This is a genomic window from Kitasatospora sp. CMC57 (genome assembly GCF_045866025.2).
In the GTDB taxonomy this organism is placed as follows: domain Bacteria; phylum Actinomycetota; class Actinomycetes; order Streptomycetales; family Streptomycetaceae; genus Kitasatospora.
Genome location: NZ_AP035881.2, coordinates 2,163,236 through 2,220,906, shown reverse-complemented (window position 1 = coordinate 2,220,906; position 57,671 = coordinate 2,163,236). Strand labels below are relative to the sequence as shown.

At 72.0% G+C, this 57,671-nt stretch carries 42 protein-coding genes (1 of these 42 cut by a window edge); 16 read left to right on the top strand and 26 right to left on the bottom strand.

The annotated features are described in order from the left end of the window. A protein-coding gene (locus ACKUU6_RS09875) for a hypothetical protein (RefSeq protein ID WP_407988117.1) crosses the window boundary here: on the top strand, window positions 1-362 show its 3' portion. The gene continues 325 nt to the left of window position 1, outside the view; only the last 362 of its 687 coding nucleotides appear in the window; its start codon lies off the left edge, out of view; it ends in the stop codon at window positions 360-362. A 28-nt stretch (window positions 363-390) separates the two neighbouring features. Here the strand turns inward: ACKUU6_RS09875 and ACKUU6_RS09870 are convergent, their stop codons facing one another. The 8 genes from ACKUU6_RS09870 to ACKUU6_RS09835 form a co-directional block, all read right to left on the bottom strand. Beyond that, on the bottom strand, window positions 391-774 hold the full coding sequence (locus ACKUU6_RS09870; protein WP_407988116.1) for a globin: 384 nt from the start codon (window positions 772-774) through the stop codon (window positions 391-393). Between the two features lie 112 nt (window positions 775-886). Further along, window positions 887-2,125 (bottom strand): FHA domain-containing protein, encoded by a 1,239-nt coding sequence (locus ACKUU6_RS09865; RefSeq protein WP_407988115.1) that lies wholly within the window; start codon window positions 2,123-2,125, stop codon window positions 887-889. A 46-nt stretch (window positions 2,126-2,171) separates the two neighbouring features. After that, entirely contained in the window at window positions 2,172-3,500 is a 1,329-nt protein-coding gene (locus ACKUU6_RS09860; protein WP_407988114.1) for a vWA domain-containing protein, read from the bottom strand. Between the two features lie 63 nt (window positions 3,501-3,563). Continuing rightward, window positions 3,564-4,742 (bottom strand): PP2C family protein-serine/threonine phosphatase, encoded by a 1,179-nt coding sequence (locus ACKUU6_RS09855; RefSeq protein WP_407988113.1) that lies wholly within the window; start codon window positions 4,740-4,742, stop codon window positions 3,564-3,566. Window positions 4,743-4,746: 4 nt separating this feature from the next. Next, window positions 4,747-7,218 (bottom strand): serine/threonine-protein kinase, encoded by a 2,472-nt coding sequence (locus ACKUU6_RS09850; protein ID WP_407988112.1) that lies wholly within the window; start codon window positions 7,216-7,218, stop codon window positions 4,747-4,749. After that, entirely contained in the window at window positions 7,211-8,575 is a 1,365-nt protein-coding gene (locus ACKUU6_RS09845) for a hypothetical protein (RefSeq protein ID WP_407992082.1), read from the bottom strand. The genes ACKUU6_RS09850 and ACKUU6_RS09845 overlap by 8 nt, the downstream gene beginning before the upstream one ends. An 87-nt stretch (window positions 8,576-8,662) precedes the next feature. Next, window positions 8,663-9,592, bottom strand: a complete 930-nt coding sequence (locus tag ACKUU6_RS09840; protein ID WP_407988111.1) for a glutamate ABC transporter substrate-binding protein — start codon at window positions 9,590-9,592, stop codon at window positions 8,663-8,665. Window positions 9,593-9,613: 21 nt separating this feature from the next. After that, on the bottom strand, window positions 9,614-10,978 hold the full coding sequence (locus tag ACKUU6_RS09835; protein ID WP_407988110.1) for a hypothetical protein: 1,365 nt from the start codon (window positions 10,976-10,978) through the stop codon (window positions 9,614-9,616). A gap of 245 nt (window positions 10,979-11,223) precedes the next feature. On the opposite strand from ACKUU6_RS09835, the gene ACKUU6_RS09830 reads away from it, so the two are divergent. Next, window positions 11,224-11,799, top strand: a complete 576-nt coding sequence (locus tag ACKUU6_RS09830; RefSeq protein ID WP_407988109.1) for a nucleosidase — start codon at window positions 11,224-11,226, stop codon at window positions 11,797-11,799. Window positions 11,800-11,821: 22 nt separating this feature from the next. Here ACKUU6_RS09830 and ACKUU6_RS09825 read toward each other — a convergent pair whose 3' ends face one another. Then, on the bottom strand, window positions 11,822-12,412 hold the full coding sequence (locus tag ACKUU6_RS09825) for a cysteine hydrolase family protein (protein WP_407988108.1): 591 nt from the start codon (window positions 12,410-12,412) through the stop codon (window positions 11,822-11,824). A 71-nt stretch (window positions 12,413-12,483) separates the two neighbouring features. On the opposite strand from ACKUU6_RS09825, the gene ACKUU6_RS09820 reads away from it, so the two are divergent. Further along, window positions 12,484-13,428, top strand: a complete 945-nt coding sequence (locus tag ACKUU6_RS09820; protein WP_407988107.1) for a GlxA family transcriptional regulator — start codon at window positions 12,484-12,486, stop codon at window positions 13,426-13,428. Window positions 13,429-13,477: 49 nt separating this feature from the next. Here the strand turns inward: ACKUU6_RS09820 and ACKUU6_RS09815 are convergent, their stop codons facing one another. From ACKUU6_RS09815 to ACKUU6_RS09780, 8 genes are all read right to left on the bottom strand, one after another. Then, window positions 13,478-15,814 carry an Orn/Lys/Arg decarboxylase N-terminal domain-containing protein gene (locus tag ACKUU6_RS09815; protein ID WP_407988106.1) on the bottom strand — a complete coding sequence of 779 codons (2,337 nt, stop codon included), beginning with the start codon at window positions 15,812-15,814 and terminating at the stop codon, window positions 13,478-13,480. A gap of 359 nt (window positions 15,815-16,173) precedes the next feature. After that, window positions 16,174-17,193: an N-acetylglucosamine kinase gene (locus tag ACKUU6_RS09810; protein WP_407988105.1), complete on the bottom strand. Its 1,020-nt coding sequence runs from the start codon at window positions 17,191-17,193 to the stop codon at window positions 16,174-16,176. A gap of 54 nt (window positions 17,194-17,247) precedes the next feature. Further along, complete coding sequence (locus ACKUU6_RS09805) at window positions 17,248-18,528, bottom strand: 6-phospho-beta-glucosidase (RefSeq protein ID WP_407992081.1); 1,281 nt, start codon at window positions 18,526-18,528, stop codon at window positions 17,248-17,250. Window positions 18,529-18,536: 8 nt separating this feature from the next. Further along, complete coding sequence (locus tag ACKUU6_RS09800; protein ID WP_407988104.1) at window positions 18,537-19,421, bottom strand: carbohydrate ABC transporter permease; 885 nt, start codon at window positions 19,419-19,421, stop codon at window positions 18,537-18,539. 3 nt (window positions 19,422-19,424) lie between these two features. Further along, on the bottom strand, window positions 19,425-20,384 hold the full coding sequence (locus ACKUU6_RS09795) for a carbohydrate ABC transporter permease (RefSeq protein WP_407988103.1): 960 nt from the start codon (window positions 20,382-20,384) through the stop codon (window positions 19,425-19,427). A gap of 7 nt (window positions 20,385-20,391) precedes the next feature. Then, window positions 20,392-21,738 (bottom strand): ABC transporter substrate-binding protein, encoded by a 1,347-nt coding sequence (locus ACKUU6_RS09790; protein WP_407988101.1) that lies wholly within the window; start codon window positions 21,736-21,738, stop codon window positions 20,392-20,394. 92 nt (window positions 21,739-21,830) lie between these two features. Further along, a complete protein-coding gene (locus ACKUU6_RS09785; RefSeq protein WP_407992080.1) occupies window positions 21,831-22,994 on the bottom strand; it encodes an ROK family transcriptional regulator in 1,164 nt (387 codons plus the stop codon). 227 nt (window positions 22,995-23,221) lie between these two features. Then, window positions 23,222-24,340 carry a mechanosensitive ion channel family protein gene (locus ACKUU6_RS09780; RefSeq protein WP_407988100.1) on the bottom strand — a complete coding sequence of 373 codons (1,119 nt, stop codon included), beginning with the start codon at window positions 24,338-24,340 and terminating at the stop codon, window positions 23,222-23,224. Between the two features lie 337 nt (window positions 24,341-24,677). Between ACKUU6_RS09780 and ACKUU6_RS09775 the strand changes: the two genes are divergently transcribed. Next, window positions 24,678-25,286, top strand: a complete 609-nt coding sequence (locus tag ACKUU6_RS09775; protein ID WP_407988099.1) for an HNH endonuclease — start codon at window positions 24,678-24,680, stop codon at window positions 25,284-25,286. 112 nt (window positions 25,287-25,398) lie between these two features. On the opposite strand, the gene ACKUU6_RS09770 is transcribed toward ACKUU6_RS09775, so the two are convergent. After that, window positions 25,399-29,166 carry a beta-N-acetylglucosaminidase domain-containing protein gene (locus tag ACKUU6_RS09770; protein WP_407988098.1) on the bottom strand — a complete coding sequence of 1,256 codons (3,768 nt, stop codon included), beginning with the start codon at window positions 29,164-29,166 and terminating at the stop codon, window positions 25,399-25,401. A gap of 301 nt (window positions 29,167-29,467) precedes the next feature. Between ACKUU6_RS09770 and malQ the strand changes: the two genes are divergently transcribed. Together malQ and ACKUU6_RS09760 are read left to right on the top strand one after the other, a co-directional pair. Beyond that, entirely contained in the window at window positions 29,468-31,576 is a 2,109-nt protein-coding gene (gene malQ / locus ACKUU6_RS09765) for a 4-alpha-glucanotransferase (protein WP_407988097.1), read from the top strand. Between the two features lie 21 nt (window positions 31,577-31,597). Beyond that, window positions 31,598-31,828: a hypothetical protein gene (locus ACKUU6_RS09760; RefSeq protein ID WP_407988096.1), complete on the top strand. Its 231-nt coding sequence runs from the start codon at window positions 31,598-31,600 to the stop codon at window positions 31,826-31,828. Window positions 31,829-31,899: 71 nt separating this feature from the next. Here the strand turns inward: ACKUU6_RS09760 and pepN are convergent, their stop codons facing one another. Next, complete coding sequence (pepN, locus tag ACKUU6_RS09755; protein ID WP_407988095.1) at window positions 31,900-34,491, bottom strand: aminopeptidase N; 2,592 nt, start codon at window positions 34,489-34,491, stop codon at window positions 31,900-31,902. Between the two features lie 270 nt (window positions 34,492-34,761). Between pepN and ACKUU6_RS09750 the strand changes: the two genes are divergently transcribed. The 6 genes from ACKUU6_RS09750 to ACKUU6_RS09725 all read left to right on the top strand — a co-directional run bounded on the left by ACKUU6_RS09750 (window position 34,762) and on the right by ACKUU6_RS09725 (window position 43,383). Further along, the gene (locus ACKUU6_RS09750) at window positions 34,762-35,949 is read left to right on the top strand and encodes an ROK family transcriptional regulator (protein ID WP_407992079.1); all 1,188 of its coding nucleotides are present in this window, start codon (window positions 34,762-34,764) and stop codon (window positions 35,947-35,949) included. A 197-nt stretch (window positions 35,950-36,146) separates the two neighbouring features. Next, on the top strand, window positions 36,147-37,241 hold the full coding sequence (locus ACKUU6_RS09745) for a sugar ABC transporter substrate-binding protein (protein WP_407988094.1): 1,095 nt from the start codon (window positions 36,147-36,149) through the stop codon (window positions 37,239-37,241). A gap of 216 nt (window positions 37,242-37,457) precedes the next feature. Then, window positions 37,458-38,246: an ATP-binding cassette domain-containing protein gene (locus ACKUU6_RS09740; protein WP_407988093.1), complete on the top strand. Its 789-nt coding sequence runs from the start codon at window positions 37,458-37,460 to the stop codon at window positions 38,244-38,246. Next, window positions 38,243-39,499, top strand: coding sequence for a sugar ABC transporter permease (locus ACKUU6_RS09735; protein ID WP_407988092.1), 1,257 nt, complete (start codon window positions 38,243-38,245; stop codon window positions 39,497-39,499). Before ACKUU6_RS09740 ends, ACKUU6_RS09735 begins: the two co-directional genes overlap by 4 nt. 228 nt (window positions 39,500-39,727) lie before the next feature. Continuing rightward, window positions 39,728-41,617: a 1-deoxy-D-xylulose-5-phosphate synthase gene (gene dxs, locus ACKUU6_RS09730; RefSeq protein WP_407988091.1), complete on the top strand. Its 1,890-nt coding sequence runs from the start codon at window positions 39,728-39,730 to the stop codon at window positions 41,615-41,617. Between the two features lie 248 nt (window positions 41,618-41,865). After that, window positions 41,866-43,383: an ArnT family glycosyltransferase gene (locus tag ACKUU6_RS09725; protein WP_407988090.1), complete on the top strand. Its 1,518-nt coding sequence runs from the start codon at window positions 41,866-41,868 to the stop codon at window positions 43,381-43,383. Between the two features lies 1 nt (window position 43,384). Here ACKUU6_RS09725 and ACKUU6_RS09720 read toward each other — a convergent pair whose 3' ends face one another. The 4 genes from ACKUU6_RS09720 to ACKUU6_RS09705 form a co-directional block, all read right to left on the bottom strand. After that, window positions 43,385-43,759, bottom strand: coding sequence for a hypothetical protein (locus tag ACKUU6_RS09720; RefSeq protein WP_407988089.1), 375 nt, complete (start codon window positions 43,757-43,759; stop codon window positions 43,385-43,387). 28 nt (window positions 43,760-43,787) lie between these two features. Then, window positions 43,788-44,717 (bottom strand): hypothetical protein, encoded by a 930-nt coding sequence (locus ACKUU6_RS09715; protein ID WP_407988087.1) that lies wholly within the window; start codon window positions 44,715-44,717, stop codon window positions 43,788-43,790. A gap of 46 nt (window positions 44,718-44,763) precedes the next feature. After that, window positions 44,764-46,593: a glutamine--fructose-6-phosphate transaminase (isomerizing) gene (glmS, locus tag ACKUU6_RS09710; protein ID WP_407988086.1), complete on the bottom strand. Its 1,830-nt coding sequence runs from the start codon at window positions 46,591-46,593 to the stop codon at window positions 44,764-44,766. Between the two features lie 75 nt (window positions 46,594-46,668). Continuing rightward, window positions 46,669-48,465 (bottom strand): DUF2334 domain-containing protein, encoded by a 1,797-nt coding sequence (locus ACKUU6_RS09705; RefSeq protein WP_407988085.1) that lies wholly within the window; start codon window positions 48,463-48,465, stop codon window positions 46,669-46,671. Window positions 48,466-49,187: 722 nt separating this feature from the next. On the opposite strand from ACKUU6_RS09705, the gene ACKUU6_RS09700 reads away from it, so the two are divergent. The 4 genes from ACKUU6_RS09700 to ACKUU6_RS09685 all read left to right on the top strand — a co-directional run bounded on the left by ACKUU6_RS09700 (window position 49,188) and on the right by ACKUU6_RS09685 (window position 52,635). Beyond that, a complete protein-coding gene (locus ACKUU6_RS09700; protein ID WP_407988084.1) occupies window positions 49,188-49,388 on the top strand; it encodes a hypothetical protein in 201 nt (66 codons plus the stop codon). Further along, entirely contained in the window at window positions 49,382-50,623 is a 1,242-nt protein-coding gene (locus ACKUU6_RS09695; RefSeq protein ID WP_407988083.1) for a glycosyltransferase, read from the top strand. The genes ACKUU6_RS09700 and ACKUU6_RS09695 overlap by 7 nt, the downstream gene beginning before the upstream one ends. Window positions 50,624-50,719: 96 nt before the next feature. Next, window positions 50,720-51,922, top strand: coding sequence for a non-hydrolyzing UDP-N-acetylglucosamine 2-epimerase (gene wecB, locus ACKUU6_RS09690; RefSeq protein WP_407988082.1), 1,203 nt, complete (start codon window positions 50,720-50,722; stop codon window positions 51,920-51,922). A 104-nt stretch (window positions 51,923-52,026) separates the two neighbouring features. Then, the gene (locus ACKUU6_RS09685) at window positions 52,027-52,635 is read left to right on the top strand and encodes a family 16 glycoside hydrolase (RefSeq protein WP_407988081.1); all 609 of its coding nucleotides are present in this window, start codon (window positions 52,027-52,029) and stop codon (window positions 52,633-52,635) included. Window positions 52,636-52,694: 59 nt separating this feature from the next. Here the strand turns inward: ACKUU6_RS09685 and ACKUU6_RS09680 are convergent, their stop codons facing one another. The 3 genes from ACKUU6_RS09680 to ACKUU6_RS09670 all read right to left on the bottom strand — a co-directional run bounded on the left by ACKUU6_RS09680 (window position 52,695) and on the right by ACKUU6_RS09670 (window position 57,642). Continuing rightward, entirely contained in the window at window positions 52,695-54,821 is a 2,127-nt protein-coding gene (locus ACKUU6_RS09680; RefSeq protein ID WP_407988080.1) for a 3-hydroxyacyl-CoA dehydrogenase NAD-binding domain-containing protein, read from the bottom strand. Window positions 54,822-54,823: 2 nt separating this feature from the next. Then, window positions 54,824-56,041, bottom strand: coding sequence for a thiolase family protein (locus ACKUU6_RS09675; protein ID WP_407988079.1), 1,218 nt, complete (start codon window positions 56,039-56,041; stop codon window positions 54,824-54,826). Between the two features lie 353 nt (window positions 56,042-56,394). Next, window positions 56,395-57,642, bottom strand: a complete 1,248-nt coding sequence (locus ACKUU6_RS09670; RefSeq protein ID WP_407988078.1) for a ribonuclease D — start codon at window positions 57,640-57,642, stop codon at window positions 56,395-56,397. Window positions 57,643-57,671 lie beyond the last annotated feature (29 nt).

The following is a 57,671-nucleotide window of genomic DNA, read 5'->3' as shown; positions in this document are numbered from 1 at the left end:
TCCCGCCCCGCTCGCGCTGGGAGCGCACCGGTGCCACCACGGCGCCCGCGGTGATGCCGGAACTCATGGCAGCCGTGCGGGAGTTCAAGGAGCGCACCGCCGAGATCCCGGAGCACCACCGCACCCGCGCGGCACTGGACGCACTGGCCGACGGGATCTGGTCCCGCCCGCTCGGCGCCCTGCCCGAGCTCCCGCTCCGTGCCGCGCACGCGGCCTACGTGGTCGGCTTCCTCACCCCGGTCGCCACCCTCACCGCGCACCGCTCCGGCACCTGGCTGCGGCTGAGCGCCCCGGCCGGCTCGGTCGCGCTGCGCACCGCCGCCCCTGGCAGCGGCCTCGGGCTCAGCCCGCTGCCGCGCTGACCCTCGGAGCCGGCCGGCACGGCTGGGGTCAGCCCGCCGTGTTGACCATCGAGGCGGCGGCGTAGGTGAGGTAGTCCCAGAGCTGACGCTCGGCGTCGGCGGGGAGATCCAGTGCGTCGACGGCGGTGCGCATGTGGCGGAGCCAGGCGTCGTGGGCGGCCTGGTCGACCTTGAACGGGACGTGGCGCATCCGCAGACGGGGGTGGCCACGCTCCTCGCTGTAGGTGCGGGGGCCGCCCCAGTACTGCATCAGGAACAGGGTCAGCCGCTCCTCGGCCGGGCCGAGGTCCTGTTCCGGGTACATCGGGCGCAGCAGTTCGTCCTCGGCGACACCCTGGTAGAAGACGTGCACCAGCCGTCGGAAGGTCGGCTCGCCGCCGATTTGTTCGAAGAACGTCGCCTCGTCAGTCACTTGACCATGGTCGCAGACCCCTCCGGCGGTCGTACACCAGGACCATCGGACGAGGACCATCGGACCAGGGCGGGTCCCGGTCGGTGGGGGCCGGGCCCCCACCGACGGGCGGTCAGGCGCGGTGCAGGGTGATCGTGGTCCAGGCGCCGATGTGCACCCGGTCGCCGTCGTTCAGCGGGATGGCGGTGTGCGGGGGCACGGCCTCGGGGCCGCCGTTCACCGTGGTGCCGTTGGTGGAGTCCTGGTCGACCAGCACCCAGCTCCCGTCGGCCTGCTCGGCCAGCAGCGCGTGCTGGTGGGAGGCACCCGGGTCCTCCGGCGGGACGGAGAGGTCGATCTCCGGCACGGTTCCCCGGTGCTGGCTGCGGCGGCCGATCCGCAGCTGGCCACGGCCGGTGAGCGGGATCCGGCGCTCGGGGCAGTACGGCGGGAAGAAGAGGCCGGCCGCCTCCGGGCCGCTGCGGGCCATCATGTCGGTGAAGTACTCACGGTCGGCCGTGACCACCGCGATCCAGGTCGACCTGGCCGGGGGAGCACCGGGCGGCTGCAGGTGGAACGAGGTGCCGAACTCGTCACCCGGGGCGCTGCCCGGCTGCGCGTAGGTCGGGCCCGAGTCGAAGCTCTCCAGGCCCTCCCCGCCCTGGAACGCCGGGTTCTTCCGGAACGGATCGGCCTGCGGCTCGAACTGCCGGTGCCCGGTCGGAGCACTCGTCGGAGCACCGGACGGAGCGTTGCTGGGAGCGCCGGTCGGCGCTCCGGGCGGTGCGAACGGCGAGGGCTCAGGGGTCGGCGCGGGCGTCGGCACCGGCGGCTGGTAGGGGCTGGGCATCGGCGGGGGCGGCGGCACCGGCGGCTGGTACGGAGCGGGCGCGGGCACCGGCGCGGGAGCGGGCGGCGGGAAGCCGTACCCGGAGGACGGTCGCTGCTGCTGCTGGCTCGCGGGCGAGGAGAGCTCGTAGTCGAAGCCGCACTCCTCGCAGTACCGGCCGGTCTGCGGAGTCCGGCAGATCGGGCAGGTGAGCAGGCCGGCCGTGAGGTCCGCCTGGGTGTACTGCCCCGCCTGCGCGTACTGCGCCGGCTGACCGGGGTGGCTGTGCTGCCCGTGTTGCCCCGGCTGGCCGTGACCGTGCTGACCGTGGGCCCCCGGCTGGCCGGGCTGCCCCGGCTGGGTGTACTGAGGCGCCGGCGGAGTGTGCGGCTGCCCGGTCGGTACGCCCTCCGACTGGGTGTGCCCGCTGGCGAACGGTGACGAGCCCGGCACGGCCAGTCCCGGCGGAGGGGTCATCGGGAAGCCGCAGAAGTCGCACCAGTCCTCGGCCTGCGACTCGTGGCCCCTAGGGCAGATCGGCATCAGGTCCCCCACATCTCCAGCGGTCCGGTTCGGCCCCCCGAGCCGGTCACTTCTTCACCCGGACGGTCTTGGTCGACCGGGTGTCCAGCGTCATCGAGTCGGCCTCGCTCACGTTCTTACGGAACCGAACGGTACCCTCCTTCGGATCCACCACGTCGACCACCTTCTGCAGCAGCTTGAAGGTGCTCTCGTTGCCCGTCCGGTGGGCGATCCGAACGGCCGCGCCCAGCTTGGCCGTTGCCAGGTCGACGTCCCCGGCGCGGTGCGCCTCCAACCCCTCCTGGATCGAGGAGGCCAGTTCGGCCTGACCGGTGAAGTGGGCCACCTGCGGGCTGATCCGGGTCGAGGAGGCCAGGTCGTCGGTCCAGACCGCGCGGACCAGGCCCTGCGAGAGCACCTCGGACGTCCCGTCGGGCTGCGGCAGCAGCAGGCTGATCCGGGCGGCCAGCATCTCGTTGCCGACCTCGGCCGCGGGCACCTCGACGCAGACGTGGTAGTCGCGGCTCTCGTCGCCCCAGGAGCCGGTCGGGTAGTCCCCGGCCCGGGGCCCGGCGTCCGCCCGACGGTCGGTCAGGTCCTCCAGGCTCGGGGCGACCTGCTTGACGAACTTGACCACCGCGTTGGCCGGCGTCCAGACCCGCAGCGCCACGTCGGCGACCTGCTTGCCCATCGCCTGCACCATCATCTGCTGGAAGTCGTCGGCCAGCCCGGACGGTTCGGCGACGATGTCCACGGTGCCCAGCAGGGCCGAGGCGATCTTGCGCAGCTCGGTCACCTCCCAGTCGGTGCCGACACCCCGGCAGTCCACCGTGAAGGAGCCTGCGGCCTGGCCGAGCACCCGCTCCAGGTCGGCGGCCTTCTCGTGCTCGTTGCGGCCGTCGGTGAGCAGGATGCCGTGCCGGATCGCTATGTCGGCCCGGCTGTCGAAGAGCTGCTTGGCCTTGGTCAGCCAGGTGCCGATCGCCGTGCCGCCGTTGGCGGTCAGCTTGCGCAGTGCCTCCTTGGCCTGCGCCCGGGTGGCCCGGTCGGCGATCGCCATCCTGCCGCCGCCCGGGTAGAGGTCCTTGGCCTCGTGGGTGCCGGCCACCACGGCGAAGGCGACGCCGTCGCGGATGGTGTCGATGGCGACGGCGGTGGCCTCTCGCGCGTTGCGCAGCTTGGCCGAGGGGTAGTCCATCGAGCCGGAGCAGTCGACCATGATCACCACGGCGGCCGCCGCCCCGGCGTCCCGAGCCAGCGGCTGGCCGCCCGAGGTGCCGCCGCCGGTCGCGGTGACCGTGACGATCGCGTTCACCTCGCGGGCGCCTTCGGCCAGGTACTCGTTCTGGAAGATGTCGACGCTGAAACTCGGGTGGGACCGGGACAGAACGGCCATCGCTGCTCCTGTCGGGCAATCAGTGGTTCGGCGGACGGGGTGGACGGGTCTGCTGAGCGGCCGTCAGCTTCCGCTGCCGGGCCGGTGGAGCTGGAGGGTTGGCGAGGAGTGGAGCGGGGCCGCCCCGGCGGCGGACTGCAGGGGAACGGTCCGCAGGGTGGTTTCGGCGGGCGGGCTGATCGGCAGCACCGCCACCGTGATGTTGTCGTGGCCGCCCGCCGTCACCGCGAAGTCGACCAGCTCCCGTGCGGCGGCCAGCGGTTCGGCCCTGGCGTCCGGGCGGACGCGTTCGGCCAGGTCGGCGGCGGCCTCGGCGTAGTTCCACAGGCCGTCCGTGCAGACCAGCAGCACGCCGGGCACGTGCGGCGTGAAGCTCACGGTGTGCGGCTCGACCTCCTCGGCGTCCGCGCCCAGCCAGCCGGTGATCGCGTGGGCGCGCGGGTCGGCGTACGCCTCGGCCTCGTCCATCAGGCCGATCGCCACCACCCGGGCCGCCCAGGAGTCGTCCTCGGTCAGCCGGTACGCCACGGCGGACTGCCGGTCGTCCGGGATCCAGTACGCCCTGGTGTCGCCGACCCAGCCGATGGTGACGAGACCGGCGGCGGAGATCGCGCTGACGTACGTGCAGGCGGGGGCGTTCTGGCTGCCGCTCGGCGTCCGAATGCCGTCCTTGGCCAGCTCGGCCACCGCGCGGGCCGCCTCGCCGATCGCCTCCCGCATCGCCCGGTCGGGGCGCCGCCCGCGCTGGAGCGCGGTCAGCAGGTGGGCGGCGGCCGCCTCGACCGCGACGGCCGACGCCTCGTCAGGACGGGCCGAGGAGGAGACCCCGTCGCATACCACCGCGAGCACGGCCGGTTCGCCGTCGGGCAGCTGGGTGGCGGCCACTGTGAAGGCGTCCTCGTTGCGGTGGTGCCGCAGGCCGCGGTCGGTGACCCCGGCCACGCCGTCCGCCGTCAGTTCCTGGTGGTCGCGCGGGCGGGGCTGGGCGCCGCCGCAGCTCTCGCAGTAGCCGTCCGCCGAAAGTTCGGCCGAGCCGCAGTGCACGCAGCGCGGCGCGGTGGGGGCAACCCCCTCCGGCGCGGCGGCGGACGACGGCCCGTCACCGGTCACGTGACCGGCCACGTCACCGGGCGAGCCCTCCGTCACGTCGCCGGTCACGTTCAGGCCGCAGGCCCCGCAGTAGTCGTCCTCCGGGTCCAGCGGCTCGGCACAGCTCGGGCACCTGGTCTGCTGCTGCGGCATCGGTTCACACCCACGTCCGGGGGCGGGCACGGTTCGCCCGCTCCACCATCTCGATCCTGATCTCGGCCCGGTCGGTCAACCGTGCCAGTACTCGATAGGAGTGTTCCAGGGCGAAGCGCAGTTCCCGTTCAGCAGCCGGATGTCCCAGCACGTCGAGCGTGCCGGAGCCACCTTCGGCGGCGGAGCCGCCCTCGGCCGCTGAGCCGGCCGAACCGGCCAGCACCCAGCCCAGAGCGGCGTTCAGGATCTCGACCGAGAGCTCCTCGGTCCGCCGGGCGTCCAGCGACAGGGCCGTCAGCTGCGCCGAGCAGCGAACCAGTTCGGGGCCGAGCGGCTCCTCCGGCGCCCGCCCGCGGAGCCGGGCCCGCAGGGTGGCGATCCGGGCGGCGGTGTAGTGCGCGGACGCTTCGGGCACCGCCTCCAGGGCCACCACGGCTCCGGCCCGGTCGCCCGCCGCCAGCAGGACCCGGGCTAGGCCGAAGGCGGCGCTGACATAGGCCCGGTCGGTGCTGCCGACCAGGCGGTAGAACTCGGCGGCGTCCTGGCCGTTGCTGAGCAGTTCGGCGCAGACGGCGAGCGCCAGCTTGGGGGCAGCCTCGCCGGGGAAGGCGTCGTAGACCGCGTCGAAGGCTGCGGCGGCCTGCTCGGCCCGGCCGGCCGAGAGTTCGGCCAGCCCTCGGTACCAGACCACGCGCCAGTCGTCGCCGTGGTCCCGGTCGAGGGTGAGCAGCGCGGCGTCGGCCTGCTGCCGGTCGCCGAGCTCCAGGTGGGCGCGGAGGGCCCGCAGTTGCAGCTCGACCGAGCCGGCCGGGGCGGTGGCCAGCGCGGTCAGTGCCTCGGCGGGGGCGCTGGCGACCAGCGTGGCGAGGAAGCCGGCTCCGGGGTCGGTGGGGTCGACGCGGGGGACCGGCAGTGCCATCGCGGCGGCGGTCGGGTCGAGCGGATCGGGCGTCAGCTGGGTGTCCACCACCCGCAGTTCCGGGCCGAACAGGGTGGAGAGCGCCGGGCGCGGCCGCCCGTCCTGGAGCGCGAGCAGTTCCCGGAGCACGCCGGTGAGCTGGTCGGCCATCTCCTCGGCGGAGCCGAACCGGCGGGCCGGGTCGGGGTCGGTGGCCCGGACCAGCAGGCGGTAGTACGACTCGTACCGGGCGAACAGCGGCACCCGCTCGGGGCCAGGCAGCTCGTACCGGAAGGTGCTGTTGTAGCCCTGGAAGTCGAAGGTCAGCACGGCCAGGGTGCGGGCCACCGTGTAGAGGTCGGAGGCGACCGACGGGCCGTCGGTGGCGATCTCCGGGGCCTGGTAGCCGACGGTGCCGTAGATCGGTCCGTCGTCGCCCGAGCGGGAGACCGCGCCAAGGTCGATGATCTTGAGCGAGTCCTCGCTCTGGATCACGTTGTCGATCTTGAAGTCGCAGTACACCAGTCCCCGCGCGTGCAGGTAGCCGAGCGCGGGCAGCGCCTCCAGCGCGTACGCGATCGCCTGCTCGACCGGCAGCGGCTCGCGCCGCCCGTCCGGGGTGCGGCGCTCGTTGGCGATGTCCTTGAGCGACTTGCCGCCGATGTACTCCATCACGATGTAGCCGTCGGTGGAGCCGGAGCGCAGGTCGGGGTGTTCGACGAAGTTGATGATGCGGACGATGTTCGGGTGGTCCACCTCGGCCAGGAAGCGGCGCTCGGCGATGGCCACCGCCAGCGCGTCCTGGTCACCGGTGTCCAGCAGGCCCTTGAGCACCACCCAGCGGTCGTTCACCCGGCGGTCCACCGCGAGGTAGATCCAGCCGAGCCCGCCGTGCGCCAGGCAGCCCAGCACCTCGTACTGACCGCCGACCAGGTCGCCCCTGGCCAGTTTGGGCGTGAACGAGTACGGCGTGCCGCACTTGGTGCAGAAGCCGTCCGGACGGCCCGGGGTGCCGTTCTTCTCCCGGCCCACCGGGGCGTCGCACTTGCTGCAGAACCGCTTGCGCTCGGGCACCTGAGGGTCGGTCAGCACCGCCGCGCTCGGGTCCGCCGAGGGGATGCTCGGCACGCTCACCAGCCCGGCGCCCAGGTTGCCGCGCCGTCCGGTGCCGCTGCCGGAGCTGCCCGTACCGCTGCGGACCGAGACCGAACGGCCGCTGCCGGTCCTGGTGGACCGGTGCGAGCGGGAGCGTCCGGACATGGTCCGGGACGAGACCGAGCCCGAGTGCGCCTCGGTCCTTGCCGAGGGCACCAGCGCCCCGGGCTCGGCGGCCAGCCCGCACTCGTCGCAGTAGCCGTCGGCGTCGACCGTCCCGGTGCAGTCCCGGGTGCAGGGCGCCCCGGCCGCGACCTTGACGGCGGCCGACACCGAAGCCGAGGCGCCGGCCGAAGCCGAAGCCGAAGCCGAGGTCGTGGCCGGGCCGGTCGCCAGCAGAGCCAGCCCGCACTCGTCGCAGTAGCCGTCGCCGTCGATCGTCCCCGAGCCGGAGCACTCCGGCCGGGCGCAGGTCTCACCCATTGCCCTGATCCCCCTGTCCGTCCTGGTACTGGTCCATCCGGTCCGCCCCGTCCACCCGGTCCGCCGGAGCGGGAGCCGGGAACTGCGCGGCCGGAGCCGTCGGCCGCAGCGCCTGCTGGAACCTGGCCACCGCCTCGGCTGCCGCCCGCAGGTCGCACGGCGCGCTCCAGAGCAGCCACCGCGCCTTCTCGAAGCGCTCGATCACCACCGGGTCCTCGGCCACCCCCAGCCGGGCGGCCATCGCCTTGTACGCCTCCAGCCGCCCGCGCAGCTCGGCCCGGACGGCCAGCGGTTGGGCCACCTCGGTGAGCGACTGGCGGGCCCGGCCGAGCTCCTTGGCGGCGACGTCCTCCAGGGTGTCCAGCAGCGGGGCCAGCCGGTGCCACTGCCCGGTCTGCTGCAACTCGACCGCGAGGCCGATCCGTTCACGCAGTGCCGAGGTCGGTCCCGGTACGGCGGGCACCTCGGTCGCGGCGATCTTGGCGAGCACCTCGCCACGGGCCCGGCGGGCCTCGGCCAGGGTGGCGTCGGCCCGTTGCAGCAGGTCGCCGACCTGCTGGAGCCGGTCGTGGGCCTCGTCGCGCAGCCGGAGCAGCCCGTCCAGTTCCATCCGGAGGCCGTCCAGCGCCCGCCCGGCCTTGTCGAACCGTTCGGTGTCCACCGCCCCGGCGACCGCCCCCGGCCCGAGAGCGGCGCCGCCGGAGCCCCGCTGCGCGGGTACCCGTCCGGGCCGCCAGAGCGCCAGCGGATCCGTCCGCACCTCGGTCCGCAGCTCGGTCAACTCCCGCTCCAGGCCGTCCAGATCGTCAGCCAGCGGGTGCGCCCCCGAGCGCACCCCGACCGAGCCCGAGAGCATCCTGACCCGGCCCAACTCGGCCAGCAGCAGGTCGATCCGGGCGGGCAGCGCGGACCAGACCGCGTCGGTCGCGGCCACCACGTCGTACACCATCGCGTACCAGGAGTTCATCCGCTCCAGCAGCTCGGCCAGGGTGATCCGTTCGACCAGTCGGACCGGCACCGGCCCGCCGGTGTCCGGGAGTTGGCTGCCCGAGACGGTGACGGCCGGGCCGCTGAGCAGCTCGCTCAGCTCGGCCAGCTCCGCTCCGCCGGGCCGGCTGCGGCGGGCCCGGACGGCCACCGCCGAGGCCAGCGCCTCCGCGTAGCGGTCGAACAGTGCCCAGAGCAGCGTCAGTCCCGGTTCGGCCACCGACCAGCGCTCCAGGGTCCGCCCGCTCAGCGTGGCGCCCTCCAGCAACCGGCGGCCCGGGTGCTCCTGCAGGGCCAGCAGCGCGGCCTCCACCGCGTCGCGCTCCGCCCCCAGCCGCGCCAGCGCGCGGTCCACCTCCTCCCGGCTCATCACCGGGCCGGCTGCTCCTGCGAACGCCACGTCATTCCTCTCCAGTCTCGCGGTACTTCGATGCGCGCGATCTCACGGTGCTCCGTCCTACGGCAGGTAGGGCACCGAGGAGGCACCCATGTCGGCGGCCAGCCAGCGCTCGTAGGCGGCCTGCCAGCCGCCGTTCGCCCGGTAGTCCAGCAGGACCTGGTTGACCAGCGCCGCCAGGTCGGTGTTCTCCTGCTTCAGACCGATGCCCATCTTCGCCGGGCTGATGGTCTCACCGGCCAGCCGGACGGTCGGGTCCTGGGCCGTCTGGGCGGCGGCCAGCGTGGAGTCGGTCAGGGTCGCGTCGACCTTGCCGAGCTGCATCAGCACCAGGCAGTCGAGCTGGTTCTCCACGATGGTGACCGCGCTGATCCCGTACTGCGGCTTCTTCAGCTCCGTTTCGGAGGAGGACTGCTGGGCCGCACACGCGCGCTTGCCCTTGAGTGCCTCGGCCACCGTGGCGGACTTGTCCGACTTCGGCACCACCAGACGCTGCCCGGAGGAGAAGTAGGGCGCGGAGAAGGCGATGTCCTTGCGGCGCTCGCAGTTGATGGTCATGGTACGGACGACCAGGTCGACCGTGTCGTTGCGGATCGCCTCGATCCGCTTGGGGGTGGTCACCGTCCGGAAGGTGACCTTCGCCGGATCACCAAGCACCGCCTTGGCGATCGCCCTGGACAGGTCGATGTCGAAACCCTCCAGCTGGCCGCTCTGCGGGTTGCGGAAGCCCCAGTTGTAGCTGTTCTGGTCCACCCCGACGATCAGCGTGCCCCGGGCCCTGATCTCCTGCACCTTCGGCCCGTTCAGCGCCGAACTGGGCGCGGGCGTCTGGTCGGAGCAGTCCCCGGCGGCCTCGACGGCCGGGGCCTGCGGCGCGATGGCCGGAGCGGCGGTGACCACTCCCGGCACTCCGTGGGACGTCCCGGCTCCCACCAACCCGGCGGCCAGCGCCGCAGCGACGACCAGTGCCCTGGTCCGTACCGTACGCACAGTCAGCTCCCCCATCGCCCGCTACCGGTACTCCGCCAGGCGGCGGCCCAGGCCGACCGCCACACCCGCCGCGGCCAGCAGTGCCAGCACCGCGGCGCCCACCGCCAGCCCGGTCAGCCCGCCGCCGACGCCGTGCGCCGAGCGCTCGAAGGCCGTCAGTTCGGCGGCGGCCGCCTTGCCCAACTGCTGGTCCAGCGCGGTGAACACCGCCTCGCTGGTGTCCGTCCCGCCCGGGCCGATCACGGCCTTCAGGGCGGCCGCGTAGTCGTCGCCCTGCTCGGCCGCCTGGTGCTTGGCGTCCCAGCCCGGGAACAGCTTCCTGGCCTGCTCCAGCGCCGCCCGGGCGTCCGTCGGCGCGTCCACCAGGGCCCCGGCCAGGCTGCCGCCGTCGGTCCTGGTCCTGCCGTCCGCGACCGGCTCCCCGGCCAGGGCGGCGGTGTACTTCTGCCAGTCCTTGTCGTACGAGTCCGAACCACCCCGGGCCACCAGGTCCAGGTTCTCCGCCGCCCGGGACTGCAGCGCGCCGATCCGGGCCTGGTTGAGCACCCGCAGCGGCCCGGCGCCGTGCTGCCGGCTGTCGTCCAGGTCCAGCCCGGCGGTGAAGGTGCCGACGGTCAGCCAGAGCAGGCCCGCCAGTACGGCGGCCGTGGCGCCCAGCAGGCCGATGTTGAACACCCGGTTGGTCCGGCGCAGCAGCAGCACCTGGCACCAGACCAGCGCCCCGAGCGCCAGCAGCCCGGCGACCAAGGCCGCCCAGGCGAAGGCGCCCGCCTCCGCGTAGTCCTGGTCCAGCTGCCGGTTCTCGGCGTCCACCAGCTTCTGGGCGGCGGGCAGCACGCTGCCCTGCATCTGCTTGGAGGCGTACCGCAGGTAGGCGCCGCCGAGCGGCAGGCCCTGCCGGTCGTTGGCCCGGGCGGTCTCCACCAGGCCTGAGTACTGCGGGAGTTGCTGGTTCAGCTCGGCGACCCAGCGCTGGGCGTCCGAGCTGGCGTCGGTCCGCGCGGCGGCCTGCGCGAGCAGCCGGGCCGCGGTGGCGAGGTCACCCTCGTACCGCTGGCGCAGCGCCGGGGGAGCGTCCCCCGCGAGCAGGAAGGCGGAGGCCGCCGTGGTGTCCGCGTCCGCCAGCGAGCGGTAGATCTCCGCGGCGTCCTGACTGAGCGGCTGGCTGTGCGTCACCACCTGGTCGGCGGCCCGCGCCCGGACGCTCACCTGCCAGGCCGTCACCGCGCCGAAGAGCAGCACCAGGACGGTCAGCACCACCCCCGCCGCGCGCAGCCGGGCCGGCGCGGTGCCGGTCAGCTTCCGCAGCCGCTGCTGCACGGCCGTCGCCCTCATCGCCGTCATCGCCGACGGCGCCCGCTCGCCTGTCACCACCGGTGTCGTCACCTGCCCCACCCTCCCCCTGGACCCTCCGCGCTCGGAGTGCGGTCCGTTGCGAGCAGTATGGCCGCCGGGTCCGACCGCCACACTCGAGTTGCGCCGATCTTGAGGTTCCGGCGGCTCCGGGAGCGCGTCCGGTCGCCGTCGGAGGTGTTCTCCGTCACGGGCGACGCGGGAGGCACCCTATGCGGTTCCCGTCGATCACGACCAGGCCGGGGTCCCCGGGAGGAAAGGACCCTACGATGGAGCCCATGCGTCTGCTCGGAACCATCACCCCCGACCGTCCGCTGCTCGTGGTCGCCGTCGAGGAGGAGGCCGCCCACCTCGGCGCCTCACTGCCCGTGCTGCTCACCGGCATGGGGAAGGTCAACGCCGCGGTGGCGCTGGCCACCGTACTGGCCCGGGGCGAGCGCCCCGCCGAGGTCCTGAACCTCGGCACGGCAGGCGCACTGCGGGCCGGCTGGGCGGGCACCCACGAGGTCGCCCGGGTGCTGCAGCACGACCTCGACACCCCGGTGCTGCGCGCGCTCACCGGCCGGACCTTCGGCGCCCCGATCGAGCTGGACGTGGCGGGCGGCCCGGTGCTGGCCACCGGGGACCTGTTCGTCTCCGACCCGGCCGCCCGGGACCGGCTGGCCGAGCAGGCCGACCTGGTCGACATGGAGGGCTACGCGGTCGCCACGGTGGCCCAACGGGCCGGTGTGCCGTTCCGGTTGGTCAAGCACGTGAGCGACGAGGCGGGCGCGGGCGCGGACCGCGCCTGGCGCGAGTCGGTGGACTCCTGCGCCAAGGAGCTCGCCGCCTGGGTCCGCGACCATCTGCGCTGACGCCCCGTCAGACTGGCTGAGTTCAGACCGCCTTGAGCACGGCTGCGGTGTCGACCACCTTGGCGAACCGCATCGAGTGCAGCACCGCGCCCGTGCCCTTGGCCAGCTGCTCGGCCGGGATCAGCTCGCCGTCCGGGCCCGCCATCGCGAAGGTGTGCATGGCGTCGATCGGGAAGACCACGTCGTACCCCAGGTTGCCGCCCATCCGGGCGGTGGTCTCGTTGCAGACGTTGGTCATGATGCCGACCGTCACCAGCTGGGTGGTACCCCGCTGCTGGAGCCACTCGTGCAGGTCGGGAGTGCCGTAGAAGGCGCTGTTCACGGTCTTGGTGATGCGCAGGTCGGCGTCGGCCCCGGCGACCACGGGCTTGAGTTCGTAGCCGGGGGTGCCGGGAACGAGCGGGCCGCTCGCGGACTGGTGCTGCACCACGACCACCGGACGGTCGGTGCGCTGCCACGCGGCGAGCAGTTCGCCGATCCGCTGCTCGGCCTCCGGGTTGTCCCGGGGGCCCCAGTACTCCTCCTCCTCGAAGCCCTGCTGGACGTCGATCAGGATCAGGACGGCGTCGGGGGCGATGGTCAGGGGGGCGTCGAACGCGCTGGTGTTGGTCATGGCTCCATGCTGCTGGCCGCACCCGGCCGGGGGTGAGGGGACGGACCGCCGGTGATCGATAGATTCCTGCCATGCAAACGGTGGGGTGTCTGATCCTGGACGGCGTGCGGGCCTTCGACTACGCGGTGATCGGCGAGGTCTGGTCGGACCGGCGGAGCCCGCTCGGCTGCCCGGACTTCGAGCTGCGCGTCTGCGGTCCGGCCGAGAGCCGGGTCCGGTTCGGCGGCGGGCTGGAACGGGTCCCGGACGCGGGCCTGGACGCCCTGCTGACCTGCGACCTGGTGGTGGTACCCGGCGTGCAGGAGCCCACCGTCCGGGCGCCGGAGGAGGTGCTCGACGCGCTGCGCGCCGTCCACGCCGCCGGGATCCCCGTCGCCTCGCTCTGCGCGGGCGCCTTCGTGCTCGCCGACGCGGGCCTGCTGGACGGTCGCCGGGCCACCACGCACTGGTACCTGGCGGCCGAACTCGCCCGCCGCCACCCGGCGGTGCAGGTCGACCCCGAGGTGCTGTTCACCGGCGACGGCCAGGTCTGGACCTCGGCCGGGGTGGCCGCCGGGATCGACCTCTGCCTGCACCTGGTCCGGGCGGCGCACGGCCAGCAGGCGGCCGCCGCGATCGCCCGCGCGATGGTCACCGCGCCGTTCCGCTCGGGCGGCCAGGCGCAGTTCATCCCCACCCCGGTGCCGGACGCCACCGCCGAGGACCCGCTCTCGGGGGTCCGGGCGGCGGTCCTCGGTGCCCTGGAACGCCCTTGGACGGTGAACGAGCTGGCCCGGCTCGCGACCATGTCGGAACGGTCCTTCGCCCGCCGCTTCACCGAGGCGACGGGCGTCCCGCCCCTGCGCTGGCTCTCCGAACAGCGCGTCCTGGCCGCCCAGCGCCTACTGGAGGAGACCGACCTCCCGGTGGACGAGATCGCCGTCCGCTGCGGCTTCGGCTCCGCGGTCTCCCTCCGCCCCGCCTTCACCCGCCGGGTCGGCGTCGCCCCGCGCGACTACCGCCGCACCTGGCGCTGACGGGCCCTGCTTTCGGCGGGCGGGGGCCCGGGGCGCTGCCGGGGCGCCGTCACCACCCCGCCTGGACGTCCTCACGTACGCACTCGATCAGGTAGTCGCCGGTGTCGGGGTCGATGGAGACGCCGTGCGCTTCGCTGTGGAAGCCGGGGAAGACCCGGTCGAACGCCTCCAGCGCCCGCAGGTAGCGCAGCACAGGACCGTCGGACGCCCCGAGCGCCTCCCCTGGCATCAGGACGGGGATCCCGGGCGGGGTGACGGTGACCATGGCGGCGGCCACCCGGCCGGCGGCGGCCGCGAGGGGCAGGCGTTCGGTGCCGCCCCGGATCAGCTGCCGGTAGCACTGCTGGGGCGGGACGACGGGCACCGGCGGCTGCTGGAAGGCGGTGTCCAGGGCGTCGATCAGTTCCGCCCGGGTGAGGTGTTCGTGCATCTCCTGGCACAGGCCGCGTAGGGTCGTGCGGCCGTACCGCCGGGGGTGGCGCTCGACCAGGTCGGGCAGGACCTGCCGGAGCGGGGTGTCGGCGTCGTGGAGGGCCTTGAAGTCCATCAGGGCGTCCATCAAGGTGCCCCACTTGCCCTTGGTGATGCCCATCGAGAACAGGACCAGCGTGGTGTAGGTGTCCGTCTTCTCCACGACGATGCCGCGCCGCGCGAGGTAGGCGGTGAGGATCCGGGCGGGGATGCCCCAGGAGTCCGCCCGGCCGGTCGCGTCGACGCCGGGGCAGGTCAGCGTCACCTTGATGGGGTCGAGCAGGCACTGCCCCCGGCTCAGGCCGGAGAAGCCGTGCCACTCGGCCTCCGGGTCGAGCTCCCAGCAGCGCGGGTCGGACGCCAGCAACGCCGGGGAGGCGTCGGCGAGCGGAACTGACGTCCCGTCGGCCGGGTCGGTCACGGACTCGGGCTGCCAGACGCCGAAGAACCACGCCGGCCGGTCGCCTGCCGCTACGATCCGGCGCCCGGTCCGGACGACGGCCTGCCGGAACCGGATGGCCTCGGTGACCGCCTCGTTGACCAGCCACTCGCCCTGGGGCCCGTCCATCATCGCCGCGGACACGTCCAGCGAGGCGATCGCCGGGTACAGCGCGGAGGTGGTGCCGTGCATCATGAACGCCTCGTTGAACCCGTGGTGCTCGACCGGGGCCCGGGGCGAGGAGTTCACGTGCACCATCGCCGTCTGCGACAGCGCGGCCAGCAGCTTGTGCGTCGACTGGGTGGAGAAGACGGTCGGACGCTCGTCGCCCTCGAAGGTGTCCGGGCCCACGGCCATGCCGTAGCGGCCGGCGTAGAGCGGGTGGAAGCGCGCGTAGGCGAACCAGGCCTCGTCGAAGTGGAGCCGGGGAGTACTGGGGGCCAGGGCGCGCGCGGTCTGCACGGTGTCGTAACACAGGCCGTCGTAGGTCGAGTTGGTGATCACCGCGTACTGGGCCTCGGGTGACACCGCCCCCGGGGTGAGCGGGTGGGCGGCGATCCGGGCGCTCACCGCAGCCGGTCCGGTCTCGGTGGCGGGGAGCGGGCCCGCCAGGCCGTACCCGTTGCGGGTCGGAACGAGGTAGACCGGGCGGGCGCCGGAGATCACCAGCCCGTGCAGCACCGACTTGTGGCAGTTGCGGTCCACCAGGGCGATCTCGTCGTCGGTGACGCTGTAGTGCCCGACCATCCGGTTGGCGGTGGAGTCCCCGTGCAGGACGAAGTACGTCCGCTCCGCGCCGAAGATGCGCGCGGCGTTGCGCTCGGCCTCCCCGATCGGTCCGCTGTGCTCGAAGAGCGAGCCCAGCTCCTCCACCGAGATCGACAGGTCCGTGCGGAACAGGCGCTCGCCGTAGTAGTCGAAGAAGGCCCGGCCGACGGGCGACTTCAGGAAGGCCACCCCACCCGAGTGCGCCGGGGTGTGCCACGAGTACTCGTGGGCGTCGTCGAACCTGCGGAGGGCCTTGAAGAAGGGCGGAAGGACGGCGTCAGCGTACGCCCGGGCCGCGGTGGACACCCGGCCGGCGATGAAGGACGGGGTGTCCTCCAGGGGCCAGATGTAGCCGACGGCGATCTCCGCCACCCACAGCGGCAGCCGGTCCAGCCCCAGGTCGGCGGTGTCGGACATCAACACGAAGACCGGCAGGTCCTTGAAGCGGCGCGAGATCTGCCGCAGGACCGCCGCACCCTGGCCGTCGGCCGCCGTGCCGGTCTCCGACGGCAGGTCCCAGGCCACGACGGCTGCGGTGAGGCCGGCCTCGGTGGTCAGTGCCGCGCAGGCGGCCTCGACCGTGCGGGCCCACCTGACCTCCAGGCCGCGTTCCTCCAACTCCTTTCCGATCCGGCGGAGTTGGTCACCCCCGACGCCTCGGCCCAGGGGATCCTCCCGCACCGCCACCAGGACACTGCCGTTCACCATGACGCTCCTGCCCACACCCGAGACCCGACCCGACGAGTCTCGGACGTGGGCACGATGCTTCGCACCGAAAACCCCGACCCATTCACCCTTTCGAGCCTGCGCCGGGGTAGCAGCCGCCAGGGGTACGCGGGACAGTGCGACCCTCCCCGACCGGCTGGGCACTGTCCGGGCGATCGTGCCGGGCGTGCGACGCCGGACCCGCCGCGCCGGCGGCTGATGTCACATCCCGGCTGGACGCACGGCCGGACCGCCCAAGTACGAGGCCGTTCCGGCCGCACACCCAGCCGGGCGCCCGACGCCGCACCCCCCCGCGGCGCCGGCCGCACATGTCACAGCCGACAAGATCGCCCGGACAGGGCCTAGCGGAGCGCTCCCACGGAGGCGGTGGTCGGGTAGGCGTCCCGCAGGCGTTGCTGGGCGGCCGGGTCGCCGCCGAGCTGGTCGAGGCCGAGCAGCGCGGCACCGAGCACGGGCGGTGCCACCACGACCCGGGCCTCGGCCAGCGGCGCTGCCGCAGCGAGTCGCGCCGTGACGTTGTCGAGCAGCAGCGGCTGCCGCGAGGCCAGCACCCCGCCTCCGAGGACCACCGGCGCGGGCGTCGAGAGCAGGTCGAGCCGCCCGAGCGCGACCACCGCGAGCCGGACGATCTCGTCCGCCTGACGGTCGATCAGCGCGAGCGCCGTCCCGTCCCCGGCCTCGGCGGCGGCGAACAGCACGGGGACCAGCTCGTGCAGTCGGCCCCCCGGAACCCGTCCGAGGTGGATCTCCTCGGCCAGTGAGGTGGCGGACGGCAGTCCGAAGTGGGCCGCTATCGCCTCGGAGAGGGCGGTCGGCTCGCCCCGGCCGTCCTCGGCCCGGACGGCGTGCCACATCGCGGCGCCGGCCAGCCCGGAGCCACCGCCCCAGTCGCCGCTGAGCTTGCCGAGGGCGAGGAAGCGGGCGGTGCGGCCGTCGGGCAGCAGTCCGGCGCAGTTGATGCCCGCGCCGCAGACCACCGCCACGCCGCGCGGGCCGTCGGTGCCGGCCCGCAGCAGGCCGAAGGTGTCGTTGGCGACGGTGTTGCCGACGCCCCAGCCACGGGCGGTGAGGGCTGCCAGCAGCGCGTCCTCCTCGATCGGCAGGTCGGCGTTGGCGAGACAGGCGCTGACGTGCGAGACCAGGACGCCGGAGTCCGGGTCGAGCCCGGCCTGGGCGGCCACCGAGGCGACCAGCGGCGCCAGTTCGGCGATCGCCGTCTCCGCCCCGACGGTCTGCGGCTGGAAGCCGCCGCCCCGGGCGTGGCCGAGTATGCTGCCGTCGGCGCCGACCAGGGCGACGTCGGTCTTGCTGTTCCCGGCGTCGATGGCGAGGACGCCGCGGAGGTGTTCAAGCTGCTGCATCAGGTCCTCGCTCGTACGTGGCCCGGCCGTCCCGGCCGGGCGTGGACAGAGAGCTCACGCCCACGGCAGGTGGTCCCGGTTGTGCGCGAGCAGACGGTCCGTCAGCTGGTCGGCGAGTTCGATCTGCCCGACCAGCGGGTGGGCCAGCAGGGCGTCGAAGACCCGGTCCCGGCCGCCCTTCAGGGCTGCCTCCAGCGCGAGTTGCTCGTACGCGGTGACCCCGGCGATCAGGCCGGCGTACAGCGGCTCGACCGGCCGCTGCGGCAGTGGCCGGACCCCGTCCGCGTCCACCTCGGCGGGCACCTCGATGACCGCGTCGTCGGGCAGGAAGGGCAGCACGCCGTCGTTGCGGGTGTTGACCACCTGCACGCTGGTGCGGCCGTCGGTGCCGAGCAGCGAGGCGATCAGCTGGACGGCGGCCTCGGAGTAGAAGGCGCCGCCGCGCTGGCCGAGCAGTTCCGGCTTGGTGTCCAGGGTGGGGTCGGCGTACAGCGTGAGCAGCTCCTGCTCGATCGCCGCGACCTTCTCGGCCCGGGATCCCTGGACCTTCAACTCCTCGACCACCAGGTCGTGCTGGTAGAAGTAGCGCAGGTAGTAGGAGGGCACCACGCCGAGCCGCTGGATCACCGGCAGCGGCAGCTTCAGGTCCTCGGAGATCTCCTTGCCGAAGCCGGCCAGCAGCTCCGGCAGCACCTCGCGGCCCGATGTCGCGTCGGGAGCGTCCAGCAGGGTGACCCCGCGCTCCCAGGTCAGGTGGTTCAGCCCGACGTGGTCCAGGCGCACCAACTCCGGTGCCACGCCCAGGTGGGTGGCGAACCTGCGCTGGAAGCCGATCGCCACGTTGCACAGGCCGACGGCCTTGTGCCCGGCGGTCTGCAGGGCCCGGGTGACGATGCCGACCGGGTTGGTGAAGTCGACGATCCAGGCGTCCGGGTTGGCCCGCCGGACCTGGTCGGCGATGTCCAGCACCACCGGGACGGTGCGCAGCGCCTTGGCCAACCCGCCCGCGCCGGTGGTCTCCTGGCCGACGCAGCCGCACTCCAGCGGCCAGGTCTCGTCCTGGTTGCGGGCGGCCTGCCCGCCGACCCGGAGCTGGAGCAGTACGGCGTCCGCGCCCTGCACCCCGGCGCTCACGTCGGTCGTGGTGGTGACCACCGCGCCGTGGCCCTGCCGGGCGAAGATCCGCCTGGCCAGTCCGCCGATCAGCTCCAGCCGCTCGGCGGCCGGGTCGATCAGCACCAGCTCGCCGATCGGAAGGGTGTCGCGGAGCCGGGCGAAGCCGTCGATCAGCTCGGGTGTGTAGGTGGAACCGCCGCCGACGATTGCCAACTTCAGTGCGGACATCAGCCCTTGACCCCTGTCAGTGTCACGCCTTCGATGAAGGCCTTCTGCGCGAAGAAGAAGAGAACGATCACCGGTGCCATCACCAGCAGCGTGGCCGCCATGGTGAGGTTCCAGTTGGTGTGGTGCGAGGCCTTGAACGAGGCCAGGCCGTAACTCAGCGTCCAGGCGTCCTGGTTGTCGCTGGCATAGATCTGCGGGCCGAAGTAGTCGTTCCAGCAGTAGAAGAACTGGAACAGCGCGACGGCCGCGATGGCGGGCCTGGTCATCGGCACCACCACCTTGAGCAGGGTGCGGAACTCGCCGCAGCCGTCGATCCTGGCCGCCTCGACGTACTCCTTGGGCACGGTCAGCAGGAACTGCCGGAGCAGGAAGATCGAGAACGCGTCGCCGAAGGCCATCGGGATGATCAACGGCCAGAGGCTGCCGGTCAGATGGAGCTGCTTGGCCCAGAACAGGTACATCGGGATGATGATCACCTGGGGTGGCAGCATCATCATCGAGATCACCGCCATCAGCGCCAGGTTCCGGCCGCGGAAGCGGAACTTGGCCAGCGCGTAGGCCACCGGCAGGCTGGAGACCACGGTCAGCACGGTGCCGAGTCCGGCGTAGAGCAGGGTGTTGCGCCACCAGCTGAGGAAGCCGTCGGTCTGCCACACCTTGACGAAGTTGCCCCACTGCCAGCTGTGCGGCCACAGGTCGGAGGTGATCGCCTGGCGGTCGGTCATCACGGAGGTGAGGAAGACGAAGACGAACGGCAGCACGAAGAACAGCGCGGCCGCGATGGCCAGCGAGTGCACGGCCACCCAGTGCAGCGCGGCCCGGCGGCGGGCCACCCTGACGGCCGCGTCGCGGTGGGTCAGCGGAAGGGAGACGGTTGCGGTCATGGATCAGTCCTCACTGGCCAGCAGACCCGACCTACGGCGCAGCAGCAGCGACGTGAAGGCCATCGAGATCACGAACAGGATCAGCGCGATCACGCAGGCGGAGCCGTAGTCGGAGCGCTGGAAGCCGAGGTTGTAGACCATCTGCGGCAGGGTCCAGGTGGAGCCGTTCGGGTAGCCGGGCTCGTACTGCTGGCCGGAGCCGCCGATCACGCCGCTGGCCACCTTCCCGGCCACGATCGCCTGGGTGTAGTACTGCATGGTCTGGATCACCCCGGTGACGACCGCGAAGAGCACGATCGGCGAGATGTTCGGGACGGTGACGAACCGGAACTTCTGCCAGGCGCCAGCCCCGTCCAGTTCGGCGGCCTCGTACTGCTCCTTGGGGACGTCCAGCAGGGCGGCCATGAAGATCACCATCAGGTCGCCGATGCCCCACATCGCCAGCATGGTGAGGGCCGGCTTGGACCAGTCGGGGTCGGTGAACCAGCCCGGTGTCGGCAGCCCGAGGTCGCCGAGGAACGCGTTGACCGGGCCGGTGCCGGGGTTGAGAAGGAAGGCGAAGGCGATGGTGGCGGCCACCGGCGGGGCCAGGTACGGCAGGTAGAACAGCGTGCGGAAGACGCCCGCGCCGGTCTTCACCTTGGTGATCAGCAGACCGATGCCGAGCCCGAACGCGACCCGCAGGGCGACCATCACGACCACCAGCCAGAGGGTGTTGCGCAGGCCCTGCCAGAACGACGGGTAGTCGTTGAAGACGTAGCTCCAGTTCTGCAGACCCCGGAAGGTCGGCGCGGTGAAGCCGTCGTACTTCATGAAGGAGAAGTAGGCCGTGGAGACCAGCGGGTAGGCGAAGAAGACCGAGAAGCCGATCAGCCAGGGGGACAGGAAGGCGAAGGTCCTGAGTGCCTCCCGGCGGCGCTTGCGCTTCAGCGCCGCCGGGACGGGGGTGCCGACGAGTGCCATGGTGCCGTCACTTGGCCTGGTTGACGGCCGCGTCGATCTCCTTGGCCGTGGCGGCGAGCCCGGCCTTGAGGTCGGTCTGCTTGCCGGACTCGTAGTCGAAGCCGAGGTTCTGCAGGCTGATCTGGTAGGCGCCACCGTTCAGACTGGCCGGGGTGGTGCCGGAGTTGGGGTTCTTGGCGATGTCGATGAAAGTCCGGAAGTTGGGATCGGTGGTCAGCTTCGGCGAGTTGAGCGCCTCGAAGGTGCTCGGCACGTTGTGGATCGCGTTCGCGAAGCTCACCACGGCGTCCGTGTCGGTGGTCAGGTACTTCACCAACTCCCAGGCCGCGGCCTGCTTCTGGCTGCCCCGGGCGATGCCGATGATGGTGCCGGTCTGGTAGCCCCGGCCGTACGTGGCGGCCTGGTCGTCCGGCACCGGGAACGGCGCGGTGGCCCACTCGAACGGCGGCTTCTCCTCGTCCAGCGCGGCGGTCCGCCACTCGCCGTCCAGCGCCATCGCCACCTGGCCGGTGTGGAAGGGGTTCTTGGCGCTGAACTCGTCGCCGAAGCCGGTCCGGTACTTCTCCAGCTTCTCGAAGCCGCCGAGCTTGCCGACCAGGCCCTTCTGCCAGTCCATCACCGCCGCGACCTTGGGGTCGGAGGCGACGGTGGACCTGCCCTCACCGTCGAAGTAGCTGGGGCCGTACTGGCCGAGCAGGTGCCCGATGCTGGTCTCGTAGCCGTGGTAGACCGGCATGAAGCCGAGCTGCTTGTAGCCGTCGCCCTCGGCCACCGTCAGCTTGGTGGCCGCCGCCTCGAACTCGCTGAAGGTCTTCGGCGGCGCGGTGATCCCGGCAGCGGCGAATGCGGTCTTGTTGTAGTAGAGGCCGTACGCGTCGCCGAGCAGCGGCAGCGAGCACTGGTTGCCTTGGAACTGGCTGTACTTGAGCATCGCGGCCGGGAAGGTCTTGGCCGGGTCGATGCCGTCCTTCTTCAGGAACGGGTTCAGGTCGGCCCAGACCTTGGCCGCGCAGAACTTGCCGACGTTGTCGGTGGTGAACGAGGAGACCACGTCCGGCGCGTCCGGGCCGCCGGCCCGGAGTGCCTGCTCGCTCTTCTCGTCCTCGATGTGCGGGACGATCTTCACGTGGATGTTCGGGTGCGCCTTCTGGAAGGCGGCCACGTTGTCCTCGATCGCCTTGGTCTCGCTGTCCTGGCTCCAGCCGTGCCAGAAGGTGATGGTCACGTCCTTGCCCGCCGCCGAGTCGTCCTGGCCGCCGACGGAGTTGGTGCCGGTACAGGCGGTGGCGAGCAGGGCCAGGACGGCGCTGCCGGTGACGGCGGCGAGCAGGCGGGAAGGTCTGCGGGAGTGCATCGAGGGTCCTCCTGGGACTGTGCGGGCAGGCGGAAGCGCACGGGCGGTGGTCGGGCGGTGAAGTGACGGTGGATCACGGCGGCGGCCGGGTGTCAGTGGGTGGAGAACACCGACTCACGGGCCGAGGCGAGGGCGCGCTGCAGGGCGCCGTGCAGGACGGGGGAGCCGGGGACGGTACTGCTGCGGACCTCGGGCCGGGGGATCGAGATCCGCGCCAGCGCGTCCTGGACCGACGCGCGCAGCCGGTCGCCACCGGCCGTGACGGTGCCTCCGGAGAGCACCACCAGCTCCGGGTCGACCACCGCGACGATCGAGGCGAGGCCGACCGCGAGCCGCTCGGCCAGCTCCGCCAGGAACTCGTCCCCGGCACCCGGGGTCTCCAGTGCGCCGGCCACGGCCGCCTCGGTGGTGGAGCCGCCGAGGCCGTGCTGCCGGGCCAGCGACAGCACCGCCTCGGCGCCGGCCAGCTCCTGGAAGCCACCGGAGTTCTTGCGCCGGACGTTGTACACCACCGGCGCGCCGGGCACCGGCATGTAGCCGACCTCGCCCGCGCCGCCGGTGAAACCGCGGTGCAGCCGTCCGGCCAGCACGATCGCGGCGCCGAGGCCCTCCTCGGCCCAGAGCATGACGAAGTCCTCGCACCCCTGCGCCGCGCCGAACGCCTGCTCGGCCACGGCGGCCAGGTTGACGTCGTTCTCGATGGTGACCGGCGCGCCGAGCGCGGTCTCCAGCTCGGCCAGCAGCTTCGGCGAGTGCCAGCCGGGCAGGTGCGAGGCGTACCGCAGCTTGCCGCTGGCCGGGTCCAGCGCGCCGGGCACCCCGACCACGATCCCGTGCAGGTCGCCCGGCGTCAGCCCGGCCTCCCGGGCCGTCCCGGCGAGCGCTTCGGCGGTCCGCCGCACGGTCTCGGCGGCGGGCCAGCCCTTGGTGGGGGTCAGCGCCTCGGCCAGCGTGGTGCCGGTGATGTCGGCCACGGCGGTACGGACGTGCGTGGTCGTCACGTCGAGCCCGGCCACGTACCCGGCGGCCGGGTTGACCTGGTACAGCTGCGCGTTCGGCCCCGGGCCGCCGGCCGTGGTGCCGACCGGCAGGACCAGGCCGGCGCTCTCCAGGCGGCCGAGCAGCTGGGAGGCGGTGGGCTTGGAGAGCCCGGTCAGGCTGCCGATCTGGGTCCGGGAGAGCGGGCCGTGCGCGAGCAGCAGCTCGAGCGCCGCCCGGTCGTTGATCGCCCGGAGCAGGCTCGGGGTACCGGCGATGGGGGTACGGGTGTTGTCGGTCACAGCCCAGATCCTCCCCTCTCGCGACCCCGGCGTGCTGTGCGGGGTGGCGCTGCGTGAACTGTTAGGAAACTTTCCAATCGCTGAGAAGGACGGTAGGGCGCGGCCGCGAGGGTGTCAATGGGCCGTCCTCCCGAGGATGCCGAAGCGTTACGTGCGGACAGCGCGGAACCCCGCCCCACGGGTGGGAGCGGGGTTCCGGGTGGCTACTCGCCCGGCTGGGCCGGGATCGGCTTGGCGACCTGCGGGCCCTCGGGCACGTGGTCCGCCGGTGCGGGCGGCGCGGTACCGGCCGGCTCGGCGGCGGCCACCGTGACGGCGGCCGGCGCGTCCTCCTTGAGCTTCACGCCCACCTCGTCGAACGCGGCCTTCAGCCGCTGCCGCAGTGTCCGGGCCACCAGCAGCGCCTTGCCGGGCGAGGTACGGGCCTCCACCCGCAGCACCACCGAGTCGAAGGCCACCGACTCCACGCCGAGCACCTTGACCTGGCCCCAGATCAACTCGTCGTACGGGGTCTCCTTGGCCAGCTGCTCGGCGGTCTCCTTGATCAGCTCCTCGACCCGGACCAGGTCCTCCTTGTAGCCGACCTGGACGTCCACCGAGGCGGTCGCCCAGCCCTGGCTCATGTTGGCGATCCGCTTCACCTCGCCGTTGCGGATGTACCAGATCTCGCCGTTCGCCCCGCGTAGCTTGGTCACCCGCAGGCCGACCTCCAGCACTGTGCCGGTCGCCACCCCGGTGTCGATCTCGTCGCCGACGCCGTACTGGTCCTCCATGATCATGAAGACCCCGGACAGGAAGTCGGTGACCAGGTTCCGGGCGCCGAAACCGATCGCCACACCGGCCACACCGGCGCTGGCCAGCAGCGGTGCCAGATTCACCCCGAGGGCGGAGAGCACCATCAGCCCGGCGGTACCCAGGATGGTGAACGAGGTGACGCTGCGCAGCACCGAACCTATCGCCGCCGACCGCTGCTGCCGCCGCTCGGTGTTCACCACCCCGCTGTTCGCCAGCAGTCCGCCGAGCCGACCGAGCTCGACCTCGCTCTCCGGCGGCCGGACCATCCGGGCAATGAACTTGCTGATCAGCTTCTGCAGCACCGCCCGCAGCACCAGGGCCAGCACCACGATCAGCATGATCCGCAGGCCGTTCTCCAGCCAGCCCTGCCAACTGCTGCTCAGCCAGCCCGCGGCCTGCCTGGTGGCCTCGGCGGCCTCTGCCGGCGAGGTCGGCAGCCTCGACAACGGATCGTCGGACGGACCGGACGAAGGGGAGGGCGAGGACGAGGCGTCGGCGAGGAGGCCGAAAGCGCCGGAGCTGAACACGAGCCGAGTCCTTCCTGCTGGGGACCACTGGCCACCTGCGGGCCACTGATCAGCACGAACTGCCACCCTAGCGGCCGTACACCACCCGGACGGACGACCCGTCAGCCCCCGGAATGGGCCGAAGGGGCCGGTCACCAGCGACGAATGGTGCAGCCTGGCCACCCACTGGGCATATCCGATATGACAGAACCCACATCGACCCCGTTTCGCAGGATTGGTGGCGCCCTACAACGGCGTAAGGCGACACTGGTGGAGATCGTGTCGGGCAGACAACCCCACGCGCTCACCCGCTCGTCCCGGCGCGAGCCACGCGCCGCAGGCGTCCAAGGAGGCCTCCGTGCCGCATGTCCTGGTCCTCAACGCGTCGTACGAACCACTCGGTGTCGTCTCGATGCGCCGCGCTCTCATCCTGGTCCTCAACCACAAGGCGGTCAGCCTGGAGGATTCCGGAATCACTCTGCACAGCGCCACCAGCGCCGTCTCGGCGCCGTCCGTCGTCCGGCTGACCCGCTTCGTCCGGGTCCCCTTCTGCGGACCCGTCCCGCTCACCCGCCGTGCCCTGTTCGCTCGCGACCAGGGCCGCTGCGTCTACTGCGGGGCCGCCGCAACCAGCGTCGACCACGTCGTCCCGCGCAGTCGGGGCGGCCAGCACCGATGGGACAACGTCGTGGCGGCCTGCCGCCGCTGCAACCACACCAAGGCCGACCGCCACCTGGCCGACCTCGGCTGGCGGATGAAACGTCCGCCCGCCCCGCCCAGCGGGCTGGCCTGGCGCATCATCGGCACCGGGATCAAGGACCCGCGCTGGCGGCCCTACCTCGAGCCGTACGGCGCGACCGAACAGTTCCGCGAGTACGAGCACCACGACCATACCGACCACGGAGCCGCCTTCCCGGCCCCGCACGGCCGGACCCACCGCGGCGAACCTGAACCCCTCTCCGCCTGACAGACAGGGCCTGCCAGCCAATCCTCGGTACGCCTCATGGGCCGCCGCCACCCCCCCACCGGGAGTGCCGGCGGCCCGCCGCGTGTCCGGGGTCCCTGAGCCGTCTGCCCGCCTAGCCGGCGGCGTAGAGCTCGATGCCGGAGAGCGAGTAGCCGTACGGGGTGGCCCGGGTGACGCCCTGGAGGCGTACCCAGCGGGTGTCCGGCGCGTCGAAGCGGAGGGTCTCGGTGCCGCCCCGGCCGTCCTCGACGGTGATCGCAGGGGTCCAGTGTTCGCCGTCGGCGGAGGTCTCCAGGCGGTAGGCGGAGGCGTAGGCGGACTGCCAGGTGAGGACCGCCGAGGCGAGCCGGGTGGCGGTCGGAAGTCGGAGCTGGACCCAGGCGTCGTCCTTGGCGGGGGCGGTCCAGCGGGTCTTCGGGTCCCGGTCGTTCACGGCCCCGGCGGGGGTCTTGGCGGAGTCGTCCCCGGAGGAGGTGGCCACCGCGTCGGGGGCCAGGTCGGGACCGGTGGCCGGTGGGACCACCCGGACCTGGAGCACCTGGCGGACCGTCACCCCGGCCGCCGTGAAGCTGACCGGCACCTGGTAGGTGCCGGTGGGCGTCCCGGCCGCCGCGGTGACCTGGAGCGGGGCGGCGACCTGCCCGCCGCGGGGCACCGCCAGGGCGGGCACCGGAGCGACCGTCAGACCCTTGGCCACCAACGGGACCTCGGCCCTCAGCTCACCGGTGATCACGTCGGGGCGGCCGGACTCGACCACCGCCCTGGTCTGTGCCGGGACGGTGGCGCCGGTGACCACGTCCAGGACGGGGGAGGCCAGACCGAGCCGTGCGGCGGGGGTGTCGGCGTACCAGGGGATGATCTGGTTCACCACCGGAGGCTCGCCGCCGGGGGCCCAGTGCAGTCGGATCGCGCTGACCGGGCGGCCCTGGGCGGGCAGCTCGTTCCAGCCGGGGCGGACGGCGCCGACTGCCACCCAGCCGCCGTCGGCCTGCTGGACCTCCACCGTGCCGGTGGCCCGGACGGTGGGGTCGGTCAGGACGGTGACCCGGTCCAGCGGCCGGGGCGCGCCGAGTTCGACGGTGAGCGGGGCGTCGTTGCCGCCGGGGGCGCTGGCGGCCCGGTAGGCGGTGTCGGGGTTGCCGTCGAGTACGGCGGCGGCCGGGGAGCCGGGGGCGGCGACCGGGCCGCCGGTCACGGTGGCCGGGGTCTCGCCGGGGGCCGTGACGCTGAACTCCCGGACCGCGACGGCCGTCTTCTGGCCACCGGTGGCACGTAGCCGGACGGCCTTGGCCACCACACCCGCGGGCGCCGTCGCGGTGATGTCCCGCCGGCCGTGCACCTCGGCCAGCTCCTTCCAGCCGCCCTCGCCGGTGGTGTACTCGAGCACGCCCTCGTGCAGGTAGTCACCGGCCGCGCTGCGGGCGTCCGGCCCGTCGCCCCAACTGCCCATCAGCACCGACACGGTGCCCAGCGGGCGGCCGGGGCCGAGGTCGAGGCCGATCGCGTCGCCCGGCTGCGGCGGTGCGGAGGTCCAGTAGAAGGTGTCGGCGGCGCCGTCGGTCATCAGTGCGGGCCGGTGGTCGTGCGCGGTGCCGAGCGTGGTGGTCGCGCCGATCGCCCCGGCCGGGACGCCGGACCAGCTGTCGGCGGCCCTCGCCGCCCGGTCCAGGAACGGGTCGAGCACCCCGGCGCCGACCACCGCGCCGCCCTGGGTCAGCTGCTCGCGCTCGCTGCGCAGGGTGACCCGGTGCTGCCAGGCTGCGGTGCCGTCGCCGCCACGCTGCGCCAGCAGCATGTCGACCGCCGCCACCCCGGCCCGGCCGTAGCCGGAGAGCTGGGTGAGCCAGGGGTCGGCCTCCGCACCGAGCGCTTCGGTGGCGAGCGCCTGCCGGGCCCCCGCCATGGTGGCGAAGGCGTCCCGCAGCGGGGCGGCGGCCTCGGCCACCCGGGCCGGGTCCGGGGTGCTGCCGCCGGTGGGCTCCAGAGCGGCCCAGAACCGTTCGGCGAGCGGGACCAGGTAGCCGGACTCGGCCTTGGCCAGCGGGGACGAGGAGCTGTTGCCCGCCAGCGCGGTGACCGCGGCCAGCGCGGCGTCCGTCCCGGCCAGCGGCCGGAGCGCGGCCTGCCAGGACTCGGCGGGCCGGTAGCCGGCCGGGTTCCAGGCGAAGTCCGCGGCGGTGGCCAGCGGGATCCGGGAGACCACCGGCTGGGCCATCGCGGCGGTCACCAGCGCGGCCGAACCGGTGGCCAGCTCAGGGTCGCGGCCCTGGTAGGCGCCGAGGTAGAGCCGGTCCGGCGCGGAGTCGTTGACGGGGTAGCTGTCCAGCGTGACCAGCGGGTGCCCGGCCGCCTTGGCCGCCTCGGCGACCTGACCGGCCGTGATCTTCGCCGGGATCACCGAACCGCCGCTCCACGCTACCTGGACGTCCTTCGGCAGCCCGGCAGCCAGCGCCGTCCGGTACGGCGAGGCGACCGCCTTCTGGTAGTCCGTCGGCACCACGGTGAGCGGGAGGCGCCCCTTGGTGAGCCGCTCCCTGACCTTGCCGACCAGGGCGGCCTGCGCCTTGGCGGCCGCCTCGGGTCCGGTCCCGAAACTGCGGCGGTCGGTGGAGCAGTGCCACTCGTCGTAGCTGACGTCCAGGAACTCCAGCTGGAACGCCTCGAAGCCCAGCTTGCGCAGCCCGTCCAGCTTGCCCAGCAGCGCGTCCAGGTCCTTGGCGGAGCTGTAGCAGAACGACTGGCCCGGATCGATCGAGTACGCGAGCGTGACGTGGTTCTGCCGTGCCCGGTCGGCGAGTTGGCGCAGCTCGGCGGTCTGCTCGGCGGGGTAGGCGTCGCGCCAGCGGGAGAGGCGGTACGGGTCGCCGCCGGGAGCGTAGAGGTAGTAGTTCTGCTTGGTCCGGCCGAGGAAGTCGAGCTGCGCCAGCCGCTGTTCGCCGCTCCACGGGGTGCCCTGGAACGACTCGGCGATGCCCCGGACGGCCGCGCCGCTCGGCCAGTCGCTGACCACCACGCCAGGGAAGCCGAGCGAGCCGGGGCCCTGCCCCTGACCGGGCTGGACGGGGGCGAGCAGCTGGCGCAGGCTCTGCGCGGCGTTGAACGTACCCGCCGCGTCGACGCCGGCCAGCACCACCGCGCCGTACGAGCCGCCGGTGGTCGGCAGCTGACCGGCCGCCAGCAGGTAGCCGCCGGCGGGCAGGTCGTCGAACGACAGCTGCTGCCCCGCCGCCGCCGCGAGGCTGCGCAGCGCCCGGTCGACCGCCCCGTCGGCCGCCTCCGCGGGCCCGCCGACGTACACGGTCAGGCTGCCCGGCGCGGGCTCGGCGGGCAGGTCGGGCAGCGAAGTGACGGTGGTCGCCCCGGCCGTGCCGAGCAGCTCCCGGACGGTGTCCAGGGCGGGCCCGTCGGCCTGGTCCGCGCTCACCAGGTTCACGGCGGGCGGCACGCTGACGGGCTTCCCGACGGCGGTCAGCTGCTGCGGCCTGGGGTACACCCGCGGGTCGGCCAGCGTGCCCAGGGGCGTCCTGGGCGCACTGCTGACGGCCCGTCCGACCGGCACCTCTGCGTACGCCGTCCCCGGGACCCCGATCAGCAGACCGCCGACCACGGCGGCGGCCGAGAGCGTCGCGGCCAGCTGCAACGTGGCCCGCCGCCGACCTCGGCGGCGCTCCGCCCTGACCGAGGCGAGCAGCGGCTCGGTCCCCTTGAGGTCCGCGATCAGCCGGTCCGCCACCCTGGGCGCCAGCTGCCGCGCAGTCCGCGCCGTGGCCCGCCGGGCCGCCAACGCGGCCGGGTGCCAGAGCACCTCCCGGAGGGCCGGGCTCTGCTCGATCTGCCGCCGCAGTCGCCGACCGGCAGCCACCGAAACCCGAGCCTGCACAGGACCCTCCTCATCACCTGACACGTCCGGTCCAAGCCCCCGCCGGACAGCCCACCAGCAAGCCGTGCAGGTGTCAACGCCCATGCACGCAATGCCGGGTATGCCAGGAAAGAGATGCTCTGCCCCCTCAGGGGCGCGGGACGCAGCCGCACGCGTCACCACCCCGCGCCCCTGAGCGTGCGCCCACTCCCACCGCACTCCGTTCGGGTGACTCCGCCGTGCGGGTGCCGGGGTCGGCCGGGGTCGGCCCGGGTAGTACTGGGAAGTCCCGTACGGCTTCACTGACCGCAGGAGCCCAAGAGTGGCCGCATACCTCGACCGCGCAACCGCCAGCCCGCAGGCTCCCGCCGAGGATCCGCCGCCGTCGCCGGAGTTGGTGGCGTTGGCGCATGCCCACGGGGTGGACAGTACGTACGACCCGGGTTCGGGGCCGGTGCAGGTGGCGCCGCACACCCTGGTGGCGGTGCTGGGGGCGCTGGGGGTGGATGCCGGGACGCCGGCGGCGGTGCGGGAGGCGATGGAGCGGCACCGGGCCGAGCAGGCGGGCCGGCTGGTGCCGCCGTGCGTGGTGGTGCGGGCGGGTCGGCGGACGGCGCTGGACGTCCCGGCGGAGGCCCGGCTCACCGTCGAGCTGGAGGACGGCGGCAGCTGGGGCCTGCCGGCCGGGCGGTCGCACTGGCTGCCGGCCGACCTGCCGCTCGGCCGGCACCGTCTGACGGTCCGTTCGGGCGACCGCTCCGAATCGGTTCCGCTGATCGTCGCGCCGCAGCGGCTGCCGGAGATCGGGCAGCGTTCCTGGGGGTTCCTGGCCCAGCTCTACTCGGTGCTCTCCGAGCGCTCGTGGGGGATGGGCGACCTCGGTGACCTGGCGGAGCTGGCGCAGTGGGCCGGGCACGGGCTCGGGGCGGGCTTCCTGCAGATCAACCCGCTGCACGCGGCGCTCCCGGGCGCGCCGTCCGACCCCTCGCCGTACCGGCCTTCCTCCCGCCGGTTCGCCGACCCGGTGCACCTGCGGATCGAGGCGGTGCCCGAGTACCCGTACGCCGATCTGGGTGATCTCCCGGAGCGCGGGCGGAGGTTGAGCCGGGAGGTGCTGGCCCACGACGGGCTGATCGACCGGGACGCGGTCCGGGCGGTGAAGTACCAGGCGCTGGAGATCCTGCACCGGGTCCCGCGCGGCCCCGGCCGGGAGGCGGCGTACCGGGCCTTCGTAGAACGGGAGGGCCGCTGGCTGGAGCAGTACGCGGTCTGGTCGGCGCTGGCCGAGCGGCACGGGGACGACTGGCGGCACTGGCCCAAGGGCCTGCGCCACCCGGACAGCCCGCACGTCACCAAGGCGGCCCAGGACCTGGCCGACCGGGTGGAGTTCCACCGCTGGCTGGCCTGGCTGACGGACCAGCAGCTGGGGGCGGCCCAGCAGGCGGCGAAGGACGCCGGGATGCCGGTCGGCCTGATCCACGACCTGGCGGTCGGCGCGCACCCGGACGGCGCGGACGCCTGGGTGCTCCAGGAGGTGCTGGCCGAGGGCATCTCGGTGGGCGCCCCGCCGGACGCCTTCAACGCGCACGGCCAGGACTGGGGCCTGCCGCCCTGGCGCCCGGACGCGCTGGCCGCCGCCGGTTACGCCCCGTACGCGGAGCTGCTGCGCGCGGCGCTGCGGCACACCGGGGCACTGCGGATCGACCACGTGATGGGCCTGTTCCGGCTCTGGTGGGTGCCGGCCGGGCACCCACCGACCCAGGGCGCGTACGTCCGCTACGACGCGGAGGCGATGCTCGGGGTGCTGGCGCTGGAGGCGCACCGGGCGGGCGGGTACGTGATCGGCGAGGACCTGGGCACGGTGGCACCCGGCGTGCGGGAGGAGCTGACGGCGCGCGGGGTGCTCGGCACCTCGGTGCTCTGGTTCGAGCGGGACTGGCGGGCGGACGGCGAGATCCTGCCGCCGGAGCGCTGGCGGGCCGCCTGCCTGGCCACCCTGACCACCCACGACCTGCCGAGCACCGCGGCCCGGCTCTCCGCCGAACACGTCGAGCTGCGGCACCGGCTCGGCCTGCTGGCCCGCCCGCTGGCCGAGGAGCAGGCCGAGGCGGCCGCCGAACTCGCCGACTGGCGGGCCGAACTGACCCGGGCCGGGCTGCTGCCCGAGGGCGCGGAGCTGACCGCCGAGGCGCTGTACGCCTTCCTGCTGGCCACCCCCGCCGAGCTGGTCGGCGTCTGGCTGCCGGACACGGTCGGCGACCCGCGCCCGCAGAACCTGCCGGGCACCTGGGACCAGTACCCCAACTGGCGCCTGCCGGTGGCCGACCGGAGCGGACGCCCCGTCACCCTGGAGGCCCTGGCCGCGGCGGAGGGCACCGGGCGGCTCAGCGGCGTGCTCGGAAGGCGGACCCCGGGGAGCGGCGTGGCGTGAGCGGCCGCTACCTTAGGAAACGTGGACAAGAGGAACGCTTTGCGAGCCGGCGCGGTCTCCGCGGTGGCGACGCTGATGATGCTGATGACGTCGCCCGCCGCCCTGGCGGTCACCCGGGACGACGGCGACGACCCGGGCAAGGGTCTGAGCACGGTCGACACCCTGGCCCTTTACGTGGCGGCCCCGCTGGTGCTGTTCGCGTTGATCGCCGGTCTGGTCATGCTGCCCTCGCTGGGCAAGGGCAAGAAGTAGCGGCCTGAACCCCGAAGGACCGCCGTCCGGCTCCGAGCCGGACGGCGGTCCTTCGTGCGTTCGCCGCGGGCTCAGCGCCCGAGCTCCCGGGCGGCCGCCGCCCGGTCGGCGGCCTGCGCCCGGATCGCGCGCTCGACGGCCGCACGGGCCTCGACCACCATCCGGCGCAGCGCCGGGGCCGGCTCCGCCGAGGCCAACCAGGCGTCGGTGGCGTCCAGGGTGGCCTGTCCGACCTGGCGGGCCGGGTAGAGGCCGACCACGATCTGCTGCGAGATCTCGTGGCTGCGGGTCTCGTAGATGCCCTTGATCGCGGCGAAGTACTTCGCCGTGTACGGGGCGAGCAGCTCCTGCTGGTCGGGCTGGCCGAAGCCGCTGATCACGGCCTCCTGGACGTAGTTGGTCAGCTCGTCCGACTCCACCACGGAGGCCCAGGCCGCGGCCTTGGCCTCGGCGGTCGGCCGGGCCGCGCGGCAGGCGGCCGCGTGCTCCTGGCCGGCCGCGGTGTTGTCCCGCTCCAGCTCGGCGTCGATCGCCTTCGCGTCGGCGCGGCCGGTGGCCGCCAGCCGGGAGAGCAGCACCCAGCGCAGCTCGGTGTCGACGGCCAGGCCATCGATCACCTCGCTGCCGTCCAGCAGACCGGCCAGCAGCGCGAGCTGACCCTCCGTCCGGGCGGCGGCGGCCAGCGTCCTGGCCCAGGCCAGCTGGTGGTCGCTGCCGGGCGCGGCGGCGCGCAGCCGCTCCTCGGCGGCGGTGGACCAGCGCAGCAGGCCCTCCTCGCGCCAGGCCGGGTCGGAGTACACGTCCAGCGCCAGCTTGACCTGCCGCTGGACCGACTGGACCACGCCGATCTCGCTCTCCGTCGCCAGACCGGAGAGCGCCAGCGCCAGGTAGTCGCGGGTGGCCAGCTCGCCGTCGCGGGTCATGTCCCAGGCGGAGGCCCAGCACAGCGCGCGGGGGAGCGAGGCGGTGAAGGCACCGAGGTGCTCGGTCACCACGGCCAGCGAGGCTTCGTCCAGGCGGACCTTGGCGTACGACAGGTCGTCGTCGTTGAGCAGCAGCACGGCGGGCCGCTGACGGCCGGTCAGCTGCGGCACCGGGGTCTCGGCACCGTCCACGTCCAGCTCGATCCGCTCGGTGCGGACCAGCTGACCGTCCTTCAGGTCGTAGCAGCCGACGGCGATCCGGTGCGGCCGGAGCACCGCCTCGCCCTTGGCGCCTGCGGGTAGCGCGGGGGCCTCCTGGAGCACCGAGAAGGAGGCGACGGTGCCGTCCTCGGCAAGCGTGACCGAGGGGCGCAGCACGTTGATGCCGGCCGTCTCCAGCCACGCCTTCGACCAGGTCTTGAGATCGCGGCCGCTGGTCTCCTCCAGCGCGCCGAGCAGGTCGCTCAGACGCGTGTTGCCCCAGGCGTGCGCCTTGAAGTACGCCTGCACGCCCTTGAAGAACTCGTCCTGGCCGACGTACGCCACCAGCTGCTTGAGCACCGAGGCGCCCTTGGCGTAGGTGATGCCGTCGAAGTTGACCATGACGTCCTCGAGATCGTTGATCTCGGCCATGATCGGGTGGGTGGACGGCAGCTGGTCCTGCCGGTACGCCCAGGTCTTCATCTCGTTGGCGAAGGTGGTCCAGGAGTCCGGCCACCGGGAGCCGGGCGCCTCGGCCAGGCAGACCGCCTCGGCGAAGGTGGCGAACGACTCGTTCAGCCAGAGGTCGTTCCACCACTCCATGGTGACCAGGTTGCCGAACCACATGTGGGCCAGCTCGTGCAGGATGGTGGCGGCCCGCGACTCGTACGCCGCGTCGGTCACCTTGGACCGGAAGACGTACTGGTCCCGGAAGGTGACGGCGCCCGCGTTCTCCATCGCGCCGGCGTTGAACTCCGGCACGAAGAGCTGGTCGTACTTCTCGAACGGGTAGGCGCAGTCGAACTTCTCCTGGAAGAAGTCGAAGCCCTGCCGGGTGATGTCGAAGATCGCGTCGGCGTCCAGGAACTCACGCAGCGACGGCCGGCAGTAGACCCCGAGCGGGACGACCTGCTCGCCGCTGCGGTACTCGTCGAAGACGCCCACGTACGGGCCCGCGATCAGCGCGGTGATGTAGGTGGAGATCCGGCCGGTCGGGGTGAACCGCCAGACCTGGGTGTCCCCGTCGCCGACCGGGGCCGGGGTGGGGGAGTTGGAGACCACGACCCAGCCCTTGGGGGCGGTCACCGTGAAGGTGAAGGCCGCCTTGAGGTCGGGCTGCTCGAAGGAGGCGAACACCCGCCGGGCGTCCGGGACCTCGAACTGGGTGTAGAGGTACGTCTCGCCGTCCACCGGGTCGACGAAGCGGTGCAGGCCCTCGCCGGTGTTGGTGTACGCGCAGTCGGCGACGACCTTCAGCTCGTTCTCGGCGGCCAGGTCGGGCAGGGCGATCCGGCTGTCGGCGAAGCTGTCGAGCGGCAGCGGCACGCCGTTCAGCACCAGCTCGGACACGCTCGGCGCGACCAGGTCGATGAAGCTCGCGCTGCCCGGAGCGTTGGCGGTGAACCGGACCACCGTGGTGGACCGGAACGTACCGCCGTCGCGGGCCGAGCTCAGGTCGAGCTCGATGTCGTACGACTCCACGTGCAGGAGCGCGGCCCGGGTTCGGGCCTCCTCACGGGTCAAGTTGGTGCCAGGCACTCGCAGGACTCCTTCGTCAGGCATGGATGCCTGGCATCCTCCCACGCGGCAGGTCCCCGGCGCCCGGGGCATATCAAGTGGGCCACGGACGCTCCGAGAACGATCCGCGTCAGGTCTCCGTTCAGCACCGGTTCCCCTTGACGCGAGCGCAGGTGCGGTGCCGACCATAGAGTTCAGAAGTTGAAGGTGAACATTTTGAGCACCGCCGCAACGGCGCGGCTGGGACGGGGACGGTCGAGTACCCGTGCCCAGGAAGGGTGAACCATGTCGATCGACACACCGGGATCGCAGTCCTCGCTGCACCGGGCCAATCTCGAACGGGTGCTGCGCGCGGTCCGGCTGGCGGGCTCGCTGACCCAGGCGGAGATCGCCCGGTCCACCGGGCTCTCCGCGGCCACGGTGTCCAACATCGTCCGGGAGCTGAAGGAAGCCGGCACCGTGGTGGTGGCGGACACCTCCTCGGGCGGCCGCCGAGCGCGCTCGGTCTCGCTCAGCGGGGACGCCGGGATCGTGGTCGGCGTCGACTTCGGCCACACCCACCTGCGGGTGGCGGTGGGCAACCTGGCGCACCGGGTGCTCGCCGAGGAGAGCGAGCCGATCGACGTGGACGTCTCGGCCCAGCAGGGCTTCGACCGCGCCGAGGCGCTGGTCGAGCGGCTGCTGGCGCAGGCCGGGTTCAAGGCGGAGAAGGTGGTCGGGGTCGGCCTCGGCGTGCCGGGGCCGATCGACCAGGAGACCGGCGCGCTCGGCTCCACCGCGATCCTGCCCGGCTGGACCGGCATCGTGCCCGGTCGGGAGCTCGCGCAGCGGCTGGGCATGGCCGTGCACGTCGACAACGACGCCAACCTCGGCGCGCTCGGCGAGCTGGTCTGGGGTGCCGGCCGGGGGCTGTCCGACCTGGCCTACATCAAGGTGGCCAGCGGTGTGGGCTCCGGGCTGGTGATAAACGGTCAGATCTACCGGGGCCCCGGCGGTACGGCGGGCGAGATCGGCCACATCACGCTGGACGAGGCGGGGCCGGTCTGCCGCTGCGGCAACCGGGGCTGCCTGGAGACCTTCGTGGGCTCGCGGTACCTGCTCAATCTCTTGAACGCCAACCACCCGGGAGAGCTCACCCTGACCAAGGTGGTGCAGCTGGCCCAGCAGGGTGACCTGGGCTGCCGCCGGGTGATCGCGGACGCCGGACGCCAGATCGGCAGCGGCGTGGCCACGCTGTGCAATCTACTGAACCCCCGCCGGGTGATCCTCGGCGGAGACCTCGCCGAGGCCGGTGAGCTGGTGCTTTCCCCGATCCGGGACTCGGTGGCGCGGTACGCGATCCCGTCCGCGGCCCGGCAGCTCTCGGTGGTCCCGGGCACGTTGGGTGGCCGGGCCGAGGTGCTCGGGGCGCTCGCGCTGGTGATGAGCGAGATGGGCGAATCCGGCGCAATCCGCCAGACCTCGGCCGTCGGCGCCTGACACCGGAAATCGCTCTCCCGCGTCCGCAGAAAGCGAAGCCGAGGCCGTTTGGTCTCGGCTTCGCCTTCAGGAAGATAACGAAAAGGTTCGGATCGGCGCTCAGCTGATTTTACTTCTTGACGACAAGCGAGCCTCAGGGGTTGACTCCACCTCACCTCGCCGCAATGTTGCGGCGCCGTCAGGGAGGCACCCCCACCATGAACGCAATGATGCGTCGCGCACTCGTCGGCACCGCCGCGCTCACCATGGCCATCTCGATGGCCGCCTGTGGCAAGGCCGGTGACGACAAGAAGGACAGCGCCGCGTCCGGTGACACCAAGTCGATCGGCCTGCTGCTCCCGGAGAACGCCTCGTCCACCCGGTACGAGTCCTTCGACAAGCCGTTCATCGAGGCCAAGGTCAAGGCGCTGTGCGGTGACTGCAACGTCAAGTACAGCAACGCCGAGGGCTCCGCGTCGAAGCAGAAGCAGCAGTTCGACACCCTGATCGCGCAGGGTGTCAAGGTGATCGTCCTCGACGCCTTCGACGCGACCTCGACCGCGTCCTGGGTCAAGGAGGCGGCGGCCAAGGGTGTCAAGGTCGTCGCGTACGACCGTCTGGCCACCGGCCCGGTCTCCGCGTACGTCTCGTTCGACAACGAGAAGGTCGGCGAGCTCCAGGGCGAGGCGCTGGTCACCGCGCTGGGTGCCAAGGCCGCCGACGCCAACGTGGTCATGATCAACGGTGACGAGGCCGACCCGAACGCCGCGTACTTCAAGTCCGGTGCGAAGAAGGCGCTCGACGGCAAGATCAAGAAGATCGTCTACGAGGCCTCCGGTGAGTGGAAGCCCACCGTGGCGGGCCAGAAGATGGGCACCGCGATCACCAGCCTGGGCAAGGAGGGCTTCCAGGCCGTCTACTCCGCCAACGACGGCATGGCCGCGGCCATCATCACCCAGCTGAAGGCTCAGGGGATCAACGTCCCGGTCGGTGGCCAGGACGCCGGCGTGGACGCCATCCAGCGGATCGTCGCGGGCGACCAGGCGTACACCATCTACAAGGCGTACAAGCCGCTCGCCGACTCGGCCGCCGAGCTCGCGGTCAGCCTGCTCCAGGGCAAGGACGTCAAGGGCATCGCCACGGCGACCGTGGACAGCCCGACCGACAAGGGCATCCCGGCCAAGCTGCTGTCCCCGAAGGTCGTCACCAAGGCGAACATCCAGGACACCGTGATCGCCGACGGCCTCTACAAGGCCGCCGACATCTGCACCGCCGACTACGCCGCCGCCTGCGCCGCGGCCGGCCTGAAGTAAGTCGGTACGGGCCGGCGCTCCTGACGGAGCGCCGGCCCACCGGCGCGCCGTGGTTCCGTACCGCCGCGCCCCGAACGTTTCTCGCACCAGGGCCTGTCCGACGCATCCCGTCGGAGCTGGCCCTCCCCAGACAGGCCCTACCCCTTCGCGCCCCGAATCGGCGCGCGGCAGGCCGAGTCACCCCTCGTCAGGAGCCGGTGGCACGGAATGAAGGAGATGGTTCACGTGACAGGCGCACCCGTACTGGCGTTGCGCGGAGTCTCCAAGCGCTTCGGTGCCGTCCAGGCGCTCACCGACGTCCACTTGGAGGTCCACGCCGGCGAGGTGGTCGCCCTGGTCGGCGACAACGGCGCCGGCAAGTCGACGCTGGTGAAGACCATCGCCGGCGTCCACCCGATCGACGAAGGGTCGATCGAGTGGGAGGGCCGCGAGGTCCGGATCAACCGCCCGCAGGACGCGCAGGGTCTCGGCGTCGCGACCGTCTACCAGGACCTCGCGCTCTGCGACAACCTCGACGTGGTCGGCAACCTCTTCCTCGGCCGCGAGCTGAAGAAGTTCGGCACGCTCGACGAGGTCGGGATGGAGAAGCGGGCCAAGGAACTGCTCGACACCCTGTCGATCCGCATCCCCAGCGTGCGCATCCCGATCGCCGCGCTCTCCGGCGGTCAGCGCCAGGTGGTTGCGATCGCCCGCGCCCTGGTCGGCGACCCGAAGATCGTCATCCTCGACGAGCCCACCGCCGCGCTCGGCGTGGAGCAGACCGCCCAGGTGCTCGACCTGGTCGAGCGGCTCCGCGAGCGGGGCCTCGGGGTCATCCTGATCAGCCACAACATGGCGGACGTCAAGGCCGTCGCGGACACCGTCGCGGTGCTCCGCCTGGGCCGCAACAACGGGTCCTTCCCGGTGGCCGGCACCACCCACGAAGAGATCATCTCCGCCATCACCGGAGCCACCGAGAACGCCGTGACCCGGCGTCAGGCACGCATCGCGGAGGAAGCGAAGTGAGCACCAACCAGACCACCGAGGCGCCCGCGCCCGCGATCGACCCCCGTCTGCTGGTCCGCGAGCAGGGCTTCGCCGGCTACGTCGGCGAGTTCAAGCGGAAGATGAAGAGCGGCGACCTGGGCTCCGTCCCGGTCGTGCTCGGCCTGGTCCTGATCGCGGCCATCTTCCAGGGGCTGACCGGCGACTTCCTGAACGCCGACAACCTCACCAACATCACGCTCTGGATCGCGGGCCCCGGCCTGATCGCGGTCGGCATCGTGTTCGTCCTGCTGCTCGGTGAGATCGACCTCTCGCTCGGCTCGATCGCCGGTGTCTCGGCCGCCGTCGCGGGTGTGCTGTCGGCCCGGTCCGGCGTCAACGAGTGGCTGTCGATCCTGATCGCGCTGGCCGCCGCCGTCGCGATGGGTGCCCTGCACGGCTTCTTCTTCGCCAAGATCGGCGTGCCGGCCTTCGTGGTCACGCTGGCCGGTCTGCTGGCCTGGAGCGGTCTGCAGCAGTTCGTGCTCGGGGACAAGGGCACCGCCAACGTGCTCAACGACGGCGTGATCGCCAACCTCGACCACTACTTCGTCGGTGACGGCGACATCGCCGCCACCTGGATCTTCGCGCTGGCCGGCGTCGCCCTCTTCCTGGCCGGTCAGCTGCTGGACGCCAAGCGCCGCTCCTCGGCCGGGCTGGCTTCCCGCCCGGTCAGCGAGATCGCCCTGCGCACCGGTGTGATCGGGCTCATCGCGATCGCCGCCGCGGCCACCCTGAACCAGAGCCAGGGCCTGCCGCTGCCGCTGGTGATCTTCCTCGGCATCGTGGTGATCACCGACTTCGTGCTCCGCCGCACCTCGTACGGCCGACAGATCTTCGCCGTCGGCGGTGGCATCGAGGCGGCCCGCCGGGCCGGTATCAACGTGGCCTGGGTGCGGATCTCGGTCTTCATGATCTCGGCCGGCATGGCCGCGCTCGGCGGGCTGTTCATCATGAGCCAGCAGGGTTCCGCCGACAAGGCGCTCGGCAGCGGCAACGTGCTGATGAACTCGATCGCCGCGGCCGTCATCGGCGGCACCAGCCTGTTCGGCGGCCGGGGCAAGACCTGGTCGGCGCTGCTCGGCATCCTGGTGATCCAGTCCATCATCACCGGCCTCGACCTGGTGCACGTCAACCAGTCGATCCAGTACATGATCACCGGCGCGGTGCTGCTCGCCGCCGTCGTGCTGGACTCGGTCTCCCGCCGGACGCAGAAGTCCTCCGGACGAGGTTGACCACTCCGGGACCGTGTGAGGCTCGGCACCCGAACCAATCGGGTGCCGAGCCTCGTCATGTCGGTCAACACCGGTCAACCCGAGGCGCGCTGCGCGACGTCCGGCAGGTGGACATTAGACTCGGGCAGTCGAGTCCGACCGGCCTGGGGCCGGGGTGGCCCCGGCACCAGGGGCAGCGAGGCCCGGCAGGCCGTCCGCGGCCCGAGAACTTTGAACGAGGAGGAACGGGTGGCGCTGCTGACCCGCATTCGGGGACCGCGTGATCTCGACCGGCTCACCCCGGCGCAGCTGGCCGCGCTGGCCGACGAGATCCGTACCTTCCTGGTCGAGGAGGTCTCCAAGACGGGCGGCCACCTCGGGCCGAACCTGGGCGTGGTCGAGCTGACCATCGCGCTGCACCGGGTCTTCGACTCGCCGCGCGACCGGATCCTCTTCGACACCGGCCACCAGAGCTACGTGCACAAGCTGCTCACCGGCCGTCAGGACTTCTCGCAGCTGCGGATGAAGGGCGGCCTGTCCGGCTACCCGTCCCGCGCCGAGTCCGAGCACGACGTGATCGAGAACTCGCACGCCTCCACCGTGCTCGGCTACGCGGACGGCCTGGCCAAGGCCAACCAGCTGCAGGGCCACCACGACCGCCCGGTGGTCGCGGTGATCGGCGACGGCGCGCTGACCGGCGGCATGGCCTGGGAGGCGCTGAACAACATCGCCGACGCCAAGGACCGCCCGCTGGTGATCGTGGTGAACGACAACGAGCGTTCCTACTCGCCCACCATCGGCGGTCTGGCCAACCACCTCGCCACGCTGCGCACCACCCAGGGCTACGAGCGCTTCCTGTCCTGGGGCAAGGAGGCGCTGCAGCGCACCCCGGTGGTCGGCCAACAGCTGTTCGAGACCCTGCACGGCGCCAAGAAGGGCCTCAAGGACTTCATCGCGCCGCAGGGGATGTTCGAGGACCTCGGCCTCAAGTACATCGGCCCGATCGACGGCCACGACCTGACCGCGCTGGAGTCCGCCCTCACCAAGGCGCGCGGCTTCGGCGGCCCGGTGATCGTGCACTGCCTGACCGAGAAGGGCCGCGGCTACCACGCCGCCGAGCAGCACGACGAGGACCGCTTCCACGCGGTCGGCGTGATCCACCCGGAGACCGGCCTGCCGATCAAGACCTCGGGCAAGGACTGGACCTCGGTCTTCGGCGAGGAGATGGTCGCGCTCGGCCGGGAGCGCAAGGACATCGTCGGCATCACCGCCGCGATGCTCCACCCGGTCGGCCTGGCCCCGTTCGCCAAGGCCTTCCCGGAGCGGACCTTCGACGTCGGCATCGCCGAGCAGCACGCGGTCACCAGCGCGGCCGGCCTGGCCACCAACGGCCTGCACCCGGTCTTCGCGGTCTACGCGACCTTCCTGAACCGGGCCTTCGACCAGGTCCTGATGGACGTCGCGCTGCACCGGCTCGGCGTCACCTTCGTGCTCGACCGCGCGGGCGTCACCGGCACTGACGGTGCGTCGCACAACGGCATGTGGGACATGTCGATCCTTCAGGTGGTCCCCGGTCTGCGGCTCGCCGCGCCGCGTGACGCCGACCAGCTGCGGGCGCAGCTGCGCGAGGCGGTCGAGGTGGACGACGCCCCGACCGTGGTCCGCTACTCCAAGGGCACCGTCGGCCCCGCCGTCCCTGCGGTCGGCCGGATCGGTGGCATGGACGTGCTGCGGGCCGCCCCCGAGGTCCGGGCCGAGGTGCTGATCGTCTCGGTCGGCGCGATGGCCGCGACCTGCCTGGAGGTGGCCGCCCTGCTCGCCGCCCAAGGCATCACCACCACCGTGGTCGACCCGCGCTGGGTCAAGCCGGTCGACCCCGCCCTGCCCGGCCTGGCCGCCGAGCACCGGGTGGTCGTCACGGTCGAGGACAACGGCCGCGCGGGCGGCGTCGGCTCCGCGATCGCACAGGCCCTGCGGGACGCCGAGGTGGACGTGCCGCTGCGGGACTTCGGCATTCCGCAGGAGTTCCTGGACCACGCCACCCGGGACCAGATCCTGGAGGAGATCGGCCTCACCGCGCCGGCCATCGCCGAACAGGTCACCAAGCTGGTGGCCCGTACGGCGGCGGCGCGGGTCTGACGCACCCACGGGGGCTCGGGGAGCCGCGCATCACGGCAGGTCAGCACGTGCGACCGGCTCACCGAGCCCGGCCCGCAGGTGCTTCGCCCGCCGGGTCGCACGGCTTCGCGGGCCCCTGCGCGCATCACCGGTCGCACGGCAATTCGGTCGCGCGCGGAGTCGGCGGCCCGTCAGACTTCTGTCCGATCGTCACATCGAATGGCCGGACCCGGACGTGGGTCCACGGCCCCGCCCGGTAGGTTGTCAACGTGCCCAACGCCGTCTCACGACCACTGACCACCCTGTCCGGGCGGCTGCCCGAGCGTGTCCGGACGGGGTACTGGACCAGAGTCGTGCCGGTGCTGGCCGTCCTCGCGACCGTCACCCACCTGCCGTCCTTCCTGCGCCCGGTGTGGAGCCCCGACGAGGGCTACCTCGCCACGCAGGCACGGATGCTGGCCGACGGCGGTGTCCTGTACGACACCGTGGTGGACCGCAAACCCCCCCTGCTGCCCTGGCTGTACGAGGCGTGTTTCGCGCTCTTCGGCTCCACCTCGCTCTGGCCGCTGCGCACCCTCGCGATCGTGGCGCACCTGGCCACCGCGATCCTGCTGGCCTCGATCGCCCGGGGCCGCTGGGGCAACCGGGCGGGTGCGGTGGCCGGCGGGCTGTACCTGCTGGTCTCGATCGGGCTGTCCCCCGAGGACACCCAGGCGGCGACCTTCGAGGTCTTCATGCTGCCCGCGATGGTGGCGGCGTTCCGCTACGCCGAGCGCCGCCGCTGGCTGGCGGCCGGGATCGCGGTGTCGCTCTGCTCCCTGACCAAGCAGACCGGTGGCGCGGTGCTGCTGCCGGTCCTCTGGATGCTGTTCCAGGACGTCCGGCTGCGCGGGGTGCGCTGGCAGCCCGCGCTCTTCAAGGTCTGCTTCGGCTTCGCGCTGCCGATAGCGCTGGTGGCGGTGATCCTCACCAAACCCAAGGGCTTCCTCTTCTGGGTGGTCACCGGCAGCGGCGACTACGCCTCGATGGGCGGCGCCTGGCTGCAGATGGCCGGCCGGGCCCTGGGCAACTCGGCGATCCTGCTGGCGGCCTGCCTGGGCTTCCTGGCCCCGCTGGGCCACCGGCTCTGGCTGAGGCTGCGTCACGGTGCGCTGCCCACCGTCCGGGGAGAGGAGTACGGCGCCACCTCCGACCTCTGGGTCTGGCTGCTCTCCTCGGTGGTGGCGGTCAGCACCGGCTTCCACTTCTTCGGCCACTACTACCTCCAGCTGATGCCCCCGCTGGTGCTGCTCGGGGTCGGCGCGGTGACCACCTCCTCGATCCGCTGGCGGCCGGTGCTGGTTTACAGCACGGTGGCGGCGACGGCGTTCTGGGGTCTGGCGGTCTTCTGGCCGGGCCAGCGGCTCGACCACTCCAGCGAGGTGGCCAGCACGATAGCTCAGCAGACCACGGCCAAGGACACCGTGCTGGTCTGGGGCATGCACCCCGAGCTGTACTGGCTGTCGGACCGACGCCCCGTCACCCGCTACCTGACGGCTGGTTTCCTGACCAACTTCAGCGGCGGCAAGGACGGCAAGGACGTCGGCGAGCAGTTCAGCATGGCGAACGCCTGGCAGACCTTCGACCAGGAGCTGGCCGACAAGGGCTTCCCGGAGATCGTGGTGGACGACTCCGGGCTGGCCCCGTACCAGCCGGTGCACATCCCCCGGATAGAGAGCCTGCTGGAGACCCGCTACGAGGTGGTCGCGGTCAACGCCGACACGGTGATCTACCGCCTCAAGCGCTAGCTCATGGCCGTCGGCCGCCGTCCGGAGCGGCGAGCTCGGCGGCCACCGTCAGCAGGACCGCAGCAAGTTCCAGGGCACTCTCCCGACGCTCGTCCGGATCGAGGCCGGAGCGGGCCGAGTACTCGGAACGGTGCAGCCGGGTCGCGGTGGCCAGCTCCCGTTCGGTGTCCGCGACCGTGCCCCAACGGCGGAGGAACAGATGCACCGGGCCCAGGCTGTCGGTCCCCAGTGCCTGGGCGAAGGCCTGTTCCCGCTCCCGTTCCAGTTCGAGGAGCCGGTAGGGGGCGAAGGCGGTGATAACGGCCCGCACGGCCGCGAACGAGGTGTTGTCCGGCTGCGGGGCCGTGAGCGGTCTGGTTGTCGTCTCGGTGCTCATCGTCTTGTCCTCGGATGCGGGATTCTCGTCACGCCGGCGGCGGCGTCAACGCATCGGACAGGGCCGTCCACAGGGCGTTGGCCGGCGGGTACGGCAGCATGTCCTCGGCGTAGTACCACCAGAAGTGACCGCCCAGGTAACGGGGGGCGCTGACCGGCAGGGTGTAGTAGTGGGTGAGCTGCTCCAGCTTCGCGTCGAGCGGCGCGTGCTCGTCCGTGCCGTTCTCGCCGAAACCCACCCGGGCGTGCGGGAACAGTGCGGTGAGCTCGGTGAAGACTGCGTTCCACTCGTCGAGCGGCGGCCGGTAACCGTTGCAGTCGTCCTCGTAGTAGGACACCAGGACGTAGTCCAGACCGTTCCTGATCTCCTGGGGCACGTTCGCCCTGGTCCACGGCAACATCTGATGGGCCGGGTCGCCGGAGCAGTTCGGGTTGTAGTAGAGAGTGAGCGCGGTCCGCCCACCGGCCGCGACCACCTGTTGGTAGGCGTCGGCCACCTTCTCGGTGACGGTGGGAGCTGGGCCGAGCCATCCGCCGTTGACCTCGTTGCCGATCTCCCAGATGTCGATCTTCCCGCCGAACTTCGCCAGCAGGGCGGCCGTCCGGTCGTGATACTCCGTCAGGGAGGCGTCGGCCACCTCGGTGGAGTCCATGGGCAGGCCCATCAGGTAGCTGATCGGGTGCAGCGCGTCCACCGCTGCGGTGTAGTGCGAGGGTTCGGTGTCCGCGTCGAAGACGATGCGCTCGGTGGGTCGTTGCGGCAGGGCCCGCAGGGAGGCCATCAGACCGGGCAGTTCGCTCACGTCGTCCAGCGTCACGCCGTTGAGCACGTCCGGCAGCGGGCGGGTGGCCGGGACGGCGGGCGGTGAGGGCTGCGGGGCTGAGGACGAGCAGCCGGCCAGGGCGCACACCAGCAGCCAGGCGGCCGCGAGGACCGACTCGGTGCGAGCGGTACGCATGGCCATCAGACTGCCCTTTCAGTGGTCGGCGGTTCCTGGGACCGGGCTATTCCACGGTGACGGACTTGGCGAGGTTGCGGGGCTGGTCGACCTCGTGGCCCTTGGCCGTCGCCAGCTCGCAGGCGAAGACCTGGAGCGGCACGGTCGAGACCAGCGGCTGGAGCAGCACCGGGGTGACCGGGATGCGGATCAGGTGGTCGGCGTACGGGGCCACGGCCTCGTCGCCTTCCTCGGCGATCACGATGGTGCGTGCGCCGCGGGCGCGGATCTCCTGGATGTTGGAGACGATCTTGTCGTGCAGGATCGAGCGGCCGCGCGGTGAGGGCACCACCACGACGACGGGCAGGCCCTCCTCGATCAGGGCGATCGGGCCGTGCTTGAGCTCGCCGGCGGCGAAGCCCTCGGCGTGCATGTACGCCAGCTCCTTGAGCTTGAGCGCACCCTCCAGCGCGACCGGGTAGCCGACGTGGCGGCCGAGGAAGAGCACCGACTTGGCGTCCGCCAGCGAGCGGGCCAGCTCACGGACCGGCTCCATCGTCAGCAGCACCCGCTCGACCAGGGACGACATCTCGCGCAGCGGCCCGACGATGCCGAGGGTGTGGCTGTCCCGCACCTGGCCGAGGTGGAGGGCGACCAGGTAGCAGGCGACGAGCTGGGTGAGGAACGCCTTGGTGGAGGCGACCGCGACCTCGGGGCCCGCGTGGGTGTACAGCACCGCGTCGGACTCGCGGGGGATGGTGGAGCCGTTGGTGTTGCAGATCGCCAGCACCTTCGCGCCCTGCTCACGCGCGTGCCGCAGCGCCATCAGGGTGTCCATCGTCTCGCCGGACTGCGAGATCGCGATGACCAGCGTCCGCTCGTCCAGGATCGGGTCCCGGTAGCGGAACTCGCTCGCGACCTCCACCTCGCACGGGATCCGCGTCCAGTGCTCGATCGCGTACTTGGCGATCATCCCGGCGTGGAACGCGGTACCGCACGCGACGATCACCACCTTCTCCACCTGCCGCAACTGCGCGTCCGAGATCCGCAGCTCGTCCAGCGTCAGCTGACCGTCCGCCCCGATCCGCCCCAGCAGCGTGTCCGCCACCGCCTTCGGCTGCTCGGCGATCTCCTTCAGCATGAAGTAGTCGTAACCGCCCTTCTCCGCCGCCGACGCGTCCCAGTCCACGTGGTACTCCCGCACCTGGGCCACAGCACCGTCGAAGTCGGTGACCGTCACCGACTCCGCGCGCAGCTCCACCACCTGGTCCTGCCCCAGCTCCACCGCCTCCCGCGTGTGGGCGATGAACGCCGCCACGTCCGAGGCGAGGAAGTTCTCCCCCACGCCACGCCCGACCACCAACGGCGAGTTCCGCCGCGCACCGACCACCACACCCGGCTGGTCCGCGTGCACCGCCACCAGGGTGAACGCACCGTCCAGCTGACGGCACACCACCCGCATCGCCTCCGCCAGGTCACCGGCGAACGCCTCACCCAGCAGATGGGCGACAACCTCCGTGTCGGTCTCCGAACGGAGCGTGTGGCCCCGCTCCGCGAGCTCCGCCCGCAGCTGCGCGAAGTTCTCGATGATGCCGTTGTGCACCACCGCCACCCGCCGCGCGTCGTCCAGGTGGGGGTGGGCGTTGGCGTCCGTCGGACCACCGTGGGTGGCCCACCGGGTGTGGCCGATCCCGGAGGTCCCGGCAGGGAGAGGGGTCTCCGCCAACGCCTTCTCCAGATTGACCAGCTTGCCCGCCCGTTTCTCGGTGGCCGGTCCGTCCTCGGTCAGGACGGTGACTCCGGCGGAGTCGTACCCCCGGTACTCAAGCCGTTCGAGCCCTTCGAGCACGACGTCCAGGGCCGCTTCGCGCCCTGTGTATCCCACGATTCCGCACATGGGGATCAGTACCTCTCGGGATGGTTCCTGCTGCCGACCCCGAGGGGGCGGGGCGGCAGCAGGAGTGATGGGCTGTCAGGGGGCAAGGGCGGTGGCGGGGGAGATGAACGTGTAGCCGAGCGCCTTGATGCCGGTGACGGTCTGCTTCAGCGGGTTCAGCCCGTAGGACGGGTGGTAGAAGAAGCTGGCGTAGCCGTCCCTGACCACGAGGTTCAGCTTCGCCGAGGCGATCATGTCGGCGGGCAGTCGCGGCGGGTTGTTGTTGGACATGATGGGTTCGTAGTTGCCCAGGTTCTCGGGCAGGACGGTCTCGCCGTAGACGTCGTGCACGGGGTACGGGAAGAACTGACCGATCAGCATGGAGTAGTCGATCGATCCTCCGCTGAGCACGCCGCCGAAGTACAGCGAGCGCTCGTAGCGGGCGGCGAAGAGCGGTTCGACGGTCCGGTAGTCCACGGCCGAGCCCGCGTAGTGCGGGAACTCGAAGATGGTCGGGACCGGGAGACCTGCGGCCCTGAACTCGGCGGTGGCGGCGGTGATCCGGCTCTGTGCCCAGGCTGCGGAGTCACCGGGGACCGGACCCTGGTGGATCACCCAGTCGGTGTTCTGGCACGGCGTCCGGAACTGGTACGGCGGGTACTGGGTGATCGAGCACTGGGCCCGGTAGAACTCGAAGTCGTCGCCGCTGACGCCGTTGTACGGGTTGGCGATATTGCTGAACTGGTGGGTGTAACCGTGCATCAGCATCGTGCCACCGTTGGCGATCAGCGACCTGATCGCGAGGATCATGGCGGGCGACTGGGAGAGCCGGAGCGTCTCCGGCCGGCCGCCGTTGTAGGTGCCGTTGGGGTCGGTGTAGACCGGGATGACGCCGAAGCTGAACGGGATGTTCTGCGACTTCAGGTACTGCCCGGTCTGGATCAGCTGGTTCGGGTCGTCGGCGGGGCTGATGTCCTCCAGCCGGACCATGGCCCGGTGCCGGGTCGGAGCACCCGGGTTGATCGCGTCGAAGAGCAGGTCACTGAGGATCATCACCCGGTCGTTGGCGCTCACGTAGGAGAACGGGACGTCACCGATGTAGGTGAGGTTCTTCGAGCGGATCGCCCACGGAACGCTGGCCCCGGAGCTGTCGGTCGAGGAGGCGAGCACGGTCACCTTGGTGGGATCCGTGACGGTGTCGCCGAGCACACCGCCGCCGTTGAGCGGGTCACGACTCAGCGCCTGGCCCTTGTAGTTGACCGAGGTGATCGCGTTGTAGTCGAAGTACGAGTTGGTCGGGTCCCAGCCGTAGTTGGCGGAGAACTGGGCTGCCCCGGCGTTGTTGGCCAGGTTCCAGATGTTGTCGTAGAGCCAGACGACCGGGTGCGTCGTGGTGGTCACGTCGCTGTAGAACGCGGCCGGTACGGCGTCCGGGATCGGCTGGCCGTTGTTGTCGTTGGCCCCGTAGTAGGTGGAGCCGAAGTAGATGGTGGCGGTGTAGTTGTTGACCTCACCGGGCTGGTAGGAGGAGACCGGCTTCGGCGTGACCGTCCCGAAGTGGCCGGCCAGGTTGGAGGTGGTCATCGCGTACAGCTCGCCCAGGAACCCGTACGGGCCGGTGGTGTCGTAGAGCACCAGGGTGCTCTTCCCGGTCGCCGGGGCGGGGTTGGCGGGCAGCAGGTTCAGCGCGTTGGGCAGCGCCTGGAGGGCGTTCGCGGGCTTGAGCTTCTTGTGCGGGTCCTGCTTCCGGTTCTGGTCCGCCGCCTTCTGTTTGGCGCCGAAGGAGGCGGAGAGATCTCCCGGACCCTGTCCCGGGTGCAGCGCCCCCTGAGCGTGCTGCTGGTCCGGAGGCGGTTTGGCGGAGACGGTGGACGGCGGTGCGACAACCCCCACGCTGAGAAGCAGAGCGAGCGCTCCCACGATTGTCGGTCGGCGCCAACTCCGATTCATTGAATGAAAAGGCATGACAGCCCCTTGGGTGAATTTCCGATTCACGGCATGGGTGTGGGCCAGAGGTGCCCGGAAGCGGGAACGGTGCGCAGGTGAATATCCGGCACCTGTCTGCCGACCGTTGTCTTCCCACCCTCGACCGGTGCCCGGCGGCCGTTCTCCCCGGCGTCTCGTACAGAGGGCCCACGCGGCGCTCGGGAACGGCGTCTCGCAACGGGCCTGGAGTCGCTTCGGTGCAGCGGTACACGCTGCCCATCAGCCGCAAGTACAGGCGATACACATGACGGTGTCACTCGCTTTGCGTAGTGTCAATGGCTGCTGACGCGCAATCACCGGCCGTTTCCCGGCGTCACGCTGGGTGGCCCGGGCCGGCGCCTCGAAAGGGCAATTCCCGGGTATTCGAATTCATTGAACGGCTCCCGCTGCTGTGGTACGTTGACGGTGATTGGTCCGATGGGGCGCGTGAAGATCCGAGTCGGCAGACGGTCGCCTATTCCTGGCTCGGGGAGCGAGTGGCGAGACCGGCCCCCTCCACCGCGATCCGCGAGATGTGCCGTGTCGTGTCCGGCATCCGCTCGCATCATCGAGGTCGATTCCGCATGTACGGGAATTGCGGAGCCACCAGTGGACTCTGCTTCAGCGCGGCAGCCGTGATGCCCTCCGGTATGTCCGGAGCCGGGATCGCCCGCCTGCTGCTCCAGGTCGCGGGCGCGGGCTTCGGTCTGTACACGGTGGCTTGTCTCGTCCTGCTGGTCGTCGGCCTGGTGGCGCGCCACCGCCGGAGCAGGCAGGTCCCGCCCGCTCCGGAGCCGGCCGTGCACACCGTCGCAGGGGCGACCGCACTCCACCGGGGTGCGCCATGGTGACCGCCGTCCTGCTCTGGCTGAGCACGGCCGTGATCGCGACGGCCCTGGTCTACAACACCGGCATGTTCGCCCTGTCCCGCCGCCGTATCCACCTGGCGGAGCCCGGGCGGCAGGAGCGCTTCTATGTCTTCATGCTGGCCTGCCTCAACGAGGACCGCGTCCTCGCCGAGAGCCTGCGCCGACTGATGGCACTGCCGCAGAAGGACTGTCTGGCCCTGGTGATTGACGACGCGTCGGACGACCACACCGCCGAGATCGCCCGCGCCGCGGACCCGCACCGGGTCCTGCTGCACCAGCGTCGCCCCCCGGAGGCGAGACGAGGCAAGGGGGCCGCCCTCAACGACGGCCTGCGACACCTCGCCCGCTGCGGCGCCCTGGCGGGCCGGAATCCCGCCGACGTCATCATCTGCGTCCTCGACGCCGACGGCCGGCTCGAACCCGACGCGATCGCCCAGGCCGACCGGTACTTCGCTGACCCGGCCACCGGAGCGGTCCAGATCGGCGTCCGGATGTACAACCGCGAGAAGGGTCTGCTGCCCCGGATGCAGGACATGGAGTTCGTCGTCTACACCGACATCTTCCAGACCGGACGGCGGCACCTCGGCAGCGTCGGCATGGGCGGCAACGGCCAGTTCATGAGGCTGAGTGCGCTGCGCTCACTGGGTCCTGAGCCCTGGAGCGACCGGCTGACCGAGGACCTCGACCTGGGCATCCGGCTGATCGCGGCCGGCTGGCAGAACCAGTTCTGCCCGACCGCCGCCGTTCACCAGCAGGCCGTCATCAAGGTCCGGCGGCTGGTCCGCCAGCGCTCCCGCTGGTTCCAGGGCCACATCCAGGCCTCCCGGCTGGTGCCGCTGATCCTCCGGGAGATTCCCGGACGGGCCGCGGCCGACCTGATCTACCACCTGTCCAGCCCGGCGCTGCTGCTGCTCACCTCGTTCCTGCCGCTCGCCTTCCTCGCCGGGGTGTTCGGATTCATCTCCGACTCCGTCGCGGCCGGGCACAGCACCTTCTCGCCGCTCTGGCTGGTCCCGCTGTACGCCCTCGCATTCGCCCCCGCCTACGCCTACGCATACGTGTACCGGCAGCGCGAGAGCGAGCTGGGGTTCCTGCACTGCCTGCTGCTCGCGCACCTGTTCGTGGCCTACGGCTACCTGTGGTTCGCGGCCGGCTGGTGGGCCATCGGCCGCACGGTGAGCGGCCGCACCTCCTGGTTGAAGACCGCCCGGACCTGACCCCGCGTCACCCGCCGGGCTCCGGGGGGCTCCTGTCCCGTCGCGCTCCTCCCGGAGCTCACGGTCCGTCATGTTCCGCTGCCGAAGAAGGCCGTCATGTTCACTCCGCCCCTTACCGACCCGGTCGGCAACGACCCGTCCCGTCCCCTGCGGGTCGCCGTGGTGCTCGGCACCCGCCCCGAGGCCGTCAAACTCGCCCCCGTGGTGCGGGCGCTGGACGCGTCCCGCCGGTTCGAGCCACTGGTGATCAACACCGGCCAGCACCGGGAGATGCTCGACCCGATGCTGCACCGGCTCGACCTGACCATCCGTCACCGTCTCGACGTGATGCGCGACCGGCAGGAGCTCTCGGCCCTGACCGCACGTCTGGTCGAGGCTCTGGGTGAGGTGCTGCGCTACGAGGAACCCGACCTGGTGATGGTCCAGGGCGACACCTGCAGCACCCTGTGCGGGGCGCTCGCCGCCTTCTACGAGCGGATCCCGGTGGCGCACGTCGAGGCCGGGCTGCGCAGCGGCGTCCTCGACAACCCCTTCCCCGAGGAGCTCAACCGCCGGCTGGTCAGCAGGCTGACCCGCTGGCACTTCGCCCCCACCGAGCGGGCCGGGGCCGAGCTCAGGGCCGAAGGGACACCGGCCGACAGCGTGCACGTCACCGGCAACACCGTCATCGACAACCTGCTCTGGGTCCGGCACCGGGGCGTCGGCCGGTCCGCCTTCCGCACCGGCCGCCGGGGCGTCCTGGTCACCCTGCACCGCCGGGAGAACCAGGGGGACCGGATGCGGGCGATGGCTGCCACCCTGCTGCGGCTGGCCCGGCGGGGCGACGTCGAGATCCTGCTGCCGGTGCACCGCAGCCCCGCCGTCCGGGACGTGCTGGAGGGTGCGCTGGGCCACGACCCGCACATCACCCTGACCGAGCCGCTGGACTACTTCGACTTCACCGCCTCGCTCGCCGCCTGCGAGCTGGTCCTCACCGACTCCGGTGGCGTGCAGGAGGAGGCCCCCAGCCTGGACAAGCCCGTCCTGGTGCTGCGCACCACCACCGAGCGGCCCGAGGTGGTCAGCACCGGCGCGGCCCGGCTGGTGGGTGTGGACCCCGAGGTGATCCACGCCGAGGCCAACAACCTGCTGGACGACCCGGCCCTGTACCAGGGCATGGCGGAGGCCCCCAGCCCCTTCGGCGACGGCTACGCCGCCCGGCGGATCGTCGCCCGGCTGGCCGAGGACTGCGGCGCCACGCCGACCTCCGTACCGGCCCTCGCTGCGGCGTCCCGGGCGGTCTCCATGGCAGGCTGGTGAGCGATCCGGCCGCGACGACGGGAGGTCCGCCGGTGCACCCGCAGCGGACCGCCACCGGGCCACCGCGATCGACCCGCAGACGGTGGTGGATCACCGCGGCCGTTGTGCTGCCGGTTCTGGCGCTGATCCTGACCGTGGTCAGCCTGGGCTCCGACCCCTCCCTGATGCGTTGGCCCGAGGGGACCACGCACGGGCCCTGGCGTTCGGTGTTCAACGGGGAGGGCTACACGGGCGAGCAGGGCGGCGTCCTGGTCCTCGAACCCCGCCGCTCGCTCCGGCCGGAGGAGACGCACGCCGCTCTGGTGGTCTCCACCGACTCGTACCGGACGGTCGACTTCCGGCTCCAGGCCAGGACCACCGAGCAGCTCCGCAAGCCGGAGCCGAACGCCTGGGAGGTGGCCTGGGTGGTCTGGCACTACACCGACCCCCAGCACTTCTACTACCTGGCCCTCAAGCCCACCGGCTGGGAACTGGGCAAGGAGGACCCGGCGTACCCGGGCGCGCAACGCTTCCTCGCCACCGGTCTCCCGGTCTACCCGATCGGGCGCTGGCACCGGGTCGAGGTCCATCAGACCGGTGCGGCGATCAGCGTCGAGGTGGACGACCAGCCGGTGGTCACCTTCACCGACCAGGAGCGGCCGTACCCGGGCGGCAGCGTCGGCCTCTACACCGAGGACGCCCACGTCGAGTTCCGCGACCTGCAACTGCCCTGAGACGCCCGTAGGGCGGCACCCCCGTCCCCGGGAGTGCCGCCCTATGGTGCGTCAGGTGTTCAGACCGGCACGGAGGCCAGGCCCGGCGCGAGGAACTTCTTGCCGTTCACCCGCTCGGAGACGCCCGCCCGGTCCAGGTACGGGGTGATCCCGCCCAGGTGGAAGGGCCAGCCGGCGCCGGTGATCATGCAGAGGTCGATGTCCTGGGCCTCGCCCACGACGCCCTCGTCCAGCATCAGGCCGATCTCCTGGGCCACCGCGTCGAGCGCGCGGTCCAGGACCTGCTGCTCGGTCAGCACGGTGTCGCCGAAGGTGAGCAGCTCCAGCACCTCGGGGTCGAGGACCTGCTGGCCGTCCACCCAGACGTAGAAGCCGCGCTTGCCTGCCGCGACCACCCTGCCGAGGTTCTCGGAGACGCCGAAGCGCTCCGGGAAGGCCCGGTTCAGGGTCTCCGAGACGTGCTGCGCGATGGCCGGGCCGACCAGTTCGAGCAGGACGATCGGGGACATCGGCAGGCCGAGCGGCAGCACGCCCTTCTCGACCGTCTCGATCGGGGTGCCCTCGTCGATGATCGCCTGGATCTCGCCCATGAAGCGGGTCAGGATCCGGTTGACCACGAACGCCGGGGCGTCCTTGACCAGCACGGCGGTCTTCTTGAGCTTCTTCGCCACGCCGAAGGCGGTGGCCAGTGAGGCGTCGTCGGTCTGCTCGCCGCGGACGATCTCCAGCAGCGGCAGGATGGCGACCGGGTTGAAGAAGTGGAAGCCGACGACCCGCTCGGGGTGCTGGAGCTTCGACGCCATCTCGGTGACCGAGAGGGAGGAGGTGTTGGTCGCCAGCACGCAGGTCGGCGAGACCACGGCCTCCAGGTCCGCGAAGACGGTCTGCTTGACGCCCATCTCCTCGAACACCGCCTCGATCACGAAGTCGGCGTCGCCGAAGGCCGCGGCCTTGTCCAGCGAGCCGGTGACCAGGCCCTTCAGGCGGTTGGCGTTGTCCGGGTTGACCCGGCCCTTCGCCAGCAGCTTGTCGATCTCGGCGTGCACGTAGCCGACACCCTTGTCGACGCGCTCCTGGTCGATGTCGGTGAGGACCACCGGCACCTGGAGGCGGCGGGCGAACAGCAGCGCCAGCTGGGAGGCCATCAGACCGGCACCGACGACGCCGACCTTGGTGACCGGCCGGGCCAGCGCCTTGTCCGGCGCACCGAACGGACGCTTGGCACGGCGCTGCACCAGGTTGAAGGCGTACAGGCCCGCGCGCAGCTCGCCGGTCATGATCAGGTCGGCCAGCGCCACGTCCTCGGCGTCGAAGCCCGCCTGGAGGTTCTGGTCCTTGACCTGCTCGATGATGTCGAGCGCCTTGTACGCGGCCGGGGCGGCCCCGTGCACCTTGGCGTCGGCGACCAGGCGGCCCCAGGCGACGGCGTCGTCCCAGGCCTTGCCCCGGTCGATCTCCTCGCGCTGCACCTCGACGGCGCCGGTGAGCACCTTGGCGGCCCAGAGGATCGACTGCTCCAGGAAGTCGGCCGGCTCGAAGATCGCGTCGGCGATGCCGAGCTCGAACACCTCCTGGCCCTTGAGCTGCTTGTTCTGGCTCATCGAGTTCTCGATGATGACCTTGATCGCCTTGGACGGGCCGATCAGGTTCGGCAGGATGGTGCAGCCGCCCCAGCCGGGGACCAGACCGAGGAAGACCTCGGGCAGCGAGAAGGCCGGGACGCCTGAGCTGACGGTGCGGTAGCTCGCGTGCAGGCCGACCTCGACGCCGCCGCCCATCGCCGCGCCGTTGTAGAACGCGAAGGACGGGACGGGCAGCGCGGCGATCCGCTTGAAGACGTCGTGGCCGCCCTTGCCGATGGCCAGCGCGTCGCTGTGCTCCTTGAGCACCTCGACACCCTTGAGGTCGGCGCCGACCGCGAAGATGAACGGCTTGCCGGTGATCGCCACGGCGACGATGTCACCGGCGGCGGCCTCGGCCTCGACCTGGTCCAGCGCCTCGGACAGCTTGGCCAGCGAACCCGGGCCGAAGGTGGTCGGCTTGGTGTGGTCGAAGCCGTTGTCCAGGGTGATCAGCGCCAGCCGGCCCGCGCCGAGCGGCAGGTCCAGGTGACGTACGTGCGCGGTGGTGACCACCTCGCCGGGGAAGAGTTCGGCGGCGCGCTTCAGCAGTTCAGTGGTGCTCATGGTCACTTACCACCCTCGAAGTGGGGGTTCTCCCAGATGACGGTCGCGCCCATGCCGAAGCCGACGCACATGGTGGTCAGGCCGTAGCGGACGTCCGTGCGCTGCTCGAAGCTGCGGGCCAGCTGGTTCATCAGGCGCACGCCCGAGGAGGCCAGCGGGTGGCCGAACGCGATCGCGCCGCCGTACGGGTTCACGCGCGGGTCGTCGTCCGCGATGCCGTAGTGGTCGAGGAACGCGAGCACCTGGACCGCGAACGCCTCGTTGACCTCGAACGCCTGGATGTCGTCGATCGTCAGACCGGCCTTGGCCAGTGCCTTCTCGGTCGCCGGCACCGGGCCGATGCCCATGACCTCGGGCTCGACACCCGCGAACGCGTAGCTCACCAGACGCATCTTGACCGGGAGGCCGAGCTCCTCGGCGACGTCCTCGGCCGCGAGCAGCGAGGCGGTCGCGCCGTCGTTCAGACCGGCCGAGTTGCCTGCGGTGATGTTGCCGTGCGGGCGGAACGGGGTCTTCAGACCGGCCAGCGACTCCATCGAGGTGCCCGGGCGCATCGGCTCGTCCGAGGTCGCCAGGCCCCAGCCGGTCTCGCCGGCCTCGGGGTTGGTGTTGCGGATCGTGATCGGCACCAGGTCCGGCTGGATGTCGCCGTTGGCGTACGCCTTGGCGGCCTTCTCCTGCGAGCGCACCGCGTACGCGTCGCAGCGCTCCTTGGTGATGTGCGGGAACCGGTCGTGCAGGTTCTCCGCGGTCATCCCCATGAACAGGGCGGACTCGTCGACCAGCTTCTCCGAGACGAAGCGCGGGTTCGGGTCCACGCCCTCGCCCATCGGGTGCCGGCCCATGTGCTCGACGCCACCGGCGACCACGACGTCGTACGCGCCGAAGGCGATGCCGCCCGCGGTCGCGGTGACGGCGGTCAGCGCACCGGCACACATCCGGTCGATGGAGTAGCCGGGGACGGACTTCGGCAGACCGGCCAGCAGCGCGGCGGTCCGGCCGATGGTCAGGCCCTGGTCGCCGATCTGCGTCGTGGCCGCGATGGCGACCTCGTCGATCCGGTCGGTCGGCAGGCTCGGGTTGCGGCGCACCAGTTCACGGATGCACTTGACGACCAGGTCGTCGGCGCGGGTCTCGTGGTAGATGCCCTTCGGGCCGGCCTTGCCGAACGGGGTGCGGACGCCGTCGACGAAGACGACGTCCCTCGAGGTACGAGGCACGGGGCTCTCCTCCCAGGGGACATGACGTTGGGTGGCAGACCACGTCCCATGACGGAGCGGCTCTGCATCACGGCCATGCTACCCGCCGGTAACTACCTTGCCCAGACTCGCCACCCCATGTGTCCGCTCTCACGGTCACCCACCAGGGGCTCGGGGCTCTGCCGATGTGCTCCGCCGCGACCTCAGGAGCGTCACGCGTACGGAAAAGGGTCACGTCCGCGCGTGTCTGAATGTTCAGGACACGCGCGGACGTGACCCACTTCTGCACAGGTGGCGCTCCCGAGGCCGGCTTCGCCCCGCGGCGGAGCCGCACATCAGCAGAGCCCCGAGCCCCTGTCTTCCGAAGCGTGTGCCTATTCGGAAGGGGCCGCCACCTTGGCGTTGGCGAAGGCGTCCGCGATCACCGGTCCGACCAGGTCGACCTGCCACTGGCGGGCGCCCAAGGCGCGCAGTGCGGCGCTGACCGACCCGGCGTCCGGCACGGCCGGCGGCTCCCAGGAGACCCGGCGGACCAGGTCGGGGGTGATCAGGTTCTCGGCCGGCAGGCTGTGCTGCTCGGCGAGCTCGGAGACCGCCGCCCGCGCCCCGGAGAGCCGGGCCGCCGCGATCGGGTCCTTCTCGGCCCAGGCGCGCGGCGGCGGCGGCCCCTCGTGCGGCGCGGTGGACGGCGGCAGCTCGGCCTCCGGGATCTCCCGGGCCCGCTGCAGAGCGGCCATCCACTGGTCCAACTGACGCCGGTTCACCCGGGGGCCGAAGCCCTGGACCGCCTGCAGTGCGGGTGCGTTCAGCGGCATCGCGAGCGCGGCGTTCACGATCGCCAGATCCGAGAGCACCCGCCCCGGCGAGACGTCCCGCTCGCGGGCGATCCGGTCGCGGGCCAGCCAGAGCTCGCGGACCGCGGCCAGCTGCCTGCGGCGGCGGACCTTGTGCAGCTGGGAGGTACGGCGCCACGGGTCCACCCGGGGGGAGGCCTTGGGGGCCGCGACGATCGCCGCGAACTCCTCCTTGGCCCAGCCGAGCTTGCCCTGGGCGTCCAGCTCCTGTTCGAGTGCGTCGCGCAGCTCGACCAGCACCTCGACGTCCAGAGCGGCGTACCGCAGCCACGGCTCGGGCAGTGGACGGGTGGACCAGTCCACCGCCGAGTGCTCCTTGGCCAGCGAGAGGCCGAGCACGTTCTCGGTCATCGGGCCCAGGCCGACCCGGGGGAAGCCGGCGATCCGTCCGGCCAGCTCGGTGTCGAACAGCTCCCGGGGCTTCATGCCGACCTCGGCCAGGCAGGGCAGGTCCTGCGACGCGGCGTGCACCACCCACTCGGTGTCCGCGAGCGCGGCGCCGAGACCCGAGAGGTCCGGACAGGCGATCGGGTCGATCAGCGCGGTGCCCGCCCCGGCCCGGCGGAGCTGGATGAGATAGGCACGCTGGCCGTAGCGGTAGCCGGAGGCCCGCTCGGCGTCGACAGCGACCGGGCCGGTACCCGCCGCGAAGGCGGCGATGGTCGCGGCGAGCGCGGTCTCGTCCACCACGACGGGCGGGAGCCCCTCCCTCGGTTCGAGGAGCGGGACCGGGGCTGTCTCTTCTGGGATGGCTACGGCGTCGGTCACCCACCAAGGGTACGACGGCACCCGCCCAC

Bases quoted from the DNA above. Each gene is read 5' to 3' on its own strand.
- ACKUU6_RS09695 (WP_407988083.1), top strand. From the start codon at position 49,382: ATGGTGACCGCCGTCCTGCTCTGGCTGAGCACGGCCGTGATCGCGACG.
- ACKUU6_RS09790 (WP_407988101.1), bottom strand. From the start codon at position 21,738: ATGCACTCCCGCAGACCTTCCCGCCTGCTCGCCGCCGTCACCGGCAGC.
- ACKUU6_RS09795 (WP_407988103.1), bottom strand. From the start codon at position 20,384: ATGGCACTCGTCGGCACCCCCGTCCCGGCGGCGCTGAAGCGCAAGCGC.
- wecB (WP_407988082.1), top strand. From the start codon at position 50,720: ATGTTCACTCCGCCCCTTACCGACCCGGTCGGCAACGACCCGTCCCGT.
- ACKUU6_RS09820 (WP_407988107.1), top strand. From the start codon at position 12,484: ATGCAAACGGTGGGGTGTCTGATCCTGGACGGCGTGCGGGCCTTCGAC.
- ACKUU6_RS09825 (WP_407988108.1), bottom strand. From the start codon at position 12,412: ATGACCAACACCAGCGCGTTCGACGCCCCCCTGACCATCGCCCCCGAC.
- ACKUU6_RS09860 (WP_407988114.1), bottom strand. From the start codon at position 3,500: ATGGCCGTTCTGTCCCGGTCCCACCCGAGTTTCAGCGTCGACATCTTC.
- ACKUU6_RS09830 (WP_407988109.1), top strand. From the start codon at position 11,224: ATGCGTCTGCTCGGAACCATCACCCCCGACCGTCCGCTGCTCGTGGTC.
- glmS (WP_407988086.1), bottom strand. From the start codon at position 46,593: ATGTGCGGAATCGTGGGATACACAGGGCGCGAAGCGGCCCTGGACGTC.
- ACKUU6_RS09700 (WP_407988084.1), top strand. From the start codon at position 49,188: ATGTCCGGAGCCGGGATCGCCCGCCTGCTGCTCCAGGTCGCGGGCGCG.
- ACKUU6_RS09865 (WP_407988115.1), bottom strand. From the start codon at position 2,125: ATGCCGATCTGCCCTAGGGGCCACGAGTCGCAGGCCGAGGACTGGTGC.
- ACKUU6_RS09720 (WP_407988089.1), bottom strand. From the start codon at position 43,759: ATGAGCACCGAGACGACAACCAGACCGCTCACGGCCCCGCAGCCGGAC.
- ACKUU6_RS09740 (WP_407988093.1), top strand. From the start codon at position 37,458: ATGGTTCACGTGACAGGCGCACCCGTACTGGCGTTGCGCGGAGTCTCC.
- ACKUU6_RS09810 (WP_407988105.1), bottom strand. From the start codon at position 17,193: ATGCAGCAGCTTGAACACCTCCGCGGCGTCCTCGCCATCGACGCCGGG.
- ACKUU6_RS09815 (WP_407988106.1), bottom strand. From the start codon at position 15,814: ATGGTGAACGGCAGTGTCCTGGTGGCGGTGCGGGAGGATCCCCTGGGC.
- ACKUU6_RS09850 (WP_407988112.1), bottom strand. From the start codon at position 7,218: ATGGGTGAGACCTGCGCCCGGCCGGAGTGCTCCGGCTCGGGGACGATC.
- ACKUU6_RS09800 (WP_407988104.1), bottom strand. From the start codon at position 19,421: ATGACCGCAACCGTCTCCCTTCCGCTGACCCACCGCGACGCGGCCGTC.
- ACKUU6_RS09715 (WP_407988087.1), bottom strand. From the start codon at position 44,717: ATGCGTACCGCTCGCACCGAGTCGGTCCTCGCGGCCGCCTGGCTGCTG.
- ACKUU6_RS09845 (WP_407992082.1), bottom strand. From the start codon at position 8,575: ATGAGCCGGGAGGAGGTGGACCGCGCGCTGGCGCGGCTGGGGGCGGAG.
- ACKUU6_RS09680 (WP_407988080.1), bottom strand. From the start codon at position 54,821: ATGAGCACCACTGAACTGCTGAAGCGCGCCGCCGAACTCTTCCCCGGC.
- ACKUU6_RS09855 (WP_407988113.1), bottom strand. From the start codon at position 4,742: ATGCCGCAGCAGCAGACCAGGTGCCCGAGCTGTGCCGAGCCGCTGGAC.
- ACKUU6_RS09745 (WP_407988094.1), top strand. From the start codon at position 36,147: ATGAACGCAATGATGCGTCGCGCACTCGTCGGCACCGCCGCGCTCACC.